This is a genomic window from Rhodohalobacter mucosus (assembly GCF_003150675.1).
Taxonomy (GTDB): domain Bacteria; phylum Bacteroidota; class Rhodothermia; order Balneolales; family Balneolaceae; genus Rhodohalobacter; species Rhodohalobacter mucosus.
The window spans coordinates 230686-271557 of sequence record NZ_QGGB01000001.1 but is presented as its reverse complement, the minus strand read 5'-3'; the positions used below and the strand labels follow the sequence as shown (position 1 = coordinate 271557).

General features: G+C 48.3%; 32 protein-coding genes (1 of these 32 only partly in view). 19 read left to right on the top strand and 13 right to left on the bottom strand.

Annotated elements, in window-relative coordinates; genetic code table 11:
• Nucleotides 1-149: 149 nt before the first annotated feature.
• The 5 genes from DDZ15_RS01110 to DDZ15_RS01090 all read right to left on the bottom strand — a co-directional run bounded on the left by DDZ15_RS01110 (nucleotide 150) and on the right by DDZ15_RS01090 (nucleotide 5368).
• On the bottom strand, nucleotides 150-1037 hold the full coding sequence (locus DDZ15_RS01110; RefSeq protein WP_109643995.1) for an SDR family oxidoreductase: 888 nt from the start codon (nucleotides 1035-1037) through the stop codon (nucleotides 150-152).
• Nucleotides 1038-1353: 316 nt separating this feature from the next.
• Nucleotides 1354-2013 carry a DsbA family protein gene (locus DDZ15_RS01105; protein WP_109643993.1) on the bottom strand — a complete coding sequence of 220 codons (660 nt, stop codon included), beginning with the start codon at nucleotides 2011-2013 and terminating at the stop codon, nucleotides 1354-1356.
• 27 nt (nucleotides 2014-2040) lie between these two features.
• Nucleotides 2041-3582, bottom strand: a complete 1542-nt coding sequence (locus tag DDZ15_RS01100) for a cation:proton antiporter family protein (protein ID WP_109643991.1) — start codon at nucleotides 3580-3582, stop codon at nucleotides 2041-2043.
• Nucleotides 3583-3640: 58 nt separating this feature from the next.
• Entirely contained in the window at nucleotides 3641-4309 is a 669-nt protein-coding gene (locus DDZ15_RS01095) for an alpha/beta hydrolase (protein WP_109643989.1), read from the bottom strand.
• 102 nt (nucleotides 4310-4411) lie between these two features.
• Nucleotides 4412-5368, bottom strand: coding sequence for a ring-cleaving dioxygenase (locus tag DDZ15_RS01090; protein WP_158278579.1), 957 nt, complete (start codon nucleotides 5366-5368; stop codon nucleotides 4412-4414).
• An 84-nt stretch (nucleotides 5369-5452) separates the two neighbouring features.
• Between DDZ15_RS01090 and DDZ15_RS01085 the strand changes: the two genes are divergently transcribed.
• A complete protein-coding gene (locus DDZ15_RS01085) occupies nucleotides 5453-6217 on the top strand; it encodes a patatin-like phospholipase family protein (RefSeq protein WP_109643984.1) in 765 nt (254 codons plus the stop codon).
• A gap of 58 nt (nucleotides 6218-6275) precedes the next feature.
• Here the strand turns inward: DDZ15_RS01085 and DDZ15_RS01080 are convergent, their stop codons facing one another.
• Complete coding sequence (locus tag DDZ15_RS01080) at nucleotides 6276-7253, bottom strand: endonuclease/exonuclease/phosphatase family protein (protein WP_158278578.1); 978 nt, start codon at nucleotides 7251-7253, stop codon at nucleotides 6276-6278.
• A 199-nt stretch (nucleotides 7254-7452) separates the two neighbouring features.
• Here DDZ15_RS01080 and DDZ15_RS01075 point away from each other — a divergent pair, with 199 nt between their 5' ends.
• Nucleotides 7453-8691, top strand: coding sequence for a M48 family metallopeptidase (locus DDZ15_RS01075; RefSeq protein ID WP_109643980.1), 1239 nt, complete (start codon nucleotides 7453-7455; stop codon nucleotides 8689-8691).
• A 102-nt stretch (nucleotides 8692-8793) separates the two neighbouring features.
• On the opposite strand, the gene DDZ15_RS01070 is transcribed toward DDZ15_RS01075, so the two are convergent.
• From DDZ15_RS01070 to DDZ15_RS01060, 3 genes are all read right to left on the bottom strand, one after another.
• On the bottom strand, nucleotides 8794-9579 hold the full coding sequence (locus DDZ15_RS01070) for a gamma-glutamyl-gamma-aminobutyrate hydrolase family protein (RefSeq protein ID WP_199222842.1): 786 nt from the start codon (nucleotides 9577-9579) through the stop codon (nucleotides 8794-8796).
• The gene (locus DDZ15_RS01065; protein ID WP_109643978.1) at nucleotides 9566-10573 is read right to left on the bottom strand and encodes an amidoligase family protein; all 1008 of its coding nucleotides are present in this window, start codon (nucleotides 10571-10573) and stop codon (nucleotides 9566-9568) included. The genes DDZ15_RS01070 and DDZ15_RS01065 overlap by 14 nt, the downstream gene beginning before the upstream one ends.
• A 140-nt stretch (nucleotides 10574-10713) precedes the next feature.
• The gene (locus DDZ15_RS01060; protein ID WP_109643976.1) at nucleotides 10714-13155 is read right to left on the bottom strand and encodes a penicillin acylase family protein; all 2442 of its coding nucleotides are present in this window, start codon (nucleotides 13153-13155) and stop codon (nucleotides 10714-10716) included.
• A 656-nt stretch (nucleotides 13156-13811) separates the two neighbouring features.
• On the opposite strand from DDZ15_RS01060, the gene DDZ15_RS01055 reads away from it, so the two are divergent.
• Entirely contained in the window at nucleotides 13812-14927 is a 1116-nt protein-coding gene (locus DDZ15_RS01055; RefSeq protein ID WP_109643974.1) for a carboxypeptidase-like regulatory domain-containing protein, read from the top strand.
• 331 nt (nucleotides 14928-15258) lie between these two features.
• Nucleotides 15259-16110 carry an Lnb N-terminal periplasmic domain-containing protein gene (locus tag DDZ15_RS01050; protein ID WP_158278577.1) on the top strand — a complete coding sequence of 284 codons (852 nt, stop codon included), beginning with the start codon at nucleotides 15259-15261 and terminating at the stop codon, nucleotides 16108-16110.
• A gap of 110 nt (nucleotides 16111-16220) precedes the next feature.
• Here DDZ15_RS01050 and DDZ15_RS01045 read toward each other — a convergent pair whose 3' ends face one another.
• Nucleotides 16221-16610, bottom strand: a complete 390-nt coding sequence (locus DDZ15_RS01045) for a GxxExxY protein (protein ID WP_109643970.1) — start codon at nucleotides 16608-16610, stop codon at nucleotides 16221-16223.
• Between the two features lie 424 nt (nucleotides 16611-17034).
• On the opposite strand from DDZ15_RS01045, the gene DDZ15_RS01040 reads away from it, so the two are divergent.
• Nucleotides 17035-17997, top strand: a complete 963-nt coding sequence (locus DDZ15_RS01040; RefSeq protein WP_146198474.1) for an NHL repeat-containing protein — start codon at nucleotides 17035-17037, stop codon at nucleotides 17995-17997.
• Between the two features lie 1188 nt (nucleotides 17998-19185).
• Entirely contained in the window at nucleotides 19186-20310 is a 1125-nt protein-coding gene (locus DDZ15_RS01030; protein WP_158278576.1) for a 6-bladed beta-propeller, read from the top strand.
• Nucleotides 20311-20420: 110 nt separating this feature from the next.
• Here the strand turns inward: DDZ15_RS01030 and DDZ15_RS16645 are convergent, their stop codons facing one another.
• Complete coding sequence (locus DDZ15_RS16645; protein WP_158278575.1) at nucleotides 20421-20591, bottom strand: hypothetical protein; 171 nt, start codon at nucleotides 20589-20591, stop codon at nucleotides 20421-20423.
• A gap of 466 nt (nucleotides 20592-21057) precedes the next feature.
• Here DDZ15_RS16645 and DDZ15_RS01025 point away from each other — a divergent pair, with 466 nt between their 5' ends.
• The 12 genes from DDZ15_RS01025 to DDZ15_RS00970 all read left to right on the top strand — a co-directional run bounded on the left by DDZ15_RS01025 (nucleotide 21058) and on the right by DDZ15_RS00970 (nucleotide 38074).
• Nucleotides 21058-22695 (top strand): vitamin K epoxide reductase family protein, encoded by a 1638-nt coding sequence (locus tag DDZ15_RS01025; RefSeq protein ID WP_109643962.1) that lies wholly within the window; start codon nucleotides 21058-21060, stop codon nucleotides 22693-22695.
• Nucleotides 22696-23098: 403 nt separating this feature from the next.
• On the top strand, nucleotides 23099-24280 hold the full coding sequence (locus DDZ15_RS01020) for a 6-bladed beta-propeller (protein WP_109643960.1): 1182 nt from the start codon (nucleotides 23099-23101) through the stop codon (nucleotides 24278-24280).
• Between the two features lie 414 nt (nucleotides 24281-24694).
• Nucleotides 24695-25876, top strand: coding sequence for a 6-bladed beta-propeller (locus DDZ15_RS01015; RefSeq protein ID WP_158278574.1), 1182 nt, complete (start codon nucleotides 24695-24697; stop codon nucleotides 25874-25876).
• The gene (locus DDZ15_RS01010; protein WP_109643956.1) at nucleotides 25877-28066 is read left to right on the top strand and encodes a peptidase domain-containing ABC transporter; all 2190 of its coding nucleotides are present in this window, start codon (nucleotides 25877-25879) and stop codon (nucleotides 28064-28066) included.
• Between the two features lie 250 nt (nucleotides 28067-28316).
• Nucleotides 28317-29648, top strand: coding sequence for an HlyD family secretion protein (locus DDZ15_RS01005; RefSeq protein ID WP_109643954.1), 1332 nt, complete (start codon nucleotides 28317-28319; stop codon nucleotides 29646-29648).
• Between the two features lie 401 nt (nucleotides 29649-30049).
• Nucleotides 30050-31171 carry a 6-bladed beta-propeller gene (locus DDZ15_RS01000; protein ID WP_109643952.1) on the top strand — a complete coding sequence of 374 codons (1122 nt, stop codon included), beginning with the start codon at nucleotides 30050-30052 and terminating at the stop codon, nucleotides 31169-31171.
• Nucleotide 31172: 1 nt separating this feature from the next.
• Entirely contained in the window at nucleotides 31173-31577 is a 405-nt protein-coding gene (locus tag DDZ15_RS00995; RefSeq protein ID WP_109643950.1) for a beta-barrel domain-containing protein, read from the top strand.
• Between the two features lie 416 nt (nucleotides 31578-31993).
• Entirely contained in the window at nucleotides 31994-33220 is a 1227-nt protein-coding gene (locus DDZ15_RS00990) for a 6-bladed beta-propeller (RefSeq protein WP_158278573.1), read from the top strand.
• A 421-nt stretch (nucleotides 33221-33641) separates the two neighbouring features.
• Nucleotides 33642-34661 carry a 6-bladed beta-propeller gene (locus DDZ15_RS00985; protein WP_158278572.1) on the top strand — a complete coding sequence of 340 codons (1020 nt, stop codon included), beginning with the start codon at nucleotides 33642-33644 and terminating at the stop codon, nucleotides 34659-34661.
• 430 nt (nucleotides 34662-35091) lie between these two features.
• On the top strand, nucleotides 35092-36207 hold the full coding sequence (locus DDZ15_RS00980) for a 6-bladed beta-propeller (RefSeq protein ID WP_158278571.1): 1116 nt from the start codon (nucleotides 35092-35094) through the stop codon (nucleotides 36205-36207).
• A 136-nt stretch (nucleotides 36208-36343) separates the two neighbouring features.
• Complete coding sequence (locus DDZ15_RS00975) at nucleotides 36344-37309, top strand: 6-bladed beta-propeller (protein WP_158278570.1); 966 nt, start codon at nucleotides 36344-36346, stop codon at nucleotides 37307-37309.
• A gap of 522 nt (nucleotides 37310-37831) precedes the next feature.
• On the top strand, nucleotides 37832-38074 hold the full coding sequence (locus DDZ15_RS00970; protein ID WP_109643941.1) for a UPF0175 family protein: 243 nt from the start codon (nucleotides 37832-37834) through the stop codon (nucleotides 38072-38074).
• Nucleotides 38075-38259: 185 nt separating this feature from the next.
• On the opposite strand, the gene DDZ15_RS00965 is transcribed toward DDZ15_RS00970, so the two are convergent.
• Both DDZ15_RS00965 and DDZ15_RS00955 read right to left on the bottom strand, forming a co-directional pair.
• Entirely contained in the window at nucleotides 38260-39024 is a 765-nt protein-coding gene (locus DDZ15_RS00965) for a DUF481 domain-containing protein (protein WP_109643938.1), read from the bottom strand.
• A gap of 366 nt (nucleotides 39025-39390) precedes the next feature.
• Nucleotides 39391-40299 carry a dimethylarginine dimethylaminohydrolase family protein gene (locus DDZ15_RS00955; RefSeq protein ID WP_109643934.1) on the bottom strand — a complete coding sequence of 303 codons (909 nt, stop codon included), beginning with the start codon at nucleotides 40297-40299 and terminating at the stop codon, nucleotides 39391-39393.
• A gap of 405 nt (nucleotides 40300-40704) precedes the next feature.
• On the opposite strand from DDZ15_RS00955, the gene DDZ15_RS00950 reads away from it, so the two are divergent.
• A protein-coding gene (locus tag DDZ15_RS00950) for a DUF58 domain-containing protein (protein WP_109643932.1) crosses the window boundary here: on the top strand, nucleotides 40705-40872 show its 5' portion. Its footprint extends 768 nt past the window's final position; 168 of the gene's 936 nt are visible here — the first part of the coding sequence; its start codon is at nucleotides 40705-40707; its stop codon lies off the right edge, out of view.

Sequence of the window (40872 nt, the reverse complement as noted above, 5' to 3'; positions counted from 1 at the left end):
AGCCTGAAGCCTGAAGCCTGAAGCCTGAAGCCTGAAGCCTGAAGCCTGAAGCCTGAAGCCTGAAGCCTGAAGCCTGAAGCCTGAAGCCTGAAGCCTGAAGCCTGAAGCCTGAAGCCTGAAGCCTGAAGCCTGAAGCCCGCACCCCGCACTCACTTGCTGTGCTGCTTTTCGTCAAAACTATGCGCAAAGTCGCTGAGGGTCATTTTTGGTTTTCCCAGCTCTTTCCACGTTACTTCCGACTGAAACTGTTCATCGTACCTGTTGATCGCGTTGAGAATGTTATACTGAAAATCGATCGTTTTGGAGAATGGTTTCAGCATCCTGAAGACCCACATGGGGGTGCGCAATTTTTTCAGGTTCCGGGAAGTGACGTTATCAATAAACTCGTCGACCGCTTCATCCATACTGAACGGCTCCGGGCCCTGAACGGTGTACTCCCTGTTTTCCCCGTGATCCTGGCGGAATGCCTGAGCCACCATTTTGCCGTAATCCTGAGTTCCAATCCACCAGCTTTGGGTTTCCTGCCGCCCGGCGATCAGCACCCTGTTCCCCTTGAGCTGCAGCTCGGTCAGGTTTTCAAAAAAACTGGACGGATAGAATATGGTGATGGGCAGAGAGCAGGTACGCAGCAGGTCAACCGCTTTGCGCTTGATGTCGAACACCCACCAGCCGGCTTCGTAATCCTTCACCAGGGAAGACAGGAAGCCAATTCTCTGGACGCCCGCCTTTTCTGCAGCCCGAATTGCGTTGGATAACCCGTCAATCTCTGTTTTAAATGAAGCATTGCGCTCATCCGGTGCAGTGCTGACGTTGATATAAAGATAGTCTGCACCCGCCATCACCGTCTCGAGGGTCTCCGGTTGGCTCAGATCTGCGTAGGTTATTCGCATCCCCTCAAGCTGAGGCATCTTTCTGGCTTTTTCGGGATCCCGTACGGCTGCCGTCACGTCAAAACCGTTTTCGTGCAGTACACGGGTTACGCGTGAACCCAGCATGCCGGTAGCGCCAATGACTACAATTGAGGGTGATTGATTCATAATTCTCTTATTTGTTGTTTTACGAAATCCGGAATCCGGCGCCCTGTGTGCTCCCTTGCCTGTTCTACAGGGAGCATTATAATTTAACGTGAGTTCGAAATAAAATCTTTGAATTGGGCAGTCACACCGAAGTTTCGTGACCACCTTATCAGGGAGGGGATTTCCCCGCAGGGATCCCAATGGATAAGGGGTGGTTGAGACAGGCCAATGAGTTAATTTTTCAGTTTGAGTCTTGCTCAACGAGTTGTAACCACCCCCGCCCCCTACTTGCGAAGGAGGGGAGACGCTTTTTCCAGATTCTTAAATCGAACTGACGTTATTGAGCAAGTTTGTTATAGTTTAGTACAAGGTGGTGAAGGTGCGACTCGATGGTGTCGTAGGGCCGGTAACCGCGGGAAATAAGCCCCGTTTCTTCGCCAAGCTCCAGAAGGAGTGTGGGAAAGGCAGCTGCTCCGGCCTCCCGGCACCATTCAAAGAGTTCGCGCGTTCTGTTGTGCATTTCACGGCTCTGAAAATGATTGAGAAACGCGTTTTTGTCCACATCCAGCCTGTTCTCTACAATCAGTTCAAGGAAAGTATCCGGATCATTCAGATCTCGTCCCTCCACAAAGAGAGCGTGCTGCATCAGTCCGGCGAACCTAAGGGAGAGAGAAGGGTTCAGCAGGTTTATCGTATTTTGAGCGATGCAGGAAGGCATGGAGTCGTACAGGTAGCTGCCCTCTTCAGCAAGCAGCCTGAAATTTTTTCCGAATGAAACACCAGTGGTCTTCTCAACCTGTTCAAGTGCACCGGAGATGTAGCTGTACCCCTCCCGAATGGGCTGAGCATTATCGTCTACAGCCAGACCCCCGGGAATCACCCGTACTTGCAGGTCATCAGTGAATCTTTCGGCCAGTTTTTCCATGACGGGGTGAAATCCGAAACACCACCCGCAAAGCGGATCGTATGCGTATATAAGTGTCGGTTTAGGTGACATGTTCTTCCGGTTTTAGACTCAATCGATTTATGGGCTGTCATCGTTCAGTTCTGCGCTGAGTTCTGCAAGACGCTCGCCGGCTTCCTTAATGGGGATCGAGACCGCGCTTGCACCCGCACGCCGCATCACTTCGGCTTCCTCTTCGCGCATGGTGAGTACGTAGATAAGGCCTTTGTATCCGGAGAGACGCAGTGTTCTGGTGGCATTTTCCTTAACCAGCTGATTGCCCATTGCAATCATGACCGACCTGATTTTTTCGATGTCGATGTTGGTCCACAAATCGGTGTCCTGGATGTCTCCGTAAACTACACGCCGGCCGGCTTTCAGGTTTCGCTCGATCCGGTCGGGATCAATGTCCATCCCTACAACCGGTTTGCCCTGTTCCCTCAGTTTGTCGTAGGCGGCTCGTCCGGCATTGCCCATTCCGACAATGAGAAATTCAGCGGAACCCAGAGATACCGTTTCGTGCTCAGGGTGTTTGGTATCCCGCTCAAATTTAAACAGAAAATTCTCCCATCGTCTCCAGATTTTCTCTTCATGCTGCGTAAAGGGGGAGTTGAGCGCGTAGGAGATCGCTGTAAGGAGGCCGAGCACCACAATTGACTCTTCCGGAATGTATCCGTTGGAGCTGGCTACAACCCCTGCGATGAGGGTGAACTCACTATAGGCTGTCAGGGTTGTCGACGCAAGAAAGCCGGTTCTTGCACGAAATTTAAACGCCATGAAGAGCAGGTAGAAGAGGATGAATTTGACCGGCAGCAGCAGAAGCAATACGCCGATGAAGTAGTAGCTGTCGGACGATGGAAATCCGGTCAGGCCGATTTCAAGGAAAAACCCTACCAGAAATGCTTCCTTGATGCTCCACATCTTTTTGCCGATCTGATCGGCCCGTTCATCGGAAGCCAGCATCATTCCGGCAGCGAGGGCTCCCAGCTCACCCGAGAGGTGAAAAAACTCAAAGAGTGCCGCACCTCCCAGTGCCAGTCCAAGGCCAAACAGCATCCAGAGTTCGTCCTCACGTATGCTGCCCAAAAAGTGGACCAGAACAGGCCTGATGACCGGAAGCGCAAAAAGAGCGAGAGCCCAAAGCGATGGTGTGCTGCCGCCCGTAAAAGCAATAATGGCGATGGCCACCAGGTCCTGAAGGATCAGTATCCCGATTGCCGCACGGCCGTAAAAAGCCCCCAGTTCGTTTCGCCGTTCCAGGTTCTTTGCAGTCAAAACCGTGCTCGAAAAGCCCAGAATGATTGAGATAATCAGTGCGGAGGAGGTGCTGTAGCCGAACCAGAGGCTCACCGGCAAGAAGATGGCGGTGGAAATGGCAAGGTGACTTAAGCCGATTCCAAGTATATCAGGCCGCAGGATATTCTTGATGCGGATGTGCAGGCCAACAGTAAAAAGGAGAAAAAGTACGCCCAGATGCGCAATTTCTCCAAGCATATAGCTTGGCTCATATCCGTAGAGTGCAAGCGATAAGCCTGCGATCAGATAACCGACAAGGGGCGGAATCTGAACACGTGAAACCAGGAATCCGGCAACAAATGCAACTCCGATCCAGATAATATCCATTCAGTGCTGTTTTGAGTATGAGTATGACTGTGACTGCAAGCGAAGAATATAAGAATCTTCAGACGCTTATCACGGACTGTATGATCTCTTTTGCACTGTGGATTTCATCCTCATTTACTGTGTGGCCCATCTGCGGATAGATTTTTACCTGAACGGAAGCGCCAAGCCTCTTAAAAATGTCTGCGCTCTCATGAACGCGCTCTTCAGGAATGTGAGGATCGATATCCGAGCAGCCCATAAAAACGGGAGTGTGATCGAGCGAGCCCATATAGGAATCCGGATTCAGCTCATCTCCGATCAGTCCGCCGCTGAAAGCAATGAGTCCGCCGTAGCGGGCGGGGTGGCGCGCCACATATTCTGATGCAAGGCAGGCTCCCTGGGAGAACCCGAGCAGGATGATTTTCTTATCGGGGACGCCCTGTTCATTCAGACTCATCCGGATGTCGTGTATGGCCTGCAGGCCCGAGGACAAACCGGGCTCGTTTCGCTCTGTGGGTGCCAGAAATGAGTAGGGATACCACTGAAATCCGGATGCCTGCGGCGCTGTCAGATGCAGGCTGTTTTCCCCGAATTCATTGGCCAGCATAAGGATACTTTCGGCGGTGGCGCCGCGCCCGTGGATCATGATCATGGCACCGGATGCTGATCCGGGATCGGCTCCGGCCGTCAGGGTCTGTCCGGATTGATGCGGGCCTTTAAATGGGTTTTCGGAATTGGCTTGGAACATGGTGGTGGTTAGTGGTTAGTTTTTAGTGTTTGGTTTTTAGTGGTTAGTTGTACGTTGTCAGTTGTTCTATTGCTCGGTTCTTCTGTTCTTCTGTTTTTCTGTTCATCCGTTCAACTCTTCTTTCGTATGGAGTTCGGGGAGCCGGGCTTCGATCTCTTCGCGGTGTTTTTCGTACCATGACGGGAGTTTCAAGGCGGATCCCAATTCATCAAACGGTTCATCCACATCGAATCCGGGGATGTCGGTGGCAATTTCAAACAATACCCCTCCGTGCTCCCTGAAGTAGATCGACCGGAAGTAGTCCCGGTTTTGTACCGGTGTCACGTCAAATCCCATTTTACGGATCTTTTCCCGCCATGCGGCCTGGGCCTCGTCGTCGGGCACCCTGAATGCAATGTGGTGGACGGAGCCCTTGCCGAATCGACCGTGACGTTCCGGTTCACTTTTCAGGTCCACAAACTTACCAAGCCCGTTTTCAGGGTTGGATTCGTAGCGTTCGTGCCCATTTTCCTCTCCGTTCCGTTTCCAGCCCATCTCATTCAGAAGTTCTGCAGTACGACCTGTGTCGGAGAGGCTGAGTGTGGCTCCGAAAAAACCGCGAATGGCATGTCCATCGTCCACCCGGCCATACCCTTTGGTCTGCGGCAGACGGTCATCCGGATCTTCGGTGAGTTCCAGCATCATGCCGTCATTGTCTCTAAACCGTAAATGCGGAAAACCGAAACGTTCATTTTGTCCGGCGGTCTCAATACCTTCTTTGCGGAGATGCTCCTTCCACCATTCGGTAGTTCCCGCGGGAATCGTATACTGTACCACGGTTGTTTCGCCGTGTCCGGGGCTGCCTTCTACCACATGCTGCCAGGGGAAAAAGGTTATGGCGCTGCCGGGAGTTGCCCGGTGATTGCCGTAGTAGAGGTGGTAGGTAAACGGGTCATCGAAGTTGATGGTTTTTTTGATAAACCGCAGACCGAGGATATTCCTGTAGAATTCATAATTTGCCTGCGGCGGACCGGACACCGCCGTGATGTGATGGATACCGTTAATTGCACTGTTCATCATGGTTCTTTTTTTGTTGCTGTTTATTGATTGCAACATTTATGGGTTCAAAATAGTTTAACATTAAACTAAATATAGCGGATTTCCATGAATAAGGAAAGATTTAAAGAAACCGGCATTGCACTGGGTGGTGGCGCGGCACTGGGAGCCGCACACGTAGGCGTGATGAAAGCGTTTCAGGAGCACGAAATTGAGCCAAAATACATTTCAGGTACAAGCATCGGTGCGTTTGTAGCTGCGCATATCGCGTTTGGTACATCACTCGAAGACCTGGAAGAGATCGCTTTGGAACTGGACTGGCTGGACGTAACAAGTTTCAAATTGTCCAGGCTGGGTCTCCTGAACAATGAAAAGCTGGGGAAAATGATCCTTGATCAGTTCGGGAGAGTAAATATAGAAGAGTCGAACATACCCCTTCGAATGATAGCCACGGACATTTCTACGGGTAAAAAGATTGTTCTGGAAAAAGGACCGCTCTACAAAGCTGTAATGGCAAGCGCCTGTCTGCCGGGAATCTTTGCACCCGTTGAATGGGAAGAGAATCTGCTTGTGGATGGATTTTTATGTGAGAATGTGCCTGTAACTCCCCTCAGGAAGTTGGGTGCAGAAGACATTATTGGCGTGGATCTTACCACAAACAGGGAATTCCGGCGCCCTGATGACATAGTTGACGTGCTTTCCAATACGTTCGATATCGGGCTGAACAATATGATACGCGAGCAGGTGAAAGAGGAGCGTGTATTCTGGATCAGGCCCAGCCTGAGCGCGTACAGCCGGGCCGATACGGGTCAGACGAAAAAGCTGATTGAAGAGGGTTACCGGGCAGCTATGGACGCACTCTCTGCATCCTGAGTCATACATAACTGATGCAGCCATCATCCGGGCAGAGACCACTTTTCTTTAAAACCGGCTATCGGATGGTATTGAACTTCATCAGAACAGGAAGGTGATCGCTGATGGCGCGCATGCTGTCTGGACTGAAAGGGTAGGCCACCCTGCCGGAACCCGGAATGTAATCACGCATCATCTTATCGTTCGGTAGAATATGATCCAGCTGCCGGGTCGGATTATCGGCCGGGATGGTAAAGGCGTTCACACCCTGAAAGGGATCCACAAATCGAACGTCCGTGTTTTCGCCCAGAATGAGATCGAATTCCGGGTCGCCCGGAATGATGTTCAGATCACCCGCCAGGAGAATACGGGCATCCGGATATTGATCCAGAATCATGCTGTAGTGGTCGCGGAGCACCTCAATCTGACCCATTCGCCATCGGGCGTTGCCCTCTCCGCGTCCGGCCTTCAGGTGAACCCCCGTAAGAAGAAAATGGAAATCTTCGTTCACTGCAACTTCTGCAGACAACATCCGGTTGTTGGTGAAATTCTGATATTCGGTCTCACCCTCCTCCTCTCTGCGAAACGTGTAGACATTCCCGTAGCTGTAGGTTAAACGCAGCGGCACGCGGCTCATGATTACAACGTTCATGTACCAGTCGTTGCTCTCAAACGCCGTTACTAACCTGTAACCGAGTTCTTCAAAATCGGTCTGAGCCATCTCCTGCACATACGGCGCGCTTTCCACTTCCTGGAATACCACGATGTCTGCATCCAGTCTGCTGAGTGCCTGTGCAAGCAGGCGCCGGCGCTCTGCCAGACCTTCACCGGGATTGTTCTCTCGCGGGTGATTGATATAGGGGTTATCATGCCCGTCAACAAAGTGTTCCAGGTTCCAGGTCACAACCGTCAGCGTATCGAATTCGGAGGGATTGTACCACGCCGGAGCCTGTGCCGAGTTCCACCGGTTTGAGCTGAGATCACCCGATTGAGTGGCCGTTTGCATACCGGTGCAGGAAGCAATAAAGAGTACCAGGAGCAGAAGAAAATTACGCATAAAGGAAGATGGATTCATTTTTGAGAAGTATACTGATAACTTGCATCGATCAAGTGTGCATAAGGTAAAGCAGACTGTGAAAAGTTGCTGATGTTTCAGATTAGCAAATGGAAAATTTGAGGGAAGTGTTCCTTTTCTCCTGATAGTATATTAGTTGTCCGGTATTCCGTTATCTTTGCACTCGAATAAAGTAAAATCCATGAACATCTACACCATTATCATACTGGCCGCGATTGTGGCTGAGTTTCTTCTCAGCGTCGTCGCAAATGCGTTGAATCTGAAATCGCTGAGCAAAGAGCTTCCCGGTGAGTTTGAAGATGTGTATGATGAGGATACTTATGCAAGGTCGCAGCAATACACCCGTGAAAATACAAGGTTTGGATTTATTGCGGGTACGTTCAACCTTGCCGTGCTGATTGCATTCTGGTTTGCGGGCGGGTTTAACTGGCTCGACCAGTGGGCACGATCCTTTGGGTATGGTGAAGTAATCACCGGACTGATTTTTATCGGTGTGCTTGTTATCGGCAGGTCGCTTCTTTCCCTGCCGTTCAGCATCTGGTCAACATTTGTGATCGAGGAGCGATACGGATTCAATCAGACCGATGCCAAGACGTTTGTATCCGATCTGCTGAAAGGTCTGATGTTGTCGATACTGATCGGGGCGCCGTTACTCGCAGGTATCATCGCGTTTTTTGTGTATGGAGGTCAATGGGCTTGGGTATGGGCATGGCTGGCCGTAACAGCGTTTTCAATGATCATGCAGTACGTGGCTCCCACCTGGATTATGCCTCTTTTCAACAAGTTTGAGCCGCTGGGAGACGGCGAACTGCGTCAGGCAATCGAAGAGTATGCTGAAAAGGTAGACTTTCCGCTGCAGGGCATTTACGTGATGGACGGATCGAAACGATCATCCAAATCGAATGCTTTTTTTACAGGTTTTGGAAAGAACAAGCGCATAGCCCTGTTTGATACGCTGATCGAAAAGCACACAACAGAGGAGCTCGTCGCTGTACTTGCCCATGAAATTGGGCACTACAAGAAGAAGCACATTGTAAAAAACATGGTGATTACGGTACTCCATACCGGGATCATGTTTGCACTGCTCTCACTCTTTCTGCAGGTGCCTGCGCTCTTCGATGCGTTCTTTATGGAACAGATGAGCGTCTATGCCGGCCTGCTCTTTTTTGGATTACTCTATTCACCGGTGGAGAGCATCCTGGGGATTTTCATGCAGAGGCTGAGTCGCAAACACGAATATGAAGCCGACCGCTATGCAGCCAACACCATCGAAAAGCCGGAAGAGATGGTGAACGTGCTCAAAAAGCTCTCAAAAGACAACCTGAGCAACCTTACGCCCCATCCGTTTTACGTGTTCCTGAACTATTCCCACCCGCCGGTGCTTCGGAGGATTGAAGAAATACGGAGTGCATGGAGTTAGGAGTACTTGGAGTTAGGAGTTTGGAATTTGCCCCGTAGGAATTGCTATGCTAGGGATTGACACCGTCTCCCGTCTGACGTTTGACATCTGACGTTTGACCTCTCACACCTTCCTCGCACACCTTACAAGCTCCCGGAAGATATTTCTCTGCCGCGAGATCTGAATCAGGTACTCCGGGTGCCACTGTACGCCGATTGCGAATGGATAGCCGGGGTGCTCAATGGCCTGTACGATGTCGGTGTAGAGTTCGTGCGCAACAGGCTCCACACCCTTTCCTGGTTTATCAATGGCCTGGTTGTGAAGGGCGTTGACGTTGCAGACGTTGGTTTGAAGCAGCTCTTCGAGCCTGGAGTTTTCCTGAATAACGACCCTTTTTTTTGGAAAGATCGAGGTAACCTGCGGCTGCTCGATATAGAATCCTCGGATATCCTGATGGAGGGAACCGCCAAAGTGGACGTTCATGAGCTGCATGCCCCTGCATATGCCCAGAACCGGCTTGCCTTTTTCAAGAGCGTCCTCCAGCAGGGTCAGTTCGAGGGCGTCGCGTTCAAGATCAATGGCAGCCGATTTGGTATGGCGAAAATAGCGTATGATCCAGTAGACCGGAAAGAAGAGAATGGAGAGCAGCCATTCAAAAACCGTTCGTCTGTTTTTAACCAATACCGCTTTTTCCAGGAGTTCCTGGCCATATTTTTTGGGCTCCACGTCGGCTCCGCCTCCCAGGATCAGGCCGTCAAGACGTTCCGGATCGGCCGGCCGAGAGGGTGTGATTCGCTCGGGAAGCCCGCCGGCCAGAATTACCGAGACGGCTGTGAAAAACCAGGCCGCACCGCCGCCGTGATCGGGTCCTGTGATTCCGATAAGGGGTTTGCTCTCAATGGATTTCATGTGCCCATCGGGTCATCAGTTGAAGCCACTTGTGTTCAAAACGGACCATCGATTCCCGCTTGAGGCGGAGCCGTGCGCGGCTGTAACGGTCCAGCATCTTCTTATCCGCAGCCATGGTTTCCACGAAAACCCATCGGTTCCACTCCGATGCAATGCTCCATTCGGGATCTTCAAGTGAGCAGTTTGGCAGACGGTAGTGGTAGGTTGGCCTTGACCTGGTTAGCGTTTCCTCAATCAGTGATGAGGTCAGTATGTCATCGATATGCATGAAAAGCGGCAACAGGTCGAGCGCGCGATTCCGGCTGTTGCCGAATCCGATGTAGTCGCGGATCAGCTGATCCATACCGGGCTGATAGTCAGGCTGAAGAATGTGGTCAATATAATCCTCTTCAAAAGAGTTGATATAGGGCGTGATTTTGCGGCTCATATTGATAGCCGCATCTTTCCGGATCCATGGATCTAGCAGTACGTAGGCTCTTAGATGGTTAAGGATGCTGCCTGCGCTCAGCTCCGGTGCTTCCGGATTGATGTGCATGCCAAACGCATAGATGAAGGAGCTTCCGGTGCCCTTGGCTTTCATCTCCCGCAAGCGGTCAACAAGAAGGTTCAGTTCATCCATATCGGAAAGGGGCATGGGCGGGGTGATGATCTCAAAGGGAACCACCGAAGAGGCGAGATCCTTCAGCGCGTCCTCGATAGAGTCGATGTTTTTGAAAGATGCCAGATCCACGCCCACCGATTTCAGCACTTTCTCATACTTCTTCTCCCTGAACAGCTGTGCATCCAGCTCCAGCTTGAAGGTGCCGAACCGCGATTCTTCCACGGCGTATTCATAGGTGCTGATCTCTCTCAGCTTGCCGCCGTAGAGCGACTGTATGATGCCGCCCGCCTCCGGCATCTCCACGCCGGTAAATTCAAATTCATAGCCCACCGTCCGCTCCTCACCGGAGGGGTTTGTTGTGCTGGGCGGTATGTTGAAACTTGATTTGGGCATTTTGTGGGTTGTCGCAGGGTGTTTCTCGCAAATTTGCGCAGATGAACCGCAGAGTCTCGCAGAAATCTGCGGAAATCCGCGCACAACTCTGCGTAAATCTGCGAGAAATACTCAGGGTGAAACTTTTAAAATGAATCATCTCACTCAAACCGGATCACAAGTTCATATCCTTCATTATTAACCGGTTTTTCCCTCATGAAATCGAGTTCGTACAGCTCTCCGGTTCGCCAGGTTTCCACGAACTGGTCGTATGCCCTGGAACCCGGATTGCCGCTCTGTCCGCCGGGGTAGACGCCGTACCCCCGAACGCCTTCCGGATCCAGCTCCACCACCATTCGCCAGGAGGGCCCGTGGCTGCCGCGTATCGCGTTGATCGACTCGCGGCCCCCGTCGGTCGACAGATCCGGGATTTCAAAGCCGTTGATCTGTGCAATGTGATTCAGTGTCGTGTTGTTCACGCGGCTCCACTGCCAGCTTTGGGGATCATCCCCGTAGCGGTTGCGCAGTTCCCGAATGGCCTCGCGGTAGGAGGAATGAGCCAGGTCTGCCAATGATTCCCTGCTATCCGTTGACGGATCATCAAACAAGACCGATTCGGGATTCTGCACCAGCAGATCCGCGGTTATGTCGCGGTCGGGCCGGCGCATGGCGTGTTCCAGATCATATTTGCTGCCCCAGATCGCATCGTACAGATGTCCCCACCAGATATAGAAGACAGAGGGCTCAATTTCATCCCCGTGGTTCATGAAGTCCCAGGAAGCCAGCTGATCAAGCAGCCCGGCCATGGGCAGGTTTTCGACAGTTTCTACGGACTCCATGAGGGCTTCCAGCATCACCGGAAGAGCAAGCTCCGCATGGTAGCTGTAGGAGTCCATCAGCATTTCTCGGAAGTCATCAACCGTAATCTCGTCCATCTCCGCCAGCAGGTCGTTTATGCGGCGGCCGCGCTCAAACGGGGCGAAATCATCTCCCAGGTAGTAAGGATAGGATTCGGCTGCTGGAAATTGGTTGGCAGCGCTCAGATAGCCGCGATCCGGATTCAGCGCGCGCGGATTGTGGTCGTACGGTACAAACCCGTGCCAGTCGTAGCGTGGGTCGGACCCGTCGCCCACCGTGCGCCCCTGGTGTCGCCATTTAAGGGGAAAAACACCGCCGGTCTGCATGGCGATATCGCCCTCGACCGATGCAAAGTTCATGTTTTGTGCCGGTGCCTTGTACGTTCGGAACGCTTCGTGAAAGTCCTCATAGTTTTCGGCCCGGTTCAGTTTGTAAAAGGTCAGCAGTTCGTTCGAGGGGTCATGCCCGATCCAACGCAGGGCATGGTCGCGCTGAATGGTGCGTCCGGGCGGCAGCGGCTCGCGGGTCTGGTACACCGGCCCGTGGTGGGTGAAAAGCAGGGTATCGATAACGGCTTCCGCTCCGTTTACCTGAATAATCTCAAGACGGGATTCCACGGGCTTCCACTCCCCATCATGAAGGTATTCAGAACGGTTTTCATCACGAAACGTAATTTCATACCAGTCCATCACATCGGCGCCGGTGTTGGTGGATCCCCATGCGATGCGTTCATTAAAGCCCACGATGATGGTGGGTGTGCCCTGCAGGCTCACACCGTAAGCGTTGTGATCGGGCGTCTGCAGCTGGACTTCGTACCAGATAGACGGCATGCTCATATTCAGGTGCATGTCGTTTGACAGAATCGGGTAGCCGCCCGCTGTTTTGGATCCGTCTACCACCCAGTTGTTGCTGCCGTTGAGACGATCGGGCTGCCACAGCTCTATGGGATCGCTGAACGAGGGTTGGTACAGGGTGTCGGGGGCAACGGGGATGTCAGGTACAGGGTTGAAATTCCACGGAGTATCCGGAGGAATGATAGGGTCCATCAAATCAGGCCGCTCGCTCAGATAATTGTCAACAAACTCCTCTCCGAAACGTGCCAGGGTGTTGCTGGTGGCTACATCGCTGTTGCGTGCGGCCAGCATCTGGGTCATGTATTTTAGCAGAAGGGCGGTATTCAAAGGCCGCCATTCCGCCGGCTCCACATTCAGGAGCTTGTACTCGATGGGGTAAGTCTCATACCGAAGCGAGCTGATGAAGGCGTTTACACCGTCCGCATAGGCTTGAATGGCGGAGGCGATTTCGGGATGGTTGCCGATCTCCTCCATGGCGCTTTCCGCACCGTAAAGCATGCCCAGACGTCGCTGGTTTCGGTCGTACTCAACCAGGTCCGGTCCGAGCCATTCGGCCAGCATGCCGCCGGCACCGCGGATCTGCAGCTCCATCTGGAAGAGCCTGTCGCGCGCGGTTACATAGCCCTGTGCAAAATAGAGATCCTCATCGTTTTCAGCGAAGATGTGTGGGACCCCGCGCTCATCATAGTACACCTCAACGGGAGCAGAAACCGCGGACTCCGGGAATTCAATGAGTCCGGTGACAGGCTGCGTTTCCGCATTGGCCCAGAAACCCTGAACCGGATGGAAAAAAGATCCTGCAGGCGGCAGAGGACCCAGCGGCATGCTGAGCAGCCATACAACTGCGATGAGCAGGAGAGATGATAAGATCAGTGATAAGTATTTGGGCATGGAAGTGGTATTCGTAATTGTATACTGCCAAAGGTTATGAAAATGGGTTGAAAAGTGAAAAGGCAAAAGTGAAAAGTCCCCTCTTGCCTCGTAGGGATCCCGATGGGAAGAGGGGATTTAGGGGTGTGTTCATTAGGTATCTTGGCGCCCTTTGCGGTTAACCCTTTTGGAACCGCGGAGTCGCGGAAAGCGCGGGGGTTAGGAGACATCCCCAAATTGTGCATTTGGACAGGCATTGGCCAATTCTCCCCTTTGCCGCGCTCGGAGATCTCTCCACGCGCTCTCCGTCGGCTGACGGATCACTTGGTCGGGATGACAATGGCACGTTAATACAGGGGCGGCGCATCCTGATACCGATTGGAGCTAAGACTTTCCGGCGCCGCTTTACAGTATATCAGGAGGACAGGATATCAATGTGACAGGGAAAAGTGAAATTTCAGACGTCAACCATCTGACGGGAGGAGTTCGAGTGGCGACTTGTGACTGGCGACTTGTGATATGCGATTATTGAACCTATCTCAATACTCGATAACTCCTAACTCCCAACTCCTAACTCCAAACTCCAAACTCCAGACACTCCCAACATAAACCTTGAGACGCATTAAGAAATTGATTACTATCATTAACGTAAATAGGATTTGTAAATAAGAATCAACATGATATATGTGGTAAAAGATATCCGGTACATCCTGACAGTGCTTTTCGTTTTTATCGTGCTGATCGCTATTTCGGAACGGGGAACGGCGCAGGATGCCGAGGAGGGAGTTACCCATATCACCGGACTGGTGGTGGATGAGGCAACCGGTGAGCCGCTTCAGGGGGTGAATGTTTACCTCTCCTTCACCACGCAGGGCGATGCCACTGATGAAGACGGCCGCTATTCGTTCCGCACTCCGCTCACGGGCAATTTTGAACTGGTTTTCAGTATGATCGGATTTGAGATGCAAAAACGGTCCATCTCCATACGGGAGGATTCGGGAACGCTTCAGTTTAATGCGGAGATGACGGAGGATCCGGTGGAACTGGGCGAGGTGGAGGTCCGGGCCGACAACTCGGAGTGGCTGCGCAACTTTGCACAATTCAAGGAAGAGTTCCTGGGCACAACGTCGAATGCCTCCGATGCAGAAATTGAGAACCGATGGATGATCGATTTTGATCGCAACGATGACGGCGAACTGGTTGCTTCGGCAGAGGAACCGGTCCGTATTCTGAATCATGCCCTGGGGTATGAGCTCACAGCCGACCTGGACGATTTTTCCTGGAATCTCTTTGAAGGTACCGGCCAGTATCGCGTTACGGTGCGGTTTGAAGAGATGGAGACAGAATCGGGCCGTCAGGCAAGGAGATGGCGCCGTGCCCGGGAAAATGCGTTCGAAGGATCGCTACGCCATTTTTTACTGAGCCTCTATGAGGGGGAGCTGTCGCAAAACCAGTTTGAGCTTGTTCGCATGAATACGCAGCGGGAGACCCGGATCTATTCGGTGGGGCGGAACAGGCTGATTTCAACCCTGAGGTCGCACGGGCTGGATCAATCGCTGGCAGTGCAGGGTGTAAAGGGATTTGTGTTGAGGGAGCCTGTCGATGTACTGATAGGCCGTGAAGAGTATTTGAACGATACCCGTGAACGGGCCAGGCTGGTGCCTCTGCGGCAAGATCAGGTTTTCTTTGTGATGCCCGACGGTACGCTGGCCGACCTCTCCTCGGTGGGAATCGAGCTCTACTGGGCCACCCGCCGCATGGCCGACATGGTGCCATTTGATTATAAACCTTAGCGTACTCCGGGTCTCTGCGGTAAAAAAAATCACCGCAGAGGCGCAAAGGCCGCGGAGGAGGAATGTTTTTATTGGATGTGTTATGAGAAAGAAAATGGATTTGAAATCTCCCCTCCTTTTTAAGGAGGGGCTGGGGGTGGTTAATTCAGGCCCATGAGAAATTTTGATAGTCATAATCCCTGTTTAGACCTTTAGTAGTCCTCAGCGCTCTGTGCGCCTCTGATGTAAAATAATCACCGCCCCGAAGCCTCGGGGCTAAGGCCTCAGAGTATTTGGTTATCTTTTTTTATAAGATCTTACATTACTCATCACTCATCGTCCATCAAAAGATTTGCGCAAGATTCGATTCCGACATATTCTCCTGACCCTGCTGCTGGTTGTCCCTTTGGTTCTGGTCGTTACCGTTCTGACGAAAACAGCTTCGAACGACCGCGAGTGGAGTCCCGACCAGCAGATCCTGGCCTATGCGGAGTTCGCCGCTGATGCCGATTCGGATTCGGTAACCATCCGCAATATCCGCAACAGCCGTTATCGGAGCCCGGACGACTATGTTGTTTCGCACTACGACCGCACGGTGAGCCTGGGCGACCTGGTTTCGCTGGATTATATGGTGGAGAAGCTGGAGGGGTTTCCGGGGTTCGCGCACACGCTGCTATCATTCGGTTTTGCGGACAGTACGTACATAGCCATCTCCGTAGAAATACGTAAAGAATTGGGGGAGAGCTACCACCCGCTCAGCGGTATGATGCGGGAGTATGAGCTGATGTATGTGATTGCGGACGAGCGGGACGTGATCAACCTGCGGGCCAACTACCGGGGGAATACCGTCTATCTCTACCCGATTGAGATCGGCCGGGCGAGCCTGACCAACCTGTTTCTTTCCATGCTGGAGCGGGCCAACGGGCTGCGTGAAAACCCGGAGTTCTATCATACGCTTACCAGCACCTGCACCACCAACCTGGCCCGGGCGGCCTCCGAAACCACGGAAGAGCGCTTCTGGATGTACCACCCGCAAATTCTGCTCCCCGGCTTCTCCGACCGCCTCCTGCTCAAACGCAGCCTCATCCAAACCGGCCTGACCGACATCGACGACGTGCGGGAGGCGTTCATGATCAATGCACAGGCAGAGAGCCACCGGGATAGTGAAGGTTTTAGTCTTGGAATAAGAAATCTGAGCAATTAATCAGATTCAGTTGATGCCACGGAGGCACGGAATGAGGAGTATTATTTATCTTTTCTCCGTGCCTCTCGCAGATCCATATGAGGTGTGGCAACCCTGATTTTTTAAAGGCTCTAAAATACTACTCGTTTGATGTCCAACCTACTCTTACCGAAGTTCAGAATGAGACCCACTTTGCATCCTGAACATTTCAGATAATTGATGGTTTGTGCCATGTCTTCAGGTGCTATGTCTTCTTTAGCTTTTATTTCCAGGATCACTTTATCAAATACCACGAAATCAGCATAAAACTTGTGCGGAAGAATGGTACTCTTGTATCGGATCTGGTACTTTCTTTCTCGCTCAAAAGGAATGTTCTGTGAATTGAACTCATATTCAAATGCATCCTTATATACAATTTCTAGAAAACCACTGCCCAGTTTTCTATGGATCTCAATTCCCGTTTCAATGATGAGCTTTGTTTTTGATCTGAGCGGAAAATATTTTTCGATAATGTCACTCATTTTTATTCGAACTCTCTTTTATTTACCCTCTGTGCCTCCGTGGCAACCCATCTACCTGTAAGAACCAGAATCAAAGCCTCCCTTACAAAACTTTGCGTACTCTGCTTCTCCGCGGTGTTAAAAAAGGTTGCACCCAAGAATCCGATTTCGTATTTAAGTCCAGTAAAATCTTGCATTACAACCTGCATTCCATCCCATGCCCTCTCTCTTCCTCCTCTTCAATCAAAGTTACTCAATGAGATCGGGGCACAATGGGTTAGCCACAGAAACACGGAAGGGGGAGAATTATTCATCTTTTCTCCGTGCTTCCGTGGCAATTCTGCTGGCTATAAGTATAGGATTTCTACTGATCGGCTGTATACAGGATAGGAGTGCTGAGAAAACATCTTTACGTGAGTATCCGGTCAATTCTGCTCAGGTATTTTTGAGCCTTGAGGATGCCCCCTTTATTGGCAGTCCCATTGATATGAAAGCTGCTGTCGATGGCCTGTTTATTGTTGATGGGGCACACAATCAGATCATCAAAGTAGATGCAGAGGGAAAACGTCTGTTATCATTTGGAAAAAGAGGCCGGGGACCTGGTGAGCTTCAATCGATTGCAGGATTCTGGCCTTTTAAAGATGAATACCTGGTGTATGACTACAACAGTTTTAAATTTTTAACCTTTGACCACCTGGGCGGGTTGATTGATGAAGAGTTGTTAAATGAGAATCCCATACATTCCGAATCAGAATTCAATATCCCGATTACGCTGGATGCACTATCATCAAAAAAACTAATTATACCAACCGGCGGCCGCAAGGGGTCTCTTTTTGCCATTGCAGATCGAATCAACGGAGATGTAACCTATGCCGGAAAAGCTGTTGGTAAAGCTGAACCGGAATACAACAATCGGGATGTTACAGAGGCTTTATCCGGGGGAGAAATTCCGGAAGTTATGTTAAACATGGTACTGTTAAGCAGCAGTTCTGATGCGATCTACTCCCTTCAACAGACAACCGGCATACTTGAGAAATACACACATACCGGAGAACACGTTTGGGAAATGGAACTGAATATACCAGCCCAGAAACATCTATTCGATCGGATCTCAGATCACAACCGGGGGATTGACTCGGATGGTAAACCAAGGCTTTTCATCTATGCCCGGGCTATGGATGCCCGGGAAGGCGGGGTTGCACTTCAACTGAATATGCCGGACGATCAGCCTTTTACCATAGCCTGGGTTCCCGAAGATGGAACCAGGATTGATCTGATTAAAGTGGAGGGAATTACACCTGACGCTCATGGATTTATGGAAGGGTTTACAGTCTCTCCGGATGGAGAGCACGCCTATTATCTGAAACGCAGCACGGGTATGATTTTTCAATTCATTTGGCCCTTGTGATAGTAAGGTTTAAGAAAGCCGTTGCAGCGGCAATAACATTACTGTCAACACTTAGATTTGATCCATCGACTCTGCCTTGTGCATAACTCTCCGCGTCCTTGGTGCCTCAGCGGTGACTATTCGCCAAAACCACTTGCGTGTACATTAGATCGTGGAGATTGATTATTGCTACGGCTTATCTGTTCCGCGCGAAGTGAAACACAGTGGAAAAAAATCATCCTATCTCCGTGCTTCAGTGGCAACCCCTCAAATCTAACCATGAAGCCCCATAAAAAACTCTGTGGCCTTTGCGCCTCTGCGGTGATGCTTTAATCGTTGAATGCCAAAGGCCACATAAAGCGGATTGGGGCCGGTCCGGGACTGAGGGCAGGGAAAGTTGCGAAAATGGACTCTAAACCAATTCGATAATCGAATAGCACAACAAAATAGTAAAATAATGTCACTATTTAATCCACAATATATTGTGGGTTAATCTTATCTGTAAATTTATTAATGTGTCAGCGTGATACAATGAAAGAACAACTTGAAAGCCTCTAATGGATCTGGCTCGCTACAGGCTGTTGCCATGATCTTTGAATCTTATCAACATTCATGTACGGAATTAGGCCGTCAGCAGCTCCCGGGTGAAGGATCTGGCAGTATTGATTCCTGGCTTGACGGATGAATTAGCGAATCACAATAGCTTGAAAAGGAAGAAAGTACATTCTGGAAATGCAAAAATTTCAGAGAAGTGAATGAGTGTTTGAGCAATCAAACAACAGGTTTTAAAACCTGTACCTGATCTCAGATTTGCCGGAGTAAAACAGGTAATATTAAACATTAATGAAACGGAGTACATATGAATTCATTGCAAATCTTAAGCAGGAATGAAATGAAAATGATTATGGCCGGTAGCAGTGATACATGTTTTGGTGTTGAACATTATTGCGGAGGATGCCAAATCATTTTTAGTCAATATGAAAATCACTGGGGTTACCAAATTTGTGGGGATGACTGTACGGGATCACCCAGTGGTTGCTCACCGATTTATTCCGGGCAAGGTCAATATGATGGCACATTTTGTGGTGGGTCGGAACTATGTTCTGGACTCGGTGCAGCTTAATGTGAACTTTCCGTTTCTTGGTGGTACAATATAGTGTCACCAAGTTTAAAAAACATTCAGCACTCGCATAAATGATGATTTTCCTGATGAAAATAAAAACATCATTCCAGGTTTTACTTGTAATTGCAATTTGGATCTGTACATTTGCCGGATGTAAAAAAGTACAGACTGAAAATGAATTAGTTCGGGAAACAGAAAATGAATATCTGAACTCATTATTGGGGGGAGCACCGGTACAACTCATCGATCTCGATAAGAGTAATGCTGACTCGCTACATATAGATGAACAGAATATCCTGGGAATGGAAAGTATTGAGGATTTTCCATTTCCTTTAGACTTGTATGGTGTTAATGGGATGATTGCGATTGGTGACAAGGTATATGTGGCAGCACAGCGCCATAACAATATTTGGGTAATGAATAAAAGCGGGGTATGGATTAGAAAGGTAGGTCGGGAAGGACGAGGGCCCGGGGAGTTTAGAAATCTCAGATCATTAAATAAGAATAATCACTCTATTTATTCAATGGATGTCGGAAATCAGAGAGTCTTTGTATATGATTATAATCTTAATTTCAAAAACTCCTTAGATGCTCAGTTCACATGGCCTGAAAATAATATGGCGGTCGATGATGTATATCTATATTTACCATCTGACCTTTCAAGTGAATATTTAATTGAAATACGTGATGCAAATGCGCCATTTAACCAAAAGGGAACATTCGTACCACGACTTATCCCAAATGGGATGCAACCATTTGCATACAATTTATACAAGATAACGGCCAATCATAATGAACTGATTGCTTTTGGATACACAGGTCTTCCCTATGTTTTTATTTTTGATAAAACACTTAAACATATTTTGACCCTTGTTCTTAAATCTGAAACATTCAATGAGTTTGAAAATCCGCCCGTTAGGCCTGTCAGAGGCAGTGAGAATGATATTTATAGAGTGAATCTTTTTTTTGAAGGTCTATTTTTAATGGAAAATGGATCTTTGTACATAGCGCAGCAGCCTTTTTTGCATCGATTAAATTGGAATGGAGAACAATTTGATGTTATGCAATCCTGGCGGTTTACGTATAGTGAACCTGATGAAAATGAAGATTCGGTACGAACCATATATGTTCATGATGTGATCGCTGAAACAAATGTGATGTATCTTTCTTCCAGACTGTCTCCATATGTTTTTAGAATATATCTGAATTGAGATGCTTTATTAAATTGGTCAGATATGAGCACCGATCTCTGTCTAATCCGCTACCTGTTTCGGGATGGGATAAGGAAATATCAACAATGAGCCGGAAAAATGGGACGCATTCATTTGCTGCGTTCAGCTTCTCTTACATCAGGTGAGTTTTTGCCATAGACTCTTTCTTTAAGGACACGGGCAGCGGCCTGTCTTTCTTTCACACTCATGGTTAAGTGTTGTCTGATATCCCATAGCCGGGCTTCCTCAGCATTTTTGGAGATTTTTACGATGCGTTTCATGCCGAAATGTAGTGCAGGGGAGATGAATTTACAAACAGTTCAAGATTCACCTTCTGAGCTGATGGGCATAGAATTGATGCCGGAAAACCGTAGCTGTGCACCAGAACCGATTCCAAAAGAATAGCCACCGAGGTACTGCAGTATAGCCACGGAGGCACAGAAGGGGGAAAGTATTCATCTTTTCTCCGTGCTTCAGTGGCAACCCCTCAAATCCAGCCATGAAGCCCCATAAAAAACTCTGCGGCCTTTGCGCCTCTGCGGTTAATAGTTTCTGAATGAAGATACCTAGAAGGAAAGTGCGAAAATGGGCCAAAAACCAATTCGATAAATGATAAGCACATCAGTATAGTAAAATATTCTCACAATCCAACCCACAATATATTGTGGGTTAAGCTTATCTAAAATTTTATTATTGTGGTAGCGAGATATAAAGAAAAAACTTTTTTTAACCCATACGTTCACCGATATGGAACAGGCTGTAACCGCATACCTGAAGCACCTGAACGTCCCCGTATCGGAGGCGTACTGCAAAAAGCGGATCGCGTCCCACCCGGACTATCCATCCATCCTGGCGGTGGCCGATACCCTGCAGCAGTTCGGCGTACGCCATACGGTGGCGAGGGCCTCTAAAGAATCTCTGAGCGAGCTTCCCCTGCCGGCCCTGCTGCACCTGGATTCGGGGGGCGGGTCGTTGCAGCCGGTGTACGATGCAAAAGGACTGGAAGACTCCAAAGAGAAACTGACCCGCTGGAGCGGGGTACTGATCAAGGCGGAGCCTGCCGCGGAGATTGCCGATAAAGAGAATACAAAAGCACTCGGCGAGGAGAAACAATTTAAACGTCTTGCCGCTTTGTTTCTGGTAACTGCAGCCGGACTGGTATCTGTTCCGCTGCTTCTCTCCTTTACCTGGCCGCAGCTATTTTTGCTGATTACGGCACTGGCCGGTGTAGTGACGGGCTACGTCCTGTTCGCCAAAGACCTGGGCATCACCTACCGGGCGGTGGAGAGATTCTGCAACGCCGGTACCGGTGCAGGCTGCGGGAAAGTGCTGCGCTCGGAGGAAGGAAAACTGTTAGGGTTTATCACATTTTCAGACTTAACGCTGGGTTATTTTGTTGGTCATCTTGTAGCCATCGGATTATTCGTACCGCTTTGGGCGGGCAGCGGCCTGCTTTCGGTACTGGGTTTGATAAGTATGCTTGCCCTGCCCGTTATTGGGTACTCGCTCTGGCTGCAGGCGGTGAAAATCAAGGAGTGGTGCCGCCTTTGCCTGGTGGTGAGCGGAATCCTGGCCCTTCAGGCATTCCTATTCGGCTACCTATTCTACTCGGGGTTGATCCATCCGATGGCATTCGCTCTACCGGATGCAGTCATGGTGCTTTTACTGTTCGGATTGGCAGGCTCTTCACTTCTTCTTCTGAAACAGACCATTCAGCAGAAAAACCGGGCGGTGCAAAACGAGATTGCCGCTGCACGAATTAAAAACTCACCGGACGTATTCACAAGCCTGCTGTTCAAACAGCGGCAGGTGGACACCTCGCCCCTTGAACACGATTTCCTTATCGGCAGCCCGGATGCCCCGGTCAAACTCACCATGGCGGTGAACCTGTTCTGCGGCCCGTGTAAAAGCGAGCTGGAGCAGGCAAAGGAGCTGCTGAATATCTATCCCGGGCAGGTCAGCCTCTCCCTGCGGTTTCTAAGAAGCGGGGATAAAGGTAAATCAAGCGGATTGCTGTTAAAAACATGGCTGCATGCTTTAATGGAAGAGCAAAACGGAATTCCCCGTCATGAAAAAGGCCGGGTGTTGATCGATACTTGGTACGAGTTGATGATTCCCGAAACGTTTGAAGCCGCGTGCCCGGTAAATGGGTCGGTTTCAGATTCCGTAGCAAAAGAGTATGTACAGGCTCATTATGAATGGGTAAAAAGCGCCGGAATAACGAAAACGCCAACCACCTTTATGAACGGGTATGAGCTGCCGGCGACTTACCGGGTGAAGGATCTGGCTGTATTGATTCCGGGGCTGACGGATGCATTTGCGAATCACAATAGCATGAAGTTGGAGAAAGTACATTCTGGAAATGTAAAAATATCAGAGATGTGAATGAGTGTTTGAGCGATCAAACAGGGGTACAAATTGCCTGCGCCCAGTCCAAACTATCGGATAAAAGAGGCTTATTTTCAACTAAAAGGATAAAATGATGCACATTTTAAATAGAAATGAGATGAAAAGTGTAATAGCTGGATTCGATGGCTGGTATAGTTGTACATGCTATTCGGGAAGTTTTGGAAGTCCCCAGGGAACAAAAAAACTTGGTTCAGTAACTTGTTCAAGCGATATGGAGCAGCTAACGTGCTGCCAAGTACAATATGAAGATACAACTGCGACTACATGCAGTAATTCAGATATTGGGGAAGCGTAAACAGTTAATTAAAATACTGTCCCGGCAGTAATTATATATAATCAATAGCTTATTTGTCGGGACATGCTTAATTATTATTAATATATGAATACCAAGACATTTTACTGTTTAGGAATCATAGTTTTAGCTGGCTTTGTTTTTTCATGTTCCGAAAGTGAAAATGAAGTAACTAAGAAACTTAACAATATTCTTTTCAATATAAATGTAACAGAAATACAAAGATTTGGGGGTGATGCTGAGGTAGTTATTGGAAATATGGGAATGGTAGAGGTTGATAAATACAATCGCGTTTACATTGCGGAAAATTCATTAGGTAGCAGAACCGTGCATGTTTTCAATCCTGATGGAAAATATATCACCAAGATCAGCAGTGAGGGAAATGGTCCTGGCGAGTTCAGAACATTGGGACATTTAATAACAAGCTCAGGTACAATATATTTGTTTGATAAATTGAATAATAAGTTAATTTCATTTTCAAACAGTGAGACTAACAATCGTTACCAATTGGTGGATGAGATAAGTATTTCGAAATCAACTTTGTCAAGTCAAAAATCGATTGAGGGGGAGACACTAGAAAGACTATTTGTCCTTGACAACAGAGCTTTTCTTGTTGGATTTGAAGATCCAAAAATTCCAAATAAAAATGACCGGAAGATTCACTATTACATAGTTGATAATGAGGGAGAGTTATTAGAAGACAAGATACAATTCAGCCAAAATGCTATAAGCATATTTAATGCTCAGGTTGGGAATTCTTCTATAACCATGGAATTACCATTTTCAAGTCGTCCATTGATAGCTGTATCTGAAGAGGGAATGGTGTATTTGGCTGAGACTGGTGAATCTGAAATTAAAGTAATGAATAAGGACGGTGAATTTGTTCACTCAATCACATTTGACGTAGAGTCAGTGCCATTAAACAGAGATGAAGTTATCAAATGGTATGAAGGTAACGAATTGTTTCATTTAGCGATTCAGGAAGCTTCATTTCCTCAGGATTGGCCTATGCTTAACAATATGTTTGTTGATGATGAGAATCGGATTTGGGTTTCAACTATTGTGGAAAATTCTGATATCTACGAATGGTTGGTGCTGGATGGGTTAGGTCAACTTATCACAAAATTTAAGTGGTTACGTCAGGAGCCGATAGAATTAGTACGAGGAGGCCATATGTACACTCGACAAACTGATGAAGAAACAGGGGTTCAAGAGATCGTGAAGTACGGGATCGAATTCGAGGAAAGCGTTATGATGTCGGAGATGTGAATGAATGTTTGAGTGATCAAACAGGGGGGTAAGTAATAACTCGTCCCCAGCTGAACAGCGAAACGGGTTCTCAATTAAACGAGGGTAAAACTATGCAAATTCTAAGTAGAAGTGAGATGAAACATATTATGGCTGGTAGTAGTGGTTCTTGCCGAATTTTTATGAACGGAAGCTGGGGAGGATGCGATTGGGATGAAACTAATGCCCAAGACTGGTATACAGGTTTCGAAGAAGTTACCGGATACTGTTGTGCAAGTTGTGGAGAAGGAAACTTTTCAAATGCAGACCCCTGTCCAAGCACTGAATTGGATATTAATTAGTAATTCAAAAAATACCACGAGGTTTTATCACCTCGTGGTTCAATTTATGTTACAATACATATACAATAATCATTCTGTGATATTGATCGGGATTATGTTTTTCATTTTCAGTTGTACGAATGATAATCATAATGCTCAAAATGATTTAATTCTGCCGGGTCACATTCAGGAGCTTCAAAATTTGAAAATCATTTCTACTGAGCACCAGGTACCAGATACTGTAGAACTTTTCCGAGAAGTTAACTTTGAGAGCAGCGAAGATGTTTTTTTGGATGGTTATATAAACAGAATTGCAATAGATGATAATGAGAGGGTGTATGTAGGTGTATCTCGAATGGGACAGGCTTCAGTATACGTTTTTAGAGAGAATGGTAAGTTTATTACAAAAATTGGAAGGTATGGAAGAGGGCCGGGTGAGTTTGAAAACATTCGGTCTATGGATATTGTAAATAATAAGTTATTTCTGTTTTGTTCATCTTTACAAAAAGTCAGTATTTATTCAATTGAAGATTTTTCCCATATCAGAGATGTGGTAATTAGGAATGTAATTGAAAATCAATCGGACAGTCTTATAAACAGATTAAGGGTCGATCGGCTATTTGTAACAGACGATGAAACTGTAATTGTTCGATTAAAGACACTTGCAATCTACAGTGGTGCAGATGAACGAACAATGCTTTATAGAAAATTGAAAAATGATGGTTATTTAGAGAGTGAAAATTTACTGAAGAAGGAGAGGTTTAAATTATACTTCCCTGTGAATGAAGGAACAGATGTTCCGTTCACCATGCCGTTCACAAGGAGTTCACTGGTTACTATGACGAAAGGCGGTCACTTTTTTACCAATCAAACGGAAGAGTTTCTGGTAAAAGAATATGATGGTGAGGGAAACTACCAACGGGCCTTCTACTACCCTATGTTAAATGCACCACTTAACATGCGAGACTTTGACTTGAGAAAAGAGCGGCAAAGAGCGATTGATCAGTATGAAATGCCAGAAAGTTGGCCCGTGGTCCACACATTGGAGATGGATAATAAGGGCAGAATGTGGATAGCGTCAATATCAGAAAACGACTCTACATACCTATGGCACCTGGTAAACCAACAGGGAGAGATGTTAGCAAGATTTCAATTGCCAGGAAATAGATCATCTCGTAATGTCATGTCGGAACCATTGATCCGCGTACATAATAACTATTTTTACACAAGAGAGGTTAATCAGCAAGATGGCATTGATCGAATTGTTAAACATAAAATTGAATTTATTGAAAGGTAGATGAAAATCTTCTCCCACTACCGCCAATACGATCAAATGGACTGCGGCCCCACCTGCCTGCGAATGATTGCCAAACACCACGGTCGCAGCTATACGATGGATACTCTGAGGCAAAAGAGCGGTATCAACCGTGAGGGCGTGTCACTGCTGGGCATCAGCGAGGCGGCCGAGGAGATTGGGTTTCGCACGGTGGGGGCGAAACTGACCTGGGAGCAGCTTAAAAAGGAAGCGGCCCTGCCGTGCGTGATCTACTGGAACCAGGTGCATTTTGTGGTTGTCTATAAAATAAAGGGAGATAAGATCTATATTGCCGATCCGGCAAAGGGGAAGGTGACGTACCGAAAGGAGGAGTTTCTCGAGCAGTGGCTTAACAGCCGGAATAACGGGCAGAGTACCGGGATTGCATTGTTGCTCTATACATCACCCGCATTTTACGATTTAGAAGGAGAGACGGGCAACCGGTTGAGTTTTGGAATCCTGTTTCGCTATATCCTGCCCTACAAGAACCTGCTGTTTCAGTTGGCGCTGGGCCTGCTGGCCGGCAGTATCCTGCAGCTGATTTTTCCGTTTCTCACCCAGGCGGTGGTTGATATCGGGATCCAAAACCGCGACATCAACTTCATCTACCTGATCCTGATGGCGCAGCTGATGCTTTTTTTCGGCCGGACGGTCGTGGAGTTTATCCGTTCGTGGATTCTGCTTCATATGAGTACGCGGATCAACATCTCCATTCTGTCCGATTTCCTGATTAAGCTGATGAAGCTGCCGATGCCCTTTTTCGATACCAAGATGGTGGGCGATATCATGCAGCGTATGGGCGACCACGCCCGTATCCAGAACTTTTTAACCGGGCAGACCCTCAGCACGCTCTTCTCTTTCGTCACCCTGATCGTCTTCTCGCTGGTGCTGGCGTACTACCACATGATGATCTTTACTGTCTTCCTGGTAGCCAGCACTCTCTATGTGATCTGGATCGTCCTTTTTCTGAAAAAGCGGCGTGAGCTCGATCACCGCCGTTTCGGCATCTCCTCAAGCAATCAGAGCACGGTGATCCAGCTCATCCAGGGGATGCAGGAGATCAAGCTCAACAACTGTGAAAAGCAGAAGCGGTGGGAGTGGGAGCACTTGCAGGCGCGGCTCTTCCGCTACCAGGTGAAAAACCTGGCCCTCGAGCAGTACCAACAGGGCGGGGCTTTTTTCATTAATGAGGGGAAGAATATCGGGATTACATTTATCTCGGCTATTGCCGTGGTGAACGGGCAGCTCACCCTCGGTGCCATGCTCGCCATTCAGTACATTATAGGACAGCTCAACAGTCCGGTGCAGCAGCTCATCGGGTTTGTGCAGTCCACCCAGGATGCCATCATCAGCATGGAGCGCCTCAACGAAGTACACGAGAAGGAGGACGAAGAACCTTCGGAAAAGATGTTTACCCGCGAGCTGCCAAAAAGCAAAGATCTTACGCTGAAGAAACTGAGTTTCACCTACCCCGGGGCGGGCAATGAACCGGTGCTTCGGGATATCGATCTGCACATACCAGAAGGAAAAGTGACGGCGGTCGTGGGCATGAGCGGCAGCGGGAAAACCACGCTGCTGAAACTGCTGCTCAAGTTCTATCCGCCCGACAGCGGCGAGATCCGGATCGGGGAGAGCAATTTTGTGAACCTGAGTCCGCGTGTATGGCGCAGTAAGTGCGGCGCTGTGATGCAGGACGGGTTTATCTTTTCCGACACCATTGCCCGCAATATTGCGGTGGGTGACGAAATGCCCGACATTCAAAAGCTGGAGCACGCGGTAAATGTGGCCAACATCCGGGAGTTTATCGAGTCGCTGCCGCTCGGGTTCAATACCAAAATCGGGGCCGAGGGGAACGGCATCAGCCAGGGGCAGCGCCAGCGGATGCTGATTGCCCGCGCTGTGTACAAAGACCCGGAGTTTCTCTTTTTCGATGAAGCCACCAACGCTCTCGATGCCAACAACGAGCGCGCCATCATGGACAACATGAACCAATTTTTCCAAAACCGGACGGTGGTGGTCGTCGCCCACCGCCTCAGCACGGTCAAACACGCCGATAACATCGTGGTGCTCGAAGAGGGCCGAATCATTGAACAGGGCACGCACAGCGAACTGGCCGGCCGGGAAGGAGCGTATTTTGAACTCGTAAAAAATCAACTGGAACTGGGGGTTTGAGTGAAATGGCAAAAGTGAGAAGGCAGAAGTGAAGGGTGAGAAGAAATGTCCCCTCTCGAGAGGGGAAAGGCGACGGCAAAAAGGCGAAGCCTGATTTGCCAAGCGAGGGGTGTGTTCCTGTTGTTAGCTTCGAGCCCTGCCAAACACACCCCTGAGTTTTGAAGACGCGCTCTGCGCACTTCTTCAACTCGGTCCCCTCTCAAGAGGGGATGTCCTTTTCACTTCTGCCTTTTCACTTTTCACAGAAATTATGCCACAAACCAACAACCACATACCAACCCGAACTGAATCGGAAAGCCCGTTTCCCGAGCTGGAAGTACGCAGCGAGGAGGTGCAGGAGATCATCGGGCGGCCGCCGCACTGGCTGGTGAGGTGGGGAATAACGGCCTTTTTCGGGGTGCTGGGGCTGGTGCTGCTGTCGGCGTCTGTGATCCGCTATCCCGAAGTAATTCAGGCTCCGTTGAAGCTGACGGCCATCCATGCCCCGCAGTCGCTCGAGAGCCGGGTGAACGGGAAAATCGTCCGTCTTGCCGCCGAGAACAACGCGGACGCGGAGGAGGGAGCCGTTCTGGCCTGGCTGGAAAGTACGGCCCATCATGGTGAAGTGCTTCGTCTGGACGATTTTATTGAACAGATCAGGGGAGAACTTTTAAACGACAGCGGTGGCGGCGTGGACAAGCTGGAGATCGACCTGGCCGCATTCGGCAACCTGGGGGAGCTTCAGAACACCTTTCAGGGGTTCGAGCAGGCGTGGAGGGAGTACCTTTCGTTTCGTCCGGGCGCCTATTACAGCCGCCAGAGAGAGATCCTGGAGCAGGAACTGGCATTCAACCGGGAACAGCTGGAGATGCTGATTGAGCAAAAAGAGATACAGCAGGGCGACTATGAGCTGGCCCGGCGGGAGTTTGAGATGCAAAAACGGCTGGCCGACGGCGACTATATCACATCGCTGGAGCTTGCCCGCGCCGAACGGGAACTGGCGTCGCGGCAGCTGCCGCTTCACCAGACCGAATCGGCCATTATCGGCAATCAGGTATCCCGGGCCGCAAAGGAGAAAGAGATCATGGAGCTTGAGCGGAGAATCGGGGAACAGCGCTCCGTGTTCCTGCAATCCCTGAACCTGATGAAAAGCGCCATCGAAGAGTGGAAGCGCAGCTACCTGGTAACGGCGCCCTTTGCCGGTCGCGTGGTGTATGCCGGCATTGTGCAGGAGAACCAGACTGTGGCGGCCGGGCAGGAGCTGTTCTACCTGCAGCCCGACAACACCACATGGTTCGGCGAGCTTGCCGTTGCCCAGCAATCGTTCGGCAGGGTCCGGGAAGGCCAGCGGGTGATGGTCCGGTTCAGCGGGTATCCCTATCACGAGTTCGGTTCGGTGTACGGCGAGGTGGAGTACTTTTCGGAGTTCCCCGTACGCGACAGCCTCTTCCTCGCCAAAGTGCACTTCCCCGACGGGCTATTGACCAGCTACGGGCACGACATCCCGCCGAGAAACGGCATGACCGGCCGGGCCGAGATTATCACACAGGATATGCGGCTGCTGGAGCGCGTGTATAACAATATTACAAAGGAGTTGAGATAAGTGTCCGGTAAACAAAGAGTGTTTGAGCGATCAAACAGGGGTATCTCATAGCCCGTACCTCTCCAAACGGAAAAAACGGGTTTAAATTAAATGGAGGATAGAAAAATGCAAATTCTTAATAGAAATGAGATGAAACATATACTGGCAGGTTCCCTGGGTGAAGAATGCGGTATGTGTTGCTATGACCACGACCCAACAAATTGCAGCGCCTGTGTCAGTTATTGTTCAGGGTCGGATTGTGATTGTAGAGACGGTCAACACGGACCAACTCATGGAGTATCCTGCACTTGCAGTGGTGTTGGAGAAGGATAGATACTTCCAGCTATAAAGTAGCCATAAGTGCTACTTTATAGCATCATTAATTTCTTGTTGTAGTAAAATTTTAAATAAATGACTTTAAAATGAAAATAATATACATAACAGTTTCCTTATTGATTTTATCAAGTTGTTCAACAGATAAATCTCCATTCAATGAAGTGGGTGTTACTGAGCTCGAACAATTTGAAACACTTGTTTCAAGTGATGATAATTTAGTCGTAAATCCAACCATCGTTAAATTCGACAACGATGATAATCTTTTAGTTTATGATAGCCGCAGAGGTGAACTTCTTAAATTGAATAAACTGAGTGAAGTAGTTGGAAAATACGGTAACAGGGGTAGAGGTCCGGGCGAGTTTCTAAGAGTTAATAACGTTTTCCATATAGAGGATTACATCTATATCATTGATGATATTGGTTTAAAAATTCACAAATTTACAGTGGATGGAGTATATGAAACATCACTGGAGTACAAACAAAAAGCCGGTTTAACTTTGCCGCCACTGCCACCCGTTCCGGCCCCTGACCTATCATTCCTTGATAATTTATATGCTGTAAATATTAATAACCAGCCTATTATAACAGATTTTGATTATGTGTTATTACCCGCTGCACAAATGGAAAATACAGTTTACCAAATTGCAGATTTTGAAGGTAATACTATAATGGATTTTGGCGAAATCCCGGAAGGCAGCTCATTTGAGCTGGACTATAACCTGTTCAGAACTTCTATTTCAAATAGAGAAGTCCCGAATCTTTTAATTCATAATGTATTTCCGGTTAAAGACGGATCAGGTTCAGGTGAAATATTTATGGTTTATAATGCTATTCCGAGAATTGAAAAATACGATGCAAATGGTACGAAAATATGGAGTAAGGAGATAGGTGATAACCCTGAAATTGATGCTATAAAGAATGCTTTCTTCAATACAATGCAAGAAATTCTAAGTATAACGGATGCCGTAGCTACTTTTAGAGCATATACATGGGGAGTAAGCGATAAAGAAGGTAATCTTTATTTAGCTACTTATAATAGTCCTGAACTCCCACTTTGGATTCATGAATTCGATAAAAATGGAGATTTGAATCAAAGGTATAAACTGGTTTCAGAAGTAGAACTATTACCTACGTTTGACATAGATTTTGATAATAACCTATTCATTGTGATTACAAAAGAAAGCGAAATAAGAACGTTTCAATTTTGAGTTGGGCAGCCTGTTTACACTTAGGGATTATCAGGCTTTATCGGCCACAGCGGTCGGGCAGGAGCTGCTATACCTGCAGCCCGGCAACACCACCTGGTTCGGCGAGCTTGCCGTTGCCCAGCAGTCGTTCGGCAGGGTCCGGGAAGGCCAGCGGGTGATAGTCCGGTTCAGCGGCTACCCCTATCACGAGTTCGGTTCGGTGTACGGCGAGGTGGAGTACTTTTCGGAGTTCCCCGTACGCGACAGCCTCTTCCTCGCCAAAGTTCACTTCCCCGACGGGTTATTGACCAGCTACGGGCACGACATCCCGCCGAGAAACGGCATGACCGGCCGGGCCGAGATTATTACGCAGGACATGCGGCTTCTGGAACGCGTGTATAACAATATTACCAAGGAGTTGCGGTGAGTGTCAGGGAAACAAAGAGTGTTTGAGTGATCAAACAGGGGTGTAGTTTATAACCCGTACCCCGTCAAATGGCAAAACGGGTTTTAAATAAATGGAGGTAAAACGATGAATTCATCAATCTTATCACAAGTAGAAGGCGTTTTGAACCGTAGTGAAATGAAGATGATTATGGCAGGAAACCATGATTGCACTGAAAATGAATGCACGAATTGCCTGATTTGCTGGAATGATGATGGATCTGATGCAGTGGAAATCACGTATGAGCTAACCACTGAAGATCCAGACATGGCTTGCAGACGGAATGGGCCTTATTCAAGCGGATCGTGGGGACAATGCTCCGATTTAGCAATACATTAAGAATGACAGCGGGGGCAGAATTTCTCTATGCCCTTGCTACATTTTTTTACAATAATACTATGTCGAATATTAAAACTACAATATTCAGGTCAGTGCTTTTTGTAATCCTGATCTTATTCATGATGGGGTGTTCTCATGAAGATGCAAGTAACATACCGGAGCTTGAAAACCTGCTCGTTGTATCTGATGAGGAGAACAGTTTATTAACCATTTTTTTGGAAAAAGAGGCCGTTTTTGCAAGCTCGGAACATAATCTTATTGGCAGGCTGGGGCAATTTGACATTGATGATGACGGGCAATTGTATATAGCTGATGCCATGCAGCACCGGGTACATGTTTTTGATCAGTCAGGGCGGTACCTCACCCATTTTGGTAGGGAAGGGTCGGGCCCGGGTGAGTTTCGTGCCATGGGAGGGCCTAAGTTCTCAAACGGATATATACACGTTTACGACCCGATGATGATGAGGCTAAGCACATTTTCATTGGATACGTATGAAGAGTCCGGTACCATCCATATTCAGGCCATCAACAAAAGGGAGGTTGCCTGGCTGGACGGCCTCATGCAAAGCGGCTTTGTCTTTATCAACCCCGACAGATTCCTGGTCAATTTTACGTCACGGCTGGTTCCCAATCCGTCATATGAAGGATATAATCTGAACAACAGGTTTCGCATCTATCATCTCATGGATCGTAACCGAAAACTTGAATTGGACAGCCTGTTTACGCTGCCGGCCTATAAGGCCTTGTCGGCCACGGTGGAAGGGCAGTACCGGTTTACCCAGTTTGAATTCCTGGGGTCAACCCTGATCACAACATCGGAGAACGCCATCTATATGGCGCGTTCCGGCGAATTTTTAATTAAGGTATATGATGCCGCCGGAAACTATCAGCGGACGTACTATGCACCGTATCAAAACGCGGTGTTTACCCGTGAGGATGCGATCAGCCAGCAGATCAGTGACTATGAAGAGGGTGTATTTGAATGGCGGGTGAGCGTAATTGAGAACGCGCCGGAAGAACAAATACCGGATACCTGGCCCGCCCTCGAAGATATCCTGGTGGACGACAGGGGCCGGCTCTGGGTCGCTACCATCATTGAAGACCTGGACAGTCATGAGTGGTGGGTAGTTGACGAGTCAGGAGAGCTGATCACCCAATTCGAATGGCCCCGCGATGAACCGATTGAGGTGGTGAAGAACGGGTATGCTTACACCCGCCAAACCGATAAGGAAACCGGGCTTCAGGTAATTGTGAAATATAGGATTGAACTTGAGGAGAGGCGATGAGATTGGGGCTAACCATTGTAGCCACACCCCATAGGGGTCAACGAGAGGCACGGAAGGGAAAAATTATATATTCATTCTCCGTGCCTCAGTGGCAATCCCCCAAATCTCGCCATGAAGCCCCCAAAAAAACCTCTGCGTGCCCTGCGTCTCTGCGGTGAATATATTCCAAATATATTAGCGGATGAAGATTCAAAATGTTTAATTATAATCGATTAAGGGTTACTCCAATCTGTGCCAGACAAATTGCTGCATGGCTCAATGTGATGGTGGCGGACCCGGGTCCTGCTGAAAAAATGAATGACACATCTCAATGAAAATCAGAACGATCGTTCAATTTATTTTCCTGTTTTTATTTGGGCTTTCTTGTTCAGAAACCCCGGGTAATGATGATCTCTTGGTTGATCCATTCATTGAGAGTGTCATGTCATCAACTGATGAACTGGAGGTAGAGCGGCAATCATTCATTGATAGCCCCGATCTGTATAACGTTTTGCACGTTTATGCATTAGAAGGCTCGGTCTATATTTTAGCGTCCGATTATGCAGATAAGTTTTTGAAAGTTATTAAACGAGACGGTACAATGCTTTCAAAAACGGGGGGACAGGGACGGGGGCCCGGTGAGTATGCGCTCATCAATCAAATTGAGCGTGGCCCTGATGGCTCAATCTACATTCTTGACAAGCGTCTGAATCGGGTTCATATGTATAGCCTGGATAATGAAACGAGTAAGCTCACACTAAAAAATACCGTCACGTACAAACATGAGGCAAACAGTCATATGAGCAGCTTATATGTAACGGAATTCGGGTTTTTTGGGGTGTTTATGAGCCTGACTGATTATGAGACGTGGGATAATATCTTTTATCTCTATGAACTGAATGAGGAATTTCAGCCCGTAAACCGGCTCCTTGAACTGCCCGGTAATGATAAAATACCCATAAGTGAGGAGGCCATCGGAAAGATGGATAACTTCCTGGGAAGCATGACCCATTGGGATCTCGATGGAGAGTGGTTTTACTACATGACGTCTAAAAAGACCAATGTGTATGCCTACAATCTAATATCCGGTGAAAAGGATACCCTGTCCGCGATCACGCTCAGTGAGCGAAAAAATTCTGATGCACAGAGGGAGTATTTAAAAAAGAGATATGATCGTCTGATAGAAAGTTCTCCCACGGTAGAAACGGCCATTAATGAAACCGAGACCTTACCCTATTATGATCATTTAGTAGCACATAACGGTAGCCTCATTTTGCGGGTCTTTGATGCCGGAAGTGATACGGGTCTATTGATTCACTATCATACGAAAAGCGATAAAGTGCGGCACATTACAGTACCCACCTATTTGCTTGGGATATCATATTCCGGAGATAAGTTGTATGGATACAAGAATATGGAAACCGGTGAAAGAATGATTATTGAATTGACCTTGGATAAATGAAATCCAGATGTTTAAAATGATTCGTGGTAACACGTTTCATGGCTGCAGCAAGACCGGGGCACTGTATAATAGCCACGGCTCATCATTTCCCCCGCGAAGCGAAACACGGAGGAAAAATTTATACGTCTTTTCTCCGTGCCTCTCCCGCAGGGATCCCCATGGGGCGTAGCAACCCCCCGGCAACCCTGAAATTTCACTATGAAGCCCCACATAACTCCGCGGCCTTAGCCCCGAGACTTCGGGGCGGTGAAAAAACAGGTTGCGCACATGAACCCGATTTCGTATTTAAGTTCAGTAAAATCTTACGTTACAATCTTTATTCCATTCCATGCACTCTCTCTTTCTCCGAGTTTCCGTGGTAATTCTCTCAGTTGTTATTGCTGCGGCCTGTTCGGGCAGAGGTTCCGAGCAGAAAGTGCCGGATTATATCATGGAAATAGAGAACGTGACAGTCTTTTCTGAAGAAGATTTTGAAAATGCAGATACCATCAGGCTCATTAAGGACCAGGAGTTCGGAGACAGTGATGATCTGTTTTTTGCCAATGTCAGGGGGTTTATTACAGACGACTCAGGCAGGGTTTATATTTGGGATATTGCGCCGGGGACATTAACAATCCATCTGTTTTCTTCTGATGGGGATTATATAACGAGTCTTGGCAGAAGTGGCCGGGGGCCGGGAGAGTTTAACAGTATATGTTGCTTAAACGTGCGTTCAAATAGGCTATATGTAGTTGATATAGCATTATCACGGATTACCACATACTCAACAGACTCTTTTGAATTACTGGAAACGGTCAGTATCGATCTGAACAACTTAAACAGTGCCGGTCAATTGAGTGGCAAACGATTTTGGAGGCACTATTTCATCGATGATGAAACAAGGCTCCTTGCATATAAAGCCCCTCAAAGAGCCTTTGAAGATACGCCCGCAACAATTCACTACTTCACCGCTGATAGTGCTTATCAAGAGTTGGGAGAGGAAGTTCTAAAACAAAATGAGGTACTGGAAAACTGGGGAGATTCGAATATGGGCAGCATTATGAAACAGTTTTCTTTTCAGAAAAAACCATTGATTACCGTTACCCCCACCGGTCGGATTTTCATTGCTGATTCGGATGAACTTTTCATACGTGAACTGAATAAAGAGGGGGATGTGATTGAAGGGTTTTATTATCCTGTCCCAAGAATTCCCGTAACAAGAGAGGATGCCCGAAATTCTGCAAACAAAATGACAATGGACATAGCTGAAAGTGTAGAATTACCAAAAGTTTGGCCGATAATGCAATCCATGTGGTCTGATGACAATGAACGATTATGGATTTCAACATTTACAGAAACAGAAGATGAACTTGAATGGTGGGTTATTGAAACTAATGGAGAGTTGATTGGGAAATTTCGTTGGCCCGGAGATCGGGAAGCCCCTCCGTATATCAATGGAAGTACATTTACACACATCCAGGGAGATTATTTCTACACCCGGGAAGAGGATGCAGAGACCGGGTTACAGACGGTTGTTCGTTATAGAGTTGAACGAGTAACGGAATAAGTAAATAACAAAATCTTACTTTTGTATAATTAGTTAGTGCACAATGGCCCTTAAATTATTTATTCTATACGTATTACTAGGATTTAGTACCCAGGATAATGAACATGACAAGTCAGTTCAACCGGTTTCCCTGCATTTGGAGACGGTAATTGCTGATAGTGATGATGCCATATTGGGGAGGTTTGGAGGGGCTGCCATCATGGGCGGCGGAGAGATCCTTTATACCGATATGGATCAAAAGACCATCCTGGTTTTTGACAAGGAAGGAAAATACATGACACGATTTGGGCGCTCAGGCAGGGGGCCCGGAGAATTTCAAACCCCGAGAAATATTACCACAGATCAGGATGGTTATATTTATGTGGTTGATAGCAGAAACCTCCGCATTTCGATTTGGAACCCCGACTTCAGCTACTCTACGGACATACCCTACAGAGCCGGAGCAGGAACCCAATTCATTCAAGCCAACAGGTCACTGTTTATTTTTACAAGGCCATTTGCTCGGTTGCCCAGCGGGTTCGATAGAGTGACAATTTCGGAGATTGATAGGAATACCGGACAGGTGTCACCCTTTTTTACTTATGTAATCAGGGATTGGTTTGATGTAAATCGCCCATTTGACTCGGGCAGTAACCTTGCCATAACGGATGACGGGGTCATCGTTGCCTCCGGAATGATAGATCAATATCCGATAAGACTTGTCAATACTGAAGGAGAAGTAATCAGGGAGTTTGGAAAGAGCTCAAAGGTGGTCTACTACTCAGAGGAGGAGATGCAGGTACGAATTGATGCTGCCAACAGCATTCATCCGGAGTATGCGGCCAGGATTGCGCAGGGACGAAAGTTCAAGCATATCTACAGCAATATAGAAATCTGCGACCGTAACTGGTTGTGGGTACATCGAAATAAGGAGTTTGGCGCACGGGATGAAATCGATATTTACAGCCTCGACGGCGAGTATGAAACCATGGTAACGATCCCGCCCTCAGAGAATGAGCTGCAAATGTTGGGCATTTACGGTGATAAAGTATTGTTTCATGTAACTACCCCGATTGGAGAGGTAAGGCTCCATGTTTATAAGATCAACTATTCGAATATATAGATTACACTTGGCATAGAGCATCATTCTGTGTTTATCTGAAAAGATAATGAACGTGTTTAATCCGGAGACGCCAATTGGAGAGATAAATAGAAACTGCAACTTAACTCTTAATTGATAAATTCAGCATTATTGCTGGATAGAATCCATCAACTTGATGACTTTTATTGGGCGAAATCATTCTCCCTCTACTGCCAATACGATCAAATGGACTGCGGCTGCATACTCCGTTCTGATATTCTTTCATGGCTGCAGCAAAACCGGGATACTGTATAATAGCCACAGCTCATCATTTCCCCGCGAAGTGAAACACGGAAGGGAATAAGTATCCATCTTTTCTCCGTGCCTCTGTGGCAACCCCTCAAATCTCGCTATGAAGCCCCACACAAAAACCTCCGCGCCCTCCGTGCCCCCGCGGTGAGACTTCCAGACAGGCGACAGAGTCTTTAATCTTAATTAAAAGCCTGTCTTGTAGAACATCAGGCTCTCATTATCGTTAATGAGAAAATTTAAGTACATTTTGTTATGAAAACGCTGACGATAAACATACCAAATACTGCCGATATCGATGACAACGAGGCGAGAATGTCATTGGCGTCCAAATTGTATGAAAGAGGGAAACTGACGCTGGGTCAGGCTGCTGAACTGGCCGGATATTCAAAAGAAACCTTTATGGAGCTGCTTGCCGATTATAATGTTTCAGTAATCAATTATTCTGCAGACGAAATGGATGAAGATATAAAAAATGCCCGGCGTCATAGTTTGTGATACTTCAATATAGCCACGGCTCATCTTTTCCCCGCGAAGCGAAACACGGAAGGGAAAAATTATATATCCATTCTCCGTGCCTCAGTGGCAATCCCCACAAATCTCACCATGAAGCCCCAATAAACTCCGCGCCCTTAGCGCCGTTGCCTGCCCCGAGACTTCGGTGGCGGTGAACCAACCTTGCTTTAAAGCGTAAACACCAGTCCGTTCTTGAGCTCGTACGTCAGGTTCGGCACATCGATCACCGGATCCGTGTCGTACATCAAGGTAAAGTTCACCCGAAAGCTGAGCCGTTCGCTGATGCGCAGGGTAAGGCGGTTTTCGGATGTGACGCGGGGCTCAAAGAAGCGGTCGGGCCGGGCCTGGTAGTAGCCGATCAGTGTGAGTGACGCCTGCGGGTTCAGCTGACCGCGGATCACCAGGTTGCTGGTGCTTTTCAGGAAGGTGTTCTCCACCGTTTCGGTGTCTGAAAGTTCCCATTCCTCATACTCGGCCATGAGTCCGGTTGAAAATGATCCGCTTATACTCTCTCCATTTAGAAAATTATAGCGCACACCGGCGCCTGCAAGCGCGCGGTTTTTCAGATCCAGGTTGTTGTTGTACTGGTACTGGGTGAACAGCTCCGGGGACAGTGGTTTTTTTCGAAGGAGTGTTGCGCGCAAATGCGAATACCCGTCACTCACCAGGGGATTTCCGTCCACCGTAACGATATCCAGCTGTGTTAGGAGAATGTATTGGTGGAGGTGAGAAAAATAGGAAGCATTTGCCTCGCCGCCGGTTTTGAGAACGCGGTCGTTGAACTTGTTCAGGGAAAGGTCGAAGCCCAGTTCCCCGACCCAACCCGTGGTATCCGAGTCGGCCCGGACCTGCTCCACGTTGAGAACTTGGGCGGTAGCGGGAAAGGTTATTGCCAGGAAAAGAATGGGAATAAGAACAGAGATGCGATGCATTGGAGAGGGGATTGATTATTTATTATTGATGATTGATTATTGGGGGGGTGGTTGGTGGTCTATGGTCTATGGTCAATAGATTTCGATAAAATACTGATAATTTTGAATGTGATTTGCGGGGAAATCATTCGATTTTTCAGTAGTGAGTAGTGAGTAGTGAGTAGTGAGTAGTGAGTAGTGAGACGGGGAGAGGATCTCTGATTGGAGATATGCGAACTCTGATCTCTGATTTCCAACAACTTTTACCTGCACCCTGCACCCTGCACCCTGCACCCTGCACCCTGCACCCTGCACCCTGCACCCTGCACCCTGCACCATGCACCAACTTATATATTGATCATTGCAGGTTGCGCGATTGAACATTGCTCAGCGCCACAGCATCATCTTCATACAAAACACGCTGCCGCCGCTCTTGATGAATTCATAGGTGCTGAACTCGTGTACGGCAAAGCCGGCGTCGCGCAGTTTTTTGTTCACGTCGGTGCAGCCCTGCTGGATGAATACGTTCTTGCCGTCGGGACACGCGGCGTTGACGGCAAAGAGTTTTTCCGCCTCATAGGATGTGGCCTCAATCACGTTTTTGTACAGAGCGTGAATCAGCTTCATTCCCTCATTGGTAAATGCGTCCGGATATACCAGAACCGTCTTCTCATCGAGGGAACAGAAACAGGTATCGAGATGGTAAAACTTGTCATCCACCAGTTCGAGGGCGATCACGGGCGTATCCAGCAGCCGGGAGACCTCTTCATACGCTTCAATGGACGAACGGAACCCGTATCCGCCCCACAGCAGCCGGCGGCGGAAATGCCAGATGGCATCGCCCATGCCTTCAAAATCGGATACTTTCTCCGGATCGAGGTGCAAAATTTCATAATCCTGTGTGCGATACCACGCCTCAATGGCATCCACCTCCTTTTTGCGCTGCTCGGCGTGCATGATGCTCATGATTACCTTCCGTGTGCCATCCGTATCGATAAAAGGGAGGCTCTGGTTGGCGCAAAATACCATATCGGGCATGCCCCGCATCCCGTCGAGCATGTGCACCCGGAACCCATGTTCTTCATAGGCATCGGCCAGGTGCTCCCACTCATTCTGGGCCTGCATTTTGTCCACCCGGCCAACATGTCCCTTCATATGGGGATTTATGACGTACTCCACGTCGAAATAGGTCGGCTTTACCATCAGCACTTCCGACGGTACGGGCATAGCCTGCAGATCCGAAATTGTGAAATCAAGCTGATCAGCAGAGGTATATATGGATTGCTTTTTTGTCATGGCAGATTTTAATGATAGACAGGCCGCTGTTCTTTTCCAAAACAGGGACCATGAAGATAAGGGAAAACGGTATGGTGTTAAAGTGTTAATGTGACAACGTGTTTATATGTTTGGGTGGTCAGTTGTTTGTTGTAGGTTGTTCACGGTTCACGGTTCACGGTTCACGGTTCACGGTCGCCGGTCGTCGGTCCCCGGTCTTAAGTTTCACCCACCGACTCCGCTCAGGGCATACTTTTCACTTTTCACTTCTGCCTTATGACTCACACACTATAATAAATCGCAAGTCACTAGTCGCCGGTCGCAAATCACATATTATTTCCTTTATCGGTTTCTCTGTTCATCCGTTCATCCGTTCTTCTGTTCCGTACCCTGTCTTCTCTAAGAGATTCATTGTACTTTACATCCATGATCCTCAACCCCGACATCCTCACCCGCCTGGCGCCGCTTGAAATGAAGGCGCGGACCATTGTGGAGGGATTTATCTCCGGCCTGCACCGGAGCCCGTATCACGGGTTCAGCGTCGAGTTTGCGGAGCACAAGCCGTACAACCAGGGTGATGAGTTCCGTCATATT

Coding starts and splice junctions, on each gene's coding strand:
- DDZ15_RS01110 (WP_109643995.1), bottom strand. CDS start 1,037: ATGAATCAATCACCCTCAATTGTAGTCATTGGCGCTACCGGCATGCTG.
- DDZ15_RS01105 (WP_109643993.1), bottom strand. CDS start 2,013: ATGTCACCTAAACCGACACTTATATACGCATACGATCCGCTTTGCGGG.
- DDZ15_RS01100 (WP_109643991.1), bottom strand. CDS start 3,582: ATGGATATTATCTGGATCGGAGTTGCATTTGTTGCCGGATTCCTGGTT.
- DDZ15_RS01095 (WP_109643989.1), bottom strand. CDS start 4,309: ATGTTCCAAGCCAATTCCGAAAACCCATTTAAAGGCCCGCATCAATCC.
- DDZ15_RS01090 (WP_158278579.1), bottom strand. CDS start 5,368: ATGATGAACAGTGCAATTAACGGTATCCATCACATCACGGCGGTGTCC.
- DDZ15_RS01085 (WP_109643984.1), top strand. CDS start 5,453: ATGAATAAGGAAAGATTTAAAGAAACCGGCATTGCACTGGGTGGTGGC.
- DDZ15_RS01080 (WP_158278578.1), bottom strand. CDS start 7,253: ATGCGTAATTTTCTTCTGCTCCTGGTACTCTTTATTGCTTCCTGCACC.
- DDZ15_RS01075 (WP_109643980.1), top strand. CDS start 7,453: ATGAACATCTACACCATTATCATACTGGCCGCGATTGTGGCTGAGTTT.
- DDZ15_RS01070 (WP_199222842.1), bottom strand. CDS start 9,579: ATGAAATCCATTGAGAGCAAACCCCTTATCGGAATCACAGGACCCGAT.
- DDZ15_RS01065 (WP_109643978.1), bottom strand. CDS start 10,573: ATGCCCAAATCAAGTTTCAACATACCGCCCAGCACAACAAACCCCTCC.
- DDZ15_RS01060 (WP_109643976.1), bottom strand. CDS start 13,155: ATGCCCAAATACTTATCACTGATCTTATCATCTCTCCTGCTCATCGCA.
- DDZ15_RS01055 (WP_109643974.1), top strand. CDS start 13,812: ATGATATATGTGGTAAAAGATATCCGGTACATCCTGACAGTGCTTTTC.
- DDZ15_RS01045 (WP_109643970.1), bottom strand. CDS start 16,610: ATGAGTGACATTATCGAAAAATATTTTCCGCTCAGATCAAAAACAAAG.
- DDZ15_RS01030 (WP_158278576.1), top strand. CDS start 19,186: ATGAAAATAAAAACATCATTCCAGGTTTTACTTGTAATTGCAATTTGG.
- DDZ15_RS16645 (WP_158278575.1), bottom strand. CDS start 20,591: ATGAAACGCATCGTAAAAATCTCCAAAAATGCTGAGGAAGCCCGGCTA.
- DDZ15_RS01025 (WP_109643962.1), top strand. CDS start 21,058: ATGGAACAGGCTGTAACCGCATACCTGAAGCACCTGAACGTCCCCGTA.
- DDZ15_RS01020 (WP_109643960.1), top strand. CDS start 23,099: ATGAATACCAAGACATTTTACTGTTTAGGAATCATAGTTTTAGCTGGC.
- DDZ15_RS01015 (WP_158278574.1), top strand. CDS start 24,695: ATGTTTTTCATTTTCAGTTGTACGAATGATAATCATAATGCTCAAAAT.
- DDZ15_RS01010 (WP_109643956.1), top strand. CDS start 25,877: ATGAAAATCTTCTCCCACTACCGCCAATACGATCAAATGGACTGCGGC.
- DDZ15_RS01005 (WP_109643954.1), top strand. CDS start 28,317: ATGCCACAAACCAACAACCACATACCAACCCGAACTGAATCGGAAAGC.
- DDZ15_RS01000 (WP_109643952.1), top strand. CDS start 30,050: ATGAAAATAATATACATAACAGTTTCCTTATTGATTTTATCAAGTTGT.
- DDZ15_RS00990 (WP_158278573.1), top strand. CDS start 31,994: ATGTCGAATATTAAAACTACAATATTCAGGTCAGTGCTTTTTGTAATC.
- DDZ15_RS00985 (WP_158278572.1), top strand. CDS start 33,642: ATGTCATCAACTGATGAACTGGAGGTAGAGCGGCAATCATTCATTGAT.
- DDZ15_RS00980 (WP_158278571.1), top strand. CDS start 35,092: ATGGAAATAGAGAACGTGACAGTCTTTTCTGAAGAAGATTTTGAAAAT.
- DDZ15_RS00970 (WP_109643941.1), top strand. CDS start 37,832: ATGAAAACGCTGACGATAAACATACCAAATACTGCCGATATCGATGAC.
- DDZ15_RS00965 (WP_109643938.1), bottom strand. CDS start 39,024: ATGCATCGCATCTCTGTTCTTATTCCCATTCTTTTCCTGGCAATAACC.
- DDZ15_RS00955 (WP_109643934.1), bottom strand. CDS start 40,299: ATGACAAAAAAGCAATCCATATATACCTCTGCTGATCAGCTTGATTTC.